Source organism: Hylemonella sp. W303a (assembly GCF_046452315.1).
In the GTDB taxonomy this organism is placed as follows: Bacteria; Pseudomonadota; Gammaproteobacteria; order Burkholderiales; family Burkholderiaceae_C; genus Hylemonella.
In genome coordinates this window covers 1-55,552 of the sequence record NZ_JBKFDG010000008.1, presented here as the reverse complement: position 1 = coordinate 55,552, position 55,552 = coordinate 1, and the positions used below count along the sequence as shown (strand labels likewise).

General features: G+C 65.8%; 54 protein-coding genes and 1 tRNA gene (1 of these 55 cut by a window edge). 29 read left to right on the top strand and 26 right to left on the bottom strand.

Annotated elements, in window-relative coordinates; all coding sequences use genetic code 11:
• On the top strand, positions 1-1,232 hold the 3' portion of the coding sequence (locus tag ACLBKS_RS15065) for a Glu/Leu/Phe/Val family dehydrogenase (protein WP_410193630.1). 67 nt of this gene lie to the left of the window's left edge; 1,232 of the gene's 1,299 nt are visible here — the last part of the coding sequence; its start codon lies off the left edge, out of view; its stop codon occupies positions 1,230-1,232.
• Between the two features lie 62 nt (positions 1,233-1,294).
• Here the strand turns inward: ACLBKS_RS15065 and ACLBKS_RS15060 are convergent, their stop codons facing one another.
• A complete protein-coding gene (locus tag ACLBKS_RS15060; protein WP_410193629.1) occupies positions 1,295-1,786 on the bottom strand; it encodes a low molecular weight protein-tyrosine-phosphatase in 492 nt (163 codons plus the stop codon).
• A 166-nt stretch (positions 1,787-1,952) separates the two neighbouring features.
• Positions 1,953-2,462, bottom strand: coding sequence for a c-type cytochrome (locus tag ACLBKS_RS15055; RefSeq protein ID WP_410193628.1), 510 nt, complete (start codon positions 2,460-2,462; stop codon positions 1,953-1,955).
• A 125-nt stretch (positions 2,463-2,587) separates the two neighbouring features.
• Here ACLBKS_RS15055 and ACLBKS_RS15050 point away from each other — a divergent pair.
• A tRNA-Arg gene (locus ACLBKS_RS15050) sits at positions 2,588-2,663 on the top strand.
• 94 nt (positions 2,664-2,757) lie between these two features.
• Here ACLBKS_RS15050 and ACLBKS_RS15045 read toward each other — a convergent pair.
• Genes ACLBKS_RS15045 through ACLBKS_RS15010 form a run of 8 tightly spaced genes read right to left on the bottom strand, consistent with a single transcriptional unit; the run spans position 2,758 to position 11,362 of the window.
• Positions 2,758-4,074, bottom strand: a complete 1,317-nt coding sequence (locus ACLBKS_RS15045; protein ID WP_410193627.1) for an NtaA/DmoA family FMN-dependent monooxygenase — start codon at positions 4,072-4,074, stop codon at positions 2,758-2,760.
• A 52-nt stretch (positions 4,075-4,126) separates the two neighbouring features.
• Complete coding sequence (locus ACLBKS_RS15040) at positions 4,127-4,951, bottom strand: ABC transporter ATP-binding protein (RefSeq protein ID WP_410193626.1); 825 nt, start codon at positions 4,949-4,951, stop codon at positions 4,127-4,129.
• Positions 4,951-6,009 carry a FecCD family ABC transporter permease gene (locus tag ACLBKS_RS15035; RefSeq protein ID WP_410193625.1) on the bottom strand — a complete coding sequence of 353 codons (1,059 nt, stop codon included), beginning with the start codon at positions 6,007-6,009 and terminating at the stop codon, positions 4,951-4,953. The genes ACLBKS_RS15040 and ACLBKS_RS15035 overlap by 1 nt, the downstream gene beginning before the upstream one ends.
• Positions 6,006-7,043 (bottom strand): FecCD family ABC transporter permease, encoded by a 1,038-nt coding sequence (locus tag ACLBKS_RS15030; RefSeq protein ID WP_410193624.1) that lies wholly within the window; start codon positions 7,041-7,043, stop codon positions 6,006-6,008. The genes ACLBKS_RS15035 and ACLBKS_RS15030 overlap by 4 nt, the downstream gene beginning before the upstream one ends.
• Positions 7,040-8,011: a Fe2+-enterobactin ABC transporter substrate-binding protein gene (gene fepB, locus ACLBKS_RS15025; protein WP_410193623.1), complete on the bottom strand. Its 972-nt coding sequence runs from the start codon at positions 8,009-8,011 to the stop codon at positions 7,040-7,042. Before fepB ends, ACLBKS_RS15030 begins: the two co-directional genes overlap by 4 nt.
• On the bottom strand, positions 8,008-8,349 hold the full coding sequence (locus ACLBKS_RS15020) for a DUF2218 domain-containing protein (protein ID WP_410193622.1): 342 nt from the start codon (positions 8,347-8,349) through the stop codon (positions 8,008-8,010). Before ACLBKS_RS15020 ends, fepB begins: the two co-directional genes overlap by 4 nt.
• Entirely contained in the window at positions 8,346-9,239 is an 894-nt protein-coding gene (locus ACLBKS_RS15015) for an alpha/beta hydrolase (protein ID WP_410193621.1), read from the bottom strand. Before ACLBKS_RS15015 ends, ACLBKS_RS15020 begins: the two co-directional genes overlap by 4 nt.
• A 2-nt stretch (positions 9,240-9,241) precedes the next feature.
• The gene (locus ACLBKS_RS15010; protein ID WP_410193620.1) at positions 9,242-11,362 is read right to left on the bottom strand and encodes a TonB-dependent receptor; all 2,121 of its coding nucleotides are present in this window, start codon (positions 11,360-11,362) and stop codon (positions 9,242-9,244) included.
• Positions 11,363-11,547: 185 nt separating this feature from the next.
• On the opposite strand from ACLBKS_RS15010, the gene ACLBKS_RS15005 reads away from it, so the two are divergent.
• On the top strand, positions 11,548-12,459 hold the full coding sequence (locus ACLBKS_RS15005) for a helix-turn-helix transcriptional regulator (protein WP_410193619.1): 912 nt from the start codon (positions 11,548-11,550) through the stop codon (positions 12,457-12,459).
• A gap of 114 nt (positions 12,460-12,573) precedes the next feature.
• Positions 12,574-13,833 (top strand): putative Na+/H+ antiporter, encoded by a 1,260-nt coding sequence (locus ACLBKS_RS15000; RefSeq protein ID WP_410193618.1) that lies wholly within the window; start codon positions 12,574-12,576, stop codon positions 13,831-13,833.
• A 165-nt stretch (positions 13,834-13,998) separates the two neighbouring features.
• Here the strand turns inward: ACLBKS_RS15000 and ACLBKS_RS14995 are convergent, their stop codons facing one another.
• Positions 13,999-14,901, bottom strand: coding sequence for a LysR substrate-binding domain-containing protein (locus tag ACLBKS_RS14995; protein ID WP_410193617.1), 903 nt, complete (start codon positions 14,899-14,901; stop codon positions 13,999-14,001).
• 111 nt (positions 14,902-15,012) lie between these two features.
• Here ACLBKS_RS14995 and ACLBKS_RS14990 point away from each other — a divergent pair, with 111 nt between their 5' ends.
• From ACLBKS_RS14990 to ACLBKS_RS14970, 5 genes are all read left to right on the top strand, one after another.
• Positions 15,013-15,903 carry an amidohydrolase family protein gene (locus ACLBKS_RS14990; RefSeq protein ID WP_410193616.1) on the top strand — a complete coding sequence of 297 codons (891 nt, stop codon included), beginning with the start codon at positions 15,013-15,015 and terminating at the stop codon, positions 15,901-15,903.
• On the top strand, positions 15,900-16,742 hold the full coding sequence (locus tag ACLBKS_RS14985; protein ID WP_410193615.1) for an SDR family NAD(P)-dependent oxidoreductase: 843 nt from the start codon (positions 15,900-15,902) through the stop codon (positions 16,740-16,742). Before ACLBKS_RS14990 ends, ACLBKS_RS14985 begins: the two co-directional genes overlap by 4 nt.
• Before the next feature lie 62 nt (positions 16,743-16,804).
• Complete coding sequence (locus ACLBKS_RS14980) at positions 16,805-17,785, top strand: Bug family tripartite tricarboxylate transporter substrate binding protein (protein WP_410193614.1); 981 nt, start codon at positions 16,805-16,807, stop codon at positions 17,783-17,785.
• 9 nt (positions 17,786-17,794) lie between these two features.
• Positions 17,795-18,313 carry a carboxymuconolactone decarboxylase family protein gene (locus ACLBKS_RS14975; RefSeq protein WP_410193613.1) on the top strand — a complete coding sequence of 173 codons (519 nt, stop codon included), beginning with the start codon at positions 17,795-17,797 and terminating at the stop codon, positions 18,311-18,313.
• Positions 18,310-18,918 (top strand): hypothetical protein, encoded by a 609-nt coding sequence (locus ACLBKS_RS14970; protein ID WP_410193612.1) that lies wholly within the window; start codon positions 18,310-18,312, stop codon positions 18,916-18,918. The genes ACLBKS_RS14975 and ACLBKS_RS14970 overlap by 4 nt, the downstream gene beginning before the upstream one ends.
• An 8-nt stretch (positions 18,919-18,926) precedes the next feature.
• On the opposite strand, the gene ACLBKS_RS14965 is transcribed toward ACLBKS_RS14970, so the two are convergent.
• Positions 18,927-19,823 carry a LysR family transcriptional regulator gene (locus ACLBKS_RS14965; protein WP_410193611.1) on the bottom strand — a complete coding sequence of 299 codons (897 nt, stop codon included), beginning with the start codon at positions 19,821-19,823 and terminating at the stop codon, positions 18,927-18,929.
• A 96-nt stretch (positions 19,824-19,919) separates the two neighbouring features.
• Between ACLBKS_RS14965 and ACLBKS_RS14960 the strand changes: the two genes are divergently transcribed.
• From ACLBKS_RS14960 to ACLBKS_RS14950, 3 genes are all read left to right on the top strand, one after another.
• Positions 19,920-21,008, top strand: coding sequence for an NAD-dependent epimerase/dehydratase family protein (locus tag ACLBKS_RS14960; RefSeq protein WP_410193610.1), 1,089 nt, complete (start codon positions 19,920-19,922; stop codon positions 21,006-21,008).
• 373 nt (positions 21,009-21,381) lie between these two features.
• The gene (locus ACLBKS_RS14955; RefSeq protein ID WP_410193609.1) at positions 21,382-22,269 is read left to right on the top strand and encodes a hypothetical protein; all 888 of its coding nucleotides are present in this window, start codon (positions 21,382-21,384) and stop codon (positions 22,267-22,269) included.
• A gap of 250 nt (positions 22,270-22,519) precedes the next feature.
• A complete protein-coding gene (locus ACLBKS_RS14950; RefSeq protein WP_410193608.1) occupies positions 22,520-22,954 on the top strand; it encodes a hypothetical protein in 435 nt (144 codons plus the stop codon).
• A 365-nt stretch (positions 22,955-23,319) separates the two neighbouring features.
• Here the strand turns inward: ACLBKS_RS14950 and ACLBKS_RS14945 are convergent, their stop codons facing one another.
• The 12 genes from ACLBKS_RS14945 to ACLBKS_RS14890 form a co-directional block, all read right to left on the bottom strand.
• Complete coding sequence (locus tag ACLBKS_RS14945) at positions 23,320-23,778, bottom strand: SRPBCC family protein (protein WP_410193607.1); 459 nt, start codon at positions 23,776-23,778, stop codon at positions 23,320-23,322.
• Positions 23,779-23,823: 45 nt separating this feature from the next.
• Positions 23,824-24,492 (bottom strand): hypothetical protein, encoded by a 669-nt coding sequence (locus tag ACLBKS_RS14940; protein ID WP_410193606.1) that lies wholly within the window; start codon positions 24,490-24,492, stop codon positions 23,824-23,826.
• A 49-nt stretch (positions 24,493-24,541) separates the two neighbouring features.
• Positions 24,542-25,768, bottom strand: coding sequence for a helix-turn-helix domain-containing protein (locus ACLBKS_RS14935; RefSeq protein WP_410193605.1), 1,227 nt, complete (start codon positions 25,766-25,768; stop codon positions 24,542-24,544).
• A gap of 41 nt (positions 25,769-25,809) precedes the next feature.
• The gene (locus tag ACLBKS_RS14930) at positions 25,810-26,379 is read right to left on the bottom strand and encodes a nuclear transport factor 2 family protein (RefSeq protein WP_410193604.1); all 570 of its coding nucleotides are present in this window, start codon (positions 26,377-26,379) and stop codon (positions 25,810-25,812) included.
• Positions 26,380-26,414: 35 nt separating this feature from the next.
• A complete protein-coding gene (locus ACLBKS_RS14925; protein WP_410193603.1) occupies positions 26,415-27,716 on the bottom strand; it encodes an amidase in 1,302 nt (433 codons plus the stop codon).
• Positions 27,717-27,799: 83 nt separating this feature from the next.
• Complete coding sequence (locus tag ACLBKS_RS14920; RefSeq protein WP_410193602.1) at positions 27,800-28,306, bottom strand: flavin reductase; 507 nt, start codon at positions 28,304-28,306, stop codon at positions 27,800-27,802.
• 54 nt (positions 28,307-28,360) lie between these two features.
• The gene (locus ACLBKS_RS14915) at positions 28,361-29,338 is read right to left on the bottom strand and encodes a PDR/VanB family oxidoreductase (RefSeq protein ID WP_410193601.1); all 978 of its coding nucleotides are present in this window, start codon (positions 29,336-29,338) and stop codon (positions 28,361-28,363) included.
• A gap of 13 nt (positions 29,339-29,351) precedes the next feature.
• On the bottom strand, positions 29,352-30,110 hold the full coding sequence (locus ACLBKS_RS14910; protein ID WP_410193600.1) for an SDR family NAD(P)-dependent oxidoreductase: 759 nt from the start codon (positions 30,108-30,110) through the stop codon (positions 29,352-29,354).
• A gap of 10 nt (positions 30,111-30,120) precedes the next feature.
• Positions 30,121-30,609, bottom strand: a complete 489-nt coding sequence (locus ACLBKS_RS14905) for an aromatic-ring-hydroxylating dioxygenase subunit beta (RefSeq protein WP_410193599.1) — start codon at positions 30,607-30,609, stop codon at positions 30,121-30,123.
• Between the two features lie 23 nt (positions 30,610-30,632).
• On the bottom strand, positions 30,633-31,943 hold the full coding sequence (locus tag ACLBKS_RS14900) for an aromatic ring-hydroxylating oxygenase subunit alpha (RefSeq protein WP_410193598.1): 1,311 nt from the start codon (positions 31,941-31,943) through the stop codon (positions 30,633-30,635).
• A 35-nt stretch (positions 31,944-31,978) separates the two neighbouring features.
• Positions 31,979-32,338 (bottom strand): hypothetical protein, encoded by a 360-nt coding sequence (locus tag ACLBKS_RS14895; protein ID WP_276185525.1) that lies wholly within the window; start codon positions 32,336-32,338, stop codon positions 31,979-31,981.
• Between the two features lie 84 nt (positions 32,339-32,422).
• A complete protein-coding gene (locus tag ACLBKS_RS14890) occupies positions 32,423-33,568 on the bottom strand; it encodes an acyl-CoA dehydrogenase family protein (RefSeq protein WP_410193597.1) in 1,146 nt (381 codons plus the stop codon).
• A gap of 469 nt (positions 33,569-34,037) precedes the next feature.
• On the opposite strand from ACLBKS_RS14890, the gene ACLBKS_RS14885 reads away from it, so the two are divergent.
• The 15 genes from ACLBKS_RS14885 (at position 34,038) to ACLBKS_RS14815 (ending at position 48,353) form a co-directional block, all read left to right on the top strand.
• Complete coding sequence (locus ACLBKS_RS14885; protein ID WP_410193596.1) at positions 34,038-35,189, top strand: ABC transporter substrate-binding protein; 1,152 nt, start codon at positions 34,038-34,040, stop codon at positions 35,187-35,189.
• Positions 35,190-35,294: 105 nt separating this feature from the next.
• The gene (locus ACLBKS_RS14880; RefSeq protein ID WP_410193595.1) at positions 35,295-36,326 is read left to right on the top strand and encodes a branched-chain amino acid ABC transporter permease; all 1,032 of its coding nucleotides are present in this window, start codon (positions 35,295-35,297) and stop codon (positions 36,324-36,326) included.
• Positions 36,327-36,334: 8 nt separating this feature from the next.
• The gene (locus ACLBKS_RS14875; protein ID WP_410193678.1) at positions 36,335-38,194 is read left to right on the top strand and encodes an ABC transporter permease subunit; all 1,860 of its coding nucleotides are present in this window, start codon (positions 36,335-36,337) and stop codon (positions 38,192-38,194) included.
• Entirely contained in the window at positions 38,191-38,967 is a 777-nt protein-coding gene (locus ACLBKS_RS14870) for an ABC transporter ATP-binding protein (RefSeq protein WP_410193594.1), read from the top strand. The genes ACLBKS_RS14875 and ACLBKS_RS14870 overlap by 4 nt, the downstream gene beginning before the upstream one ends.
• Complete coding sequence (locus tag ACLBKS_RS14865) at positions 38,964-39,995, top strand: ketopantoate reductase family protein (protein WP_410193593.1); 1,032 nt, start codon at positions 38,964-38,966, stop codon at positions 39,993-39,995. Before ACLBKS_RS14870 ends, ACLBKS_RS14865 begins: the two co-directional genes overlap by 4 nt.
• A gap of 39 nt (positions 39,996-40,034) precedes the next feature.
• A complete protein-coding gene (locus ACLBKS_RS14860) occupies positions 40,035-40,811 on the top strand; it encodes a class II aldolase/adducin family protein (RefSeq protein ID WP_410193592.1) in 777 nt (258 codons plus the stop codon).
• Positions 40,812-40,822: 11 nt separating this feature from the next.
• Positions 40,823-41,275 (top strand): DUF4116 domain-containing protein, encoded by a 453-nt coding sequence (locus tag ACLBKS_RS14855; RefSeq protein WP_410193591.1) that lies wholly within the window; start codon positions 40,823-40,825, stop codon positions 41,273-41,275.
• A gap of 38 nt (positions 41,276-41,313) precedes the next feature.
• On the top strand, positions 41,314-41,781 hold the full coding sequence (locus ACLBKS_RS14850; RefSeq protein ID WP_410193590.1) for a MarR family winged helix-turn-helix transcriptional regulator: 468 nt from the start codon (positions 41,314-41,316) through the stop codon (positions 41,779-41,781).
• Between the two features lie 243 nt (positions 41,782-42,024).
• Positions 42,025-42,798 (top strand): glucose-1-phosphate cytidylyltransferase, encoded by a 774-nt coding sequence (gene rfbF / locus ACLBKS_RS14845; RefSeq protein ID WP_410193589.1) that lies wholly within the window; start codon positions 42,025-42,027, stop codon positions 42,796-42,798.
• Positions 42,795-43,889 carry a CDP-glucose 4,6-dehydratase gene (rfbG, locus tag ACLBKS_RS14840; RefSeq protein ID WP_410193677.1) on the top strand — a complete coding sequence of 365 codons (1,095 nt, stop codon included), beginning with the start codon at positions 42,795-42,797 and terminating at the stop codon, positions 43,887-43,889. Before rfbF ends, rfbG begins: the two co-directional genes overlap by 4 nt.
• A complete protein-coding gene (locus ACLBKS_RS14835; RefSeq protein WP_410193588.1) occupies positions 43,886-44,464 on the top strand; it encodes a dTDP-4-dehydrorhamnose 3,5-epimerase family protein in 579 nt (192 codons plus the stop codon). The genes rfbG and ACLBKS_RS14835 overlap by 4 nt, the downstream gene beginning before the upstream one ends.
• A complete protein-coding gene (locus tag ACLBKS_RS14830; RefSeq protein WP_410193587.1) occupies positions 44,461-45,687 on the top strand; it encodes a methyltransferase domain-containing protein in 1,227 nt (408 codons plus the stop codon). Before ACLBKS_RS14835 ends, ACLBKS_RS14830 begins: the two co-directional genes overlap by 4 nt.
• Before the next feature lie 36 nt (positions 45,688-45,723).
• Complete coding sequence (locus tag ACLBKS_RS14825; protein WP_410193586.1) at positions 45,724-46,797, top strand: FkbM family methyltransferase; 1,074 nt, start codon at positions 45,724-45,726, stop codon at positions 46,795-46,797.
• Positions 46,798-46,849: 52 nt separating this feature from the next.
• The gene (locus ACLBKS_RS14820) at positions 46,850-47,719 is read left to right on the top strand and encodes an NAD-dependent epimerase/dehydratase family protein (protein ID WP_410193585.1); all 870 of its coding nucleotides are present in this window, start codon (positions 46,850-46,852) and stop codon (positions 47,717-47,719) included.
• Positions 47,700-48,353: a hypothetical protein gene (locus ACLBKS_RS14815; RefSeq protein ID WP_410193584.1), complete on the top strand. Its 654-nt coding sequence runs from the start codon at positions 47,700-47,702 to the stop codon at positions 48,351-48,353. Before ACLBKS_RS14820 ends, ACLBKS_RS14815 begins: the two co-directional genes overlap by 20 nt.
• 93 nt (positions 48,354-48,446) lie before the next feature.
• Here ACLBKS_RS14815 and ACLBKS_RS14810 read toward each other — a convergent pair whose 3' ends face one another.
• Together ACLBKS_RS14810 and ACLBKS_RS14805 are read right to left on the bottom strand one after the other, a co-directional pair.
• Positions 48,447-50,714, bottom strand: a complete 2,268-nt coding sequence (locus tag ACLBKS_RS14810; protein WP_410193583.1) for a tetratricopeptide repeat protein — start codon at positions 50,712-50,714, stop codon at positions 48,447-48,449.
• Between the two features lie 91 nt (positions 50,715-50,805).
• The gene (locus tag ACLBKS_RS14805) at positions 50,806-52,320 is read right to left on the bottom strand and encodes a flagellin (protein WP_410193582.1); all 1,515 of its coding nucleotides are present in this window, start codon (positions 52,318-52,320) and stop codon (positions 50,806-50,808) included.
• Positions 52,321-52,833: 513 nt separating this feature from the next.
• On the opposite strand from ACLBKS_RS14805, the gene ACLBKS_RS14800 reads away from it, so the two are divergent.
• Both ACLBKS_RS14800 and ACLBKS_RS14795 read left to right on the top strand, forming a co-directional pair.
• A complete protein-coding gene (locus ACLBKS_RS14800) occupies positions 52,834-54,342 on the top strand; it encodes a flagellin (RefSeq protein WP_410193581.1) in 1,509 nt (502 codons plus the stop codon).
• A 469-nt stretch (positions 54,343-54,811) separates the two neighbouring features.
• The coding region (locus ACLBKS_RS14795; RefSeq protein ID WP_410193580.1) for a flagellin hook IN motif-containing protein at positions 54,812-55,552 on the top strand (741 nt) is incomplete at its 3' end.

Sequence of the window (55,552 nt, the reverse complement as noted above, 5' to 3'; positions counted from 1 at the left end):
GGGCCACATTCCTTGAACAAGTTGATCGCGTGCTGCCCCACCTGGGCAAGCTCAGCGTCTGGGCCGATACCCTGCGCCGTCCCAAGCGCTCCTTGATCGTCGACGTGCCCATCCACATGGACGATGGCACGGTGCGGCACTTCGAGGGCTACCGCGTGCAGCACAACGTGTCGCGCGGGCCGGGCAAGGGCGGGGTGCGTTACCACCCCGGCGTGACCCTGTCCGAAGTGATGGCCCTGGCGGGCTGGATGACCGTGAAGAACGCGGCCGTCAACCTGCCCTACGGCGGCGCCAAGGGCGGCATCCGTGTCGACCCGAAGCAGCTGTCGATGAGCGAACTGGAGCGCCTGACCCGTCGCTACACCAGCGAGATTGGCCTCATCATCGGCCCCGAGCGCGACATCCCGGCGCCCGACGTCAACACCAACGAGCGCATCATGGCGTGGATGATGGACACCTACTCCATGAACGTCGGCGCCACCAGCACCGGCGTGGTCACGGGCAAGCCCATCACCCTGGGCGGCAGCCTGGGCCGACGTGACGCCACGGGTCGTGGTTGCTTCGTCGTGGCGCGCGAAGCCATGCAGCGCCTGGGCATGGAGATGAAAGGCACGCGCGTGGCCGTGCAAGGCTTTGGCAACGTGGGCAATGCGGCAGCGCGCGTGTTCCACGAGAACGGCGCGCGCATCGTGGCTATCCAGGACGTGGCGGGCAGCATCTACAAGGCGGACGGCATTGATCCGCACGCGTTGACGGCCTTCCTGGCTCGGCGCGAGGGTACGCTGCTGGACTTCCCGGGCGTGGAGCGCATCAGCAACGACAAATTCTGGGACGTCGAGTGCGAGGTCATGTTGCCCGCCGCACTGGAGAACCAGATCACGGCCGACAACGCGGGGCGCATCCGCGCCAAGCTCGTGGTCGAAGGCGCCAACGGCCCGACGACTCCGCAGGCCGAGGATATTCTGCTGGCGCGAGGCGCCATCGTGTTGCCCGACGTGCTGGCCAACGCAGGCGGCGTGACCGTGAGCTATTTTGAGTGGGTGCAGAACGCCTCGTCCTTCTTCTGGACCGAAGCCGACATCAACGCCCGCCTGGACCGCGCGCTCAGCGACGCCTTCCGTGCCATTTGGGATCTGGGTCAGGAACGCAAGCTGGCTCTGCGCACCGCAGCCTTCGTGATCGCTTGCACCCGGGTGCTGGAAGCGCGCGAATTGCGCGGTTTGTATCCCTGATCTAGCGAGGCAGGCGGGGCAGCGCAGGCGCGCGCGCCGCCGCTCGCGGCTGCGGTCGCGCCTCAGCCCAACTGCTCTCGCACATGCGAGAGCAGGCCCGTGCAAGCGTCCTCGACCAGGTCCAGCACCTGCTCGAAACCCCGTGCGTCACCGTAGTAAGGGTCTGGCACCTCGGTGGCAGAGGACTGCTGGCACCAGCGTGTGAAAGCTTGGAGCTTGTGGCGCAGCTCGGGCGGGCAACGTTGGGTCAACAGCGCGAGATGTCCCTGATCCATGGCGAGGATCAGGTCATGGCGTGCGAAGTCGTCCTCTTCGACGCGGCGTGCGCGCAGGCCAGACAAGTCATAGCCACGCCGCGCCGCATGCGCCTGGCTGCGCCCATCCGGCGGATCGCCCACGTGATAACCGTGGGTGCCCGCCGAATCCACCAGCACGCGCCGCTGCAAACCGGCCAGTTGCACCTGCTTCAGGAAAACGCCGTGTGCGGTGGGACTGCGGCAGATGTTGCCGGTGCAGACGAAGAGCACGGCGTAGTCGGGGCGATCCTTGGTCATCGTGTCTCGGGGGTGTCTGGTGACGTTGGCAGGCGGATCACGGGGCGACGGGGCGGGTGCGGGTGCGGCACGGGACAGTCGAGTCTGTCAGTGGTCTAAGCCCAAATGACAAAGCCGGTCGAGGACCGGCTTTGTCGTGGCAGGGGCCCAGGGCCCAAGCAACCAATTACTTCGCAGCGGCCGGAGCGGCGGGCTCGGCGAACTTGGCGCCTGCGGCGTTGGCCATGAAGGCCACGGCACGTGCGATCTCGGTGTCGTTGTGCTCACCACCACCCTGGGCCGCCATGGCGCCCTTGCCCTTGAGAGCGGACGTCACCAGGCTGTCGAAGCTGTTCTTGATGCGAGCGGCCCAGGCACCGCGGTCGCCAAACTTGGGCGCACCGGCCAAGCCCGCACCGTGGCAGGCCACGCACTGGGCTTGGTAGACGGCCTCGCCGCTCTTGAGCGGACGGTTGGCGTCACGGATTTCCACCGTTCCAACCTTTTGGATGCGCTCCGCCACGGACTTTTCCATGTTGCTGGCACCCGCCGCGGGCTTCTGGCCCGACACCACGAAGAACACCAGGCCGATGATGATGAAAACCGGGAGCACGAACGCCGCCATGGACACCCACATCACTTGCTTGGGCGTCTTGATCGGGCCCGTATGGGCTTCTTCGTGTTGTTGTGCGCTCATGTCTAAATCCTTGGAATTCCTGGGAATGGATGACTTGCAATCGGCCGGGATTATAGCTTTGGCGCCCCCTCAGGCCCCGCCTGACAGCGGCGAAACCGCCTACAATCGCGCCTCACGCGCACGACGCGGCTGTAGCTCAGTGGATAGAGTATTGGCCTCCGAAGCCAAGGGTCGTGGGTTCGATCCCCGCCAGCCGCACCATCGCACACGATGGCTCTCACGCAACGCGCACAGATGCGCCACTCGCACCGGGTGGCGTTTTTTTTGCGTGTGACGCTTGTGGGCCGGACCCAATTCAGGTCGGACGCGCGCCTTGCAGGCGCTGTAGCAAGCCGAGGCCAACGCTATCCTGGGTGGCCAGGCATCCGGCCGATCTCAAGGCGGGCACAACCGCATGGATAAACAACTCCGCGGAACCTAGACTGCCTCCGGGCAAGGCGATCACGCCGTCGATTGCGTCCGCATCAAGCCAAGCCAAGATTTCCTCCGCAGCCTTCTCGGGCGTGCCCACGATCTGCCAATGGGCCGATGCAACGACTTCAGGGGCTTCGAGCAGTGCGTTCAGGGTGGGGCGGTGGTCGGCGATGTGGCGACGAACTAGCTCCGCATGGGTCCGGCTGCGCACGGGCAGAAGCGGTTCCGGAAAATCATCAGGGCCGAGCCGACGATTGGTGGGCAGGCCGTCCACGGCGATACCGAGGATCGACGCCAGCTTCGCGAGGCGTTGTGCCCGACCGAGGTGGACTTGTGCCTGTTCGAACAGCGCCTGCGCTTCGCTCTGCGAGTCGGCAAGGTAGAGACTCAGGCCAGGCAGCATGCGGATGTCGTGCGCGGCGCGGCCGTTTTGCAAGGCTCCTTGCCGGAGTTCGGTGCGCAGTTCCCTGGCTGCTTCCAGCGTGGGCGTGGCGGCAAACACCGCGTCAGCGTGGCGGGCAGCGAAGCCTCGGCCATCTTCGGAGGCACCGGCTTGGAAGACCGGGATGCGGCCATGCCGACCGGCAGGCAAGGACAGCGGCCCTCGTACCTGAAAGTATGTACCTTGGTGCTCGATCGGGCGAATGGCTCGCGTGTCGGCGTACAGGCCGCTGCTGCGGTCTTGCCGTAGCGCCTGGTCCGGGTAGCTGCGCAACAGCGCTTGCACCACCTGCAGGCTTTCCTCAGCCTGTCGGTAGCGGGCGCCTGCTTCGAGGAATGGCCGATGACCGAAGTTGTCTTGCCCTTCGAGCCCGGTGACCAGGTTCCATCCGGCCCGGCCACCACTGATCAACTGCAGGGATTCGAGCGTGCGGGCGATGTGGAAAGGTTCCTGAAAGCTGGTGGAGATGGTGGTTACCAGGCCGATATGGCGGGTCGCGCGGGCCACGCAGGTCAGCAGCAGGGTCGGGTCCATGGCGCTGGTACCCGGGCCTTGTGCCTGTGACAGTGGATCAAGGAATACCGTGTCGGGCCGGAACACGAAATCCAGGCCAGCCTGCTCTGCGCGCTGGGCCAGCGCCACGTACAGATCCACGTCGTGGTGCCGTTCGACCTGGCTGTCGGCACGCCGCCAGGCGCTACCCGAAAGCCAGGTGCTGGCGAGCGAAAGGCCCGCGATCAGGTGTCGTCGTGTCATGGGTTCGCCTTTTCGTAGCGCTAGTCGCGTGCGTTGGGGCTCGGGGTGCCGTTCATGCGCGTTCTCCCGGAGCCGCTGGCGACGTGGCATGGTGGAGAGACGCCATCGGCACCACCAGGGGCGAGGCTGTGACGGGGTCACGCATCACCTGCGCCTGGATGCCGAACACGTCCCTGAGGCGTTCGGGCGTGAGCAGGTCCGCCGGAGCGCCCGTGGCCACGATGCGCCCATCTTTCATGGCGATCAGATGGTGCGAGTAACGGGCCGCCAGGTTGAGGTCGTGCAGCACCATCACCAGCGACTTGCCCAGTTCGGTGTTGAGCCTGCGGCAGAGCTCCAGCACCTCCAGCTGGTGCGCGATGTCGAGGTAGGTGGTGGGCTCGTCGAGCATTAACACCTCGGTGTCCTGCGCCAGCACCAGGGCGATCCAGACCCGTTGGCGCTGGCCGCCGGACAGCTGTTCCACCAGCCGGTCGGCGCTGTCGCTCAGGCCGGTCTCGGCCAGAGCGCGTGCCACGGCCGCTTCGTCCTCGCGGCTCCACTGGCGCAAGAAACCCTGGTACGGAAAGCGTCCGCGCGACACCAGTTCCCGCACGCTGATGCCCGGCGGCACGGTGGACACTTGCGGCAGAAAGCCCACGCGCCGCGCCAGCGCGCGCCGCCCGAAGTCCGCCAGCGCACGGTCGTCGAAGCGCACCTGTCCGGCACGCGGTTCGATGAGGCGGCACAGGGCGCGCAACAGGGTGGACTTGCCGCAGCCGTTGGGGCCGATGATGGTGGTGATCTGGCCGCGCGGAATATGCACTTCCAGCTCGTCGCAGATGACGCGCTGGTGGTAGGCGAGGCGCAGGCCGGAGCCGGCAAACAGGGGATGCATCAGAGCGACCTCAGTCGGGGGATGGCGAAGACCAGGTACACGCCGCCGATGAGCGCGGTCATGAGGCCCACGGGCAGGTTGAGTTCGAACGGCACCGTCTGGCCGATCACGTCCACGCTGAGCAGCAGCAAGGCACCGGTCAGCGCGGCGGGCCAGAGCGGGCGGCCGTGGTCCCCGGTGAGGAAGGCGGCAAGACGTGGCGCGGCCAGGGCGATGAAGGCGATGGGCCCGGCCGCGCCGGTGGCCAGCGAGGCCAACAGCACGGCGCAGAAGGCCATCAGGGCCTTGACGCGGAGCGCGTGCACGCCGAGCTGGCGTGCGAGGTCGTCGCCCATCTCCAGCAACATGAGGCGCGACTGTCCCAGCAGCACGACAGGCAGCAACACGACCAGGCCGACCAGCAGCGGCAGCGCGTGGTTCCAGTTGCGCGCGTTCAGCGAGCCGGACAGCCACAGCTGGGCCGTGAGGGCCTGCTGCAGTTCGCCGCGCAGCAGCACGGCTTCGTTGAGCGCCGAGAGCGTGGCGCCGATGCCGATGCCGACCAGCACCAGGCGGTGGCTGGCCACCGCGCCGCCCCGCAGGGACAGCGCGAACACCACCAGCGCGGTCAGCAATCCGGAGGCAACGGCGAAGGCCGCGGAGGTCACGGTGGAAGTGCCGCCCAAAATGAAATACACCACCGCGCCCGAGGCCGCGCCGGTGGTGAAGCCGATCACGTCCGGCGAGCCCAGCGGGTTGCGCGAGAGCGACTGGAAGATGGCGCCGGCCGTCGCCAGCGCGGCGCCGGTGAGCAATGCGGTCAGCACGCGTGGCAGGCGGATGTCGAACACCACCTTGCGTTCCAGCGCCGAGCCGCCGCCGCTGAACAGGATGTCCAGCGCATGCGAGCCGCTCAGCGAGATTCGCCCGGTGCCCAGCGCCGGCAGCACCAGCAGTGCCAGCGCGGCGAGCAACAGCAGCGACACCAGCAACTGGCGCGGCACCCATTGCACGGAATGTCCGCGCCAACGCAGCACGCGCAGTCGCTGGGCTTGAGCGGGAACTTGGTTCGTTGTCACAGCTCGGACAGCCGGTCGCGCCGGGCCAACATCACGAAGAAAGGACCGCCGATCAGGGCCACCATCAGACCGGCGCCCAGGTCCGCCGGGGGTGCCAGCACGCGCCCCGCGATGTCGGCCAACAGCAGGGTGAAGATCGCCAGCAGCACCGACCAGCCCAGCAGGCGCCGGTGGTTGGGGCCCACCAACGCCCGCGCCAGGTGCGGCGCGATCAGACCCAGAAAGGCAATGGGTCCGACCGCCGCAGTGGCCGCGCCGGCCAGCAGCACGATGGTCAGCAAGGACAGACCCAGGACCAGTGGGCGGTGCACGCCCAGCGCCAGGCCCATGTCCTGCCCCAGGCCAAGCGCGTCCAGGTGGCCGGAGACGTACAACGCCAGGGCCAACCCGGCGAGCACGAAGGGCAAGGTGGTGAGCAGCACGTCCGGGCCGCGGCCTTCGAGCGCACCCACCACCCAGTTGCGGTAATGGTCGAACACCTGGTCCGTGCTGTTGATCATCACCAACTGGGACAAGGACAGCAAGACAGCCGACACGGCCACGCCAGCGAGCACGATGCGGGTGGGACTGGAGCTTACCGTGCCGGCCCCGGCAAGAAGCATCACCGCCAAGCCCGCGACAAACGCGCCGACCATGGCGGCGAAGATCTGCGAGCCCATGTTCAGCTGACCGAACAGCGCCAGCGCCACGACGACGCCCAGGCTCGCGCCCGCGTTGACGCCGAGGATGCCGGGGTCGGCCAGCGCGTTGCGCGTGACGGCCTGGATCAGCAGGCCGGCCGCGCCCAGCGCAGCGCCTACCAATACGCCGATCAGCAGGCGAGGCAGGCGCAGGTGGATCACCAGCAGGTGGTCGGGCTGGGTCGGGTCGAAGGCGCGCACCGCGTCGAGCACCGTGGCCCAGGCCACCGGCTTGGAGCCGACCGCCAGGCTGAACAAGCCCAGCAGGGGCAGGCTCAGCAGCAGCCCAAGGGCGAACAGGCGCCGTTGTGCCGCCGATAGGGGAGCGCTGCGATTCCCGGTCGATCCACTCATCGTGTCGTGTTGCCTTTGGCGAAGCGTCGTTGGATTGAATCGACGATCTCGTTAGCGCTGTAGTAATCGACGCGGAAGGAGTTCTTGCCCAGTCCGTACACCTGTTTCAGCTGCACGGCTGGCATGCGCGCCAGCACCTTGTCGCGCAGCAGTGCGTCCACATCGTTGTCGTCCTGGCGCAGCAAGAACACCGTACGCGCCTGGAGCGCGCTCAGGTGCTCATACTGAGCCTTGACGAAATCATCCCGCGCGTCCAAGCCGCTGTGCCAGCGCGGGTCCGGCGCTTCCATGCGGAAACCGAGCGCGCCGAGCAGGCTGCCATGCGAACCCTGCGGCATGGCAACCGGGTTGATCATGCCCGGCCCGTTGTAGCTGACGATGGCCGTCAAGCCTTCCGGTACGCGGATGGCCTGTGCCACCTTGCGTGTCTTCTCGGTGAATTCCGTGATCCGTGCCTCCGCCCGGTTCGAGAGCCCGGTGGCACGCCCGAGCTGGCGGCTCACCTCCTGCCAGCTGTGGGAGCCGTAATCGACGACGATTGTGGGGGCGATCTCCGACAGTGCGCGCACCGATTCGAGGGCCGAGTCGGCACCGCTGCTGGACACGACGATCAGGTCCGGCTTGACCAAGTAGACCGCTTCCAGGTCCACCGCGTTGAGCGCCCACAGGCGTTGCACCTTGCGCTCCTCGGCGACCTTCGCCCACTGATCAAAGAAGCGCTTGTTGCCGTTGGTGGACGAGGCCACCACGGGCGCGTCGATGGCCAGCAGCGAGCCGGTGAGCGTGACCGAGGTGGACAGGATGCGCTGGGGGCGCGCCGGGATGCTGACCTGCGAACCGTCCGGGTTGCGGTGGATCACCGGCCAAGTGTCGCCAGCGCCGGCCGCGCTCGCCATGGACGGCATGATCGACAGGGTTGCGAGCCCGACGCCGCAGGCCAGCAGCAGGGTGCGCAGCAGTTTCTTCATGGCAGCGCTCTCGGATCGGTCAGGGCCTGAAGTTCGGAGTGGAGGGCGGCAGGCACCTCGGCCTGCCACTGGTAGGACAGGGTCTCGAAGCGGGCGAAGCGTTTGAGGTGGTCGTCGATGATGAACTGCATGACCTTGATTTTCTCGTTCGCGTCGGCCTGCAGGTAGACAGACAGCCCCTCGGCGCTGGCTTTCATGACGCATTGCCCCTGCTCGAAACGGACTTGCCCGTCGAGCTCGGTGAACCGCGCGGGGACCTTGTGCGCGAAGTGCCGGCACAGCTTGAGGATGTACTTGGCGGCGATGGCCGTGTCGATGTGGGTGGATGCGTAGTTCACGGGGCGGGTCTGGCGGTGTCTGGGGAGGTGTTCCGGGCGCGTGGTGGTGCTAGGGTCAACCAGCGAACCGCGCGGGTGAGGGTGGGGTAAATCACCGAGCCGTGGTCTTCGCCGGCCAGGGTTTCGATCTGCAGTCGGGTGTCGGCGCCCGTGCGGGATTGGAGTTCCGTCGCGAGCTGGGCAAACCGGCCTTGCACGTCGCGGTGCGCGTGTTGCGCGACACGCTGGGCATCGTCGCCGGGCAGGGCCCGTTCATCGGCGCCGATGCCCAGGTACACCGTTCGTCCTCGACAGCGTGCATCGGCCTCGGTCAACTGAGTCAGCAACCAGCCATCAGCCCACCAAAGCGAGGGGCTGATGCTGAAGAAGGCATGGAAACGACCGGGCTGCCGCAGCAGTTTGTACAGGGTGAACAAGCCGCCGTAGGAATGGCCGTAGAGGCCAATCTCGCTCAGGGTGCTGCCTTGCTGGGCTTCCAGCCAGGGCAGCAATTGCCCGTCGAGGAAATCGGCGAAGGCATCGGCTGCGCCGCTGTCCCAGGCCTGCGCATCCCGGCCTGGCGGCAAGGCGGGCAGGAAGTCCTGCACGCGTCGCGCGCGGTCATGGAAGCGGGCGTCCGGGTAACCGACACCGACCACCATGCAAGGCGGCAGGCCACAAGCGATCCGCGCGCTGCGGTCCGCGTGCGTCTGCAGCATCAGGGCGGCTGGCGGCGCCGACAGATTGCCATCCAGCAGGATCAGCAGGCGCTGCGCCGGACCGTCGGCCGGATGGCCGGCGCGGCTGATGAACAGCCGGCGCACCGCCCCGCTGGCGGTGTCCTGAACATCCTGCACCTGAACGTAGGGCAGCTGCAAGGCTGCCGATGCGCCGGGGTCGGGTGTCTGCATCATCAGAACTTGTAGTCGAGCTGGACGCCGATGGTGCGCGGCGCCAGCACGTCTTGCGTGGTGGTGCCCTGGAAGTAGGTGTTCACGATGTACTCATCCGTCACGTTGTTCACATAGGCACGCACCGAAGCCTGCTTGGTGACGTCGTAGCTCGCGCTCACATCCAACTGCGTGTAGTCGCCGGCCTTGGCTTTCTGGCCCGCCGTGGCGCCTGCTTCATTCGAGATGTCCACGTAGTACGCTGCCACGTACTTGGCGTTGGCGCCGAGCTGCAACTGAGGCAGTAGCTGGTGCGAGACGCCCAGACCGTAGGTTCGGGCCGCCGCGTAGGGCAGTTCATTGCCCTCATAGGCCGTGTTCGCCGCGAACTTCTCCACCTCGCTGGATTGGAAACTCGCGTTGGCGTAGACATGGGTGCCGCGCCCCAGATCCGTCGCCGCCGCGAGTTCGATGCCGCGTATGGTCGCTTGGTCGACGTTGGAGATGTAGGTGCCGTTGCGGACTTGGTAGTCCTTGAACGCGTTATTGAACACATTGACCGTCAAGGAACCTCGGCCGTCGTTGAACAATTTCTTCAGGCTGATTTCCGTGGCCGTGACGTACTCCGTGTCGTACTCGTAAATGTTGCCATCGTTCGTGTCCATGCTGATGCCAGCAGGGTTGTAGCCTTTGCGCACGTCCAAGCCGACTATCGTGTCCTTGTCAAACTTGAAGCGCGCGCCCACGCGCGGCAGCACATAGGTCTTGCTCGCATCCCGAGTCTGGGTCACTGTGCCGTTGGTGATTGAACGGTCTTGCGACTCGCGCTCGACACGGCCACCCGCCAGCAGCGCCAGGCGCTCGGTCACCGGGTAGTCGATTTCACCGAAGATCGAGGTCGCGTCCGTCGCTGTGTCCCCCGAATAGCGGATCGCTCCGGCGTAGCTTTTCGCGAGTACGGTCAGGTCATCCTTGAAATACGACACGCCCACCATGGACCGGGTGCCGGACGTCGCCGAACCCAGGTTCAATCGGGCCTCCGCTCCCAGTCCATCCTGTGTGGATTTCGAGTCGAAGTAGTTGTTCGTGTTCGTGACCGCGGGGGCTGTTTGGTTGTGCGTGAAGCCCGCTTCCAGCTTGGAGCCGGATAGCAGCACGTTGATCGATCGGTGCGCATCCAGTTGATAGGTGGTGTTGGAGATGACGGTGTTCATCGTGCTGTCGCCAATCCGGTGGTTCACCTTGTCCGTCGACGCCATGTAATCGCCGGAGTCACCCACGTTGACCTGATTCAAGTACGGACCCTTTTGCGATTGGTGTTGCAGATCCAGTCGGCTGCCCAGATCAGGGTTGTCCGCGGGTGCCCAGAGCAGCTTGGCTTTGAAATCATTGCGTTCCACCTTGCCCGGGTCCGACGAGTAGTCCACGTTGGCGTTCGTGTCCACGTAGTCGATGAAGTGCTGTCCGCGCGTGACATCCGCGCTCAGGCGATAGGCCAGGCTGTCCGACACGGGGCCCGACAGCGCGAAGGCTGCTTGATTCAAGCGATTGTCATTGGCTTCCTGTGTGCCCAGACGCAAGGCGCCTTCCTGCTTGAAGGACGGGTCCTTGCTCTTGACCACGATCGCGCCGCCCACGGCTGAACGGCCTTGCATGGTCGACTGCGGGCCGCGCAGTACTTCGAGCTGCTCCACATCCCACAGGCCCGTGCCCAGCAGGTTGCCACCGGTCCACACCTGGCTCACGCCATCGACGATGGTGGCTGTGCGGGCGCGCGTCGCGCCCTTCCAGGCCAGGGACGAAAACCCCGGGCCCGCGCCATTGCTGCCGCGGATGTTCGCCACGCCACCGAATTCACCGATCGTCACGTTGGGCACTTCGGAGACCAACTCCAGCACGGTCTTTTTGTCCTTCGCTGCGATGTCCTCGGCCGTGAACACGGTGACGGCCGCCGTCGAGTCCTGTGCGGTGCGCCCCATCTTTTCCCCAAGGACCGTGATGGCCGGCAGCGCCGCCGCTTCTGTGGCCTGGGCCATGGTCAGCGAGGGCAGGGTGGCCAGGGAACAGGCCAGGGCCAGGGCGGTGGGGCCAGGGCGGCGCAGCATGGCAGCAGCCGGGCGCTTCAAGACAGACGGGACGGACATGGGCAGACTCCTGTGCATCGGGTAAGACATGGTTGACAGTGCTCAAATTCACAGCATTTGAGGTAAATCAACGATAATCATTCTCATTGGGCTATGCTTATGGAAAACGGTCAACTGCTTATGGGCGGGGTGCATACCGGTACCCCGTGCAAGGATCTGCTGTGAAAACCTCTCGCTCCGCTGACTTGTCCGAGCCCGAATCCAATGCCTTGATCAAGCAGGTGGACGGCCTGTGCGCCTTCGATACCCTTTCCATTCAGCTGCAGATCCACGCCAATGACACCCTGGAGCGGCGCACGCTGTCGCAGCGTTTCGACATGCCGGCCCAGCTGACGGTCATGTTGCTGCTCGAAGGGAGTATTCGGGTCTCGATCAACCAGACGATTTGCCACATGTCCGCAGACAAGGGGCCAGTCGGCTACCTCTGGCTGTTGACGCAGCCGGGCAGCCGGGTGCGTCACACCCAGGCAGGGCAGCGGGTGCGCAAAGTCAACATCACGGTCCCGCTGGAAGGCGTCGAGAGCATCCGCCTGCCGCGCGAACTGCGTGACTACATCTGCCTGGACCAACCGCGTTCCCAGGTCGCCACGTGGACGCCCTCACCCCAGGCGCTGCGTTGCGCCCAGGAGCTCCTAACGCAACGGAGCCAGCAGGAGGGCGACATGCACTCGCTCGAGGCCTACATCGCAGGCCTGTCCATGCTTCAGCAGGCGCTGCGGATCACGAACGAAAGCGCTCACTTGAACGCACCCGATGAGTTCCCCATAGTGAAAGACCGGGACATGGCACGAGCGCGGAAGATCCGTGAGTGCCTCATGCGCGACGCAATGGACGGCGCGGCCACGCCGGAGGCGTTGGCGCGGGAACTGGGCATGAGCGTCAGCACCCTGCAGCGTCTCTTCAAAGCAGCCTATGGCACCTCCGTGATGGAATTTCAGCGCACCGAACGTTTGAAGGCCGCGCGCAGCAAGCTTCTGGCCGGACGATTGACTGTCGGGGAAGCGGGCTATCAGGCCGGGTACTCGAACGTGTCGAATTTCTCCAGCGCGTTCCAACGTACTTTCGGCTACCCGCCGTCGGCGTGCGTGCATCGCTGAACTGAGGCAGCGCCGCACGACGGCAGCTAGAATGCCCGCGGGTGCATCGCCACGCAGGCGTTGCAGGTACAGCGCAGGTCGGGCCGCCGCGCGGCTTCTTCACGTCCTGCCGACATGATGCCCACACCCATCGAGGCGATTGCCGCCGTCATCTTCGCCCTGGCCCTGCTGCACACTTTTCTCGCCAAGCAGTTTGAGCGCCTTTCCCATCGCTTTCCCCGCCATGCCGGTGTCTTCCACCTGCTCGGTGAAGTGGAGGTGGTGTTCGGTTTCTGGGCCATCGTCCTGGTGCTGACGATGGCCTTGGTGGTGGATGCGGGGGCGGCGCTGAGCTACGCCAACAGCCGCAACTACACCGAACCCTTGTTCGTCGTCGCGGTCATGGTGGTGGCGGCTTCCAAGCCCATCACCCAGACCGTGTCCGCATCCATCCAATGGCTCGCGTCGCGCGCGCCCGTGTCCGCACCCGTGGCGGCGGTGTGGCTGGGTTTCGCCGCCGTGCCCTTGCTCGGATCGCTGATCACTGAACCGGCGGCCATGACGATTGCCGCGCTCATGCTGGCGCCCCAGGTGTTCCGCTTGTCGGTCCCTACACTGCCCAAGTACTTCGCGCTGGGCGTCTTGTTCGTGAACATCTCGATCGGGGGGACCTTGACCTCCTACGCGGCGCCGCCGGTGCTGATGGTGGCCCAGGCCTGGGGTTGGGACAGCGCCTTCATGTTCACCCAGTTCGGGTGGAAGGCCGCGCTGGCGGTCTGCGTCAACGCGACGGCCGCGACCTGGGTTCTGCGGCCGCACCTCGTCGAGTCTGGCACGGCGGTCGAGCGCGCGCAGGAGCGCCGCGTGCCCTGGGCGATCGTGCTGGTGCATGCGGGCTTGCTGGCGGGCATCGTGGCGCTGGCGCATTACCCCGTCATGTTCCTGGCCCTGTTCCTGATGTTCCTGGGCTTCACCCAGGCCTATGCCCGCCATCAGAGCCCCCTGGTGCTGCGCGAGGCGCTGCTGGTGGGCTTCTTCCTGGCCGGTCTGGTCGTGCTCGGAGGCATGCAAGCCTGGTGGTTGCAACCTTTGGTCAGCAGCCTCGCGCCGCTGGAGCTGTACTGGGGCGCGATGGCGCTCACGGCCATCACCGACAACGCAGCGTTGACGTACCTGGGTTCCCTGATCACCGGCATTTCGGACGAGGCCAAGTACATGCTGGTGGCGGGCGCGGTCGCGGGCGGCGGCTTGACAGTGATCGCCAACGCGCCCAATCCCGCGGGTGCGGCGCTGCTGAAGAAAGGCTTCAGCCAGGGGGCCCTCAGCATCGGCGGCCTGCTGCTGGGGGCCTTGCCGCCCACGGCGGTGGCCGCAGCCGCCTTTCTTCTGCTCTGAGCGGCTTTGTGATGTGCAAACCCGCGCGCTCTGCTGAACAAGAGTGCCGCTCGCCCTGCATGCAGGTGCGTGTGAGCGGAAGTGCGAGTGGAAGCACAAGTGAGCGTGACGGGGCCAGTGCGCGGGAAGGCCACCGACTTGCCGTGCAGGCTCGGTACGCGCTGCTCAGTGTGGCGCGCCACTCAACATGGCCCGGTGATCCAACTCCAGCAGCAAGGCGCGGGTTTCCTTCAGCAGGCGGGTGTTGGGGCCCGCGCGTGGCGTCGCGAGCACCAGCTTGTTGCGCACACCGGGCGGACCGATGGGCGCACGCGGCAGCCTCACCCCCGAGCCCAGATGCAGGGCGCTCTCGGGCAGCAGCGTGCAGCCCACGCCGCGTTCCACCAAGGCCAGCACCGTCTGCACCGCGCCGACCTCGGCCAGCACCTGCAGCGTGATGCCGCGCGGCAGGAGCAAGGTTTCAACCAGGCTGCGAATCGAGTTCGGCGCGCTCGGCAGCACCACGGGATACGTGGGCAGGGCCGACAAGGCGACCCGCGCCGGCAAGGTGGTGCCCGGCGGTGCCACCAGCAGCAAGGGCTCTTGCAGCAGCGTGTGGTAGCTGAGTTGGGGTGAGGGCGCTGGATCGAAGAGCAGCGCCAGGTCCAGCCGTCCCGCGACGAGCCACTCCCGCAGGTGCAAGCTCAGCCCTTCCGAAATCGACAGCACGGCACGCGGCAGTCGTTCGCGGAAGCGTGCGACCAGTTCGGCGCTCAGCTGCAAGGCCACGCGCGGTGGCAGGCCGATCACCACGCGCCCCGACGGGCTGGCGTTGAGTTCGCGCAGCTCCTCGCGCGCCCGGGTCGCGATCTCCAGAATCTGCCGTGCATGCGCCAGCAAGGCCTGCCCAGCTTCCGTCGGCATGACGCCGCGGCCCGTTCGCGTCAGCAGCCTCTGCCGCACATCGGCCTCGAGCAGTGCGACCTGACGACTCAGCGAGGGTTGGGTCATGTGCAGCGAGGCGGCCGCGGCACTGAAACTGCCCGATTCAACGACCCGAACGAAATACTGAAGCTGACGCATGTCCATAGGAACTGAGCATAGCTGCTATAGAAGCCATTGGCTTCCCGAATCGGGGTGCAGTTTCAATAATGGCCCCAACTTGAACCCGCTACCCGTCGTTGGGCCTAGAACAAGAACATGAGCGTCATCAGCTCCGAGCGCGTGCTCACCTACCTGCGCCAGCCCAGCCGACCGGCCTTGCGACTGCCGGTCGGCGCTTGTGATGCGCATGTGCACGTGTTCGGGCCGACATCGACCTACCCTTACGCGCCCCAGCGCCACATGACGCCCGAGGATGCGCCGCGCGACACCTTGTTCGCCTTGCACCGGCAGCTGGGCATCGAGCGCTGCGTGATCGTGCAGTCGGTGGTGCACGGCCTGGACAACCGCGTGGTGGAGGACGCCATCGTGGCCGGGGCGGGACGCTATCTGGGCGTCGCCTTGGTGGATGTGGATGTACCGGACGAAGAACTGCGCCGCCTGGCCGCCGCCGGTTTTCGAGGCGTGCGCTTCAACTTCATGCAACGGCTGGGCGCGCCGATCGCGGTCGAGCCGGTCATCGCGCTGAGCCGCCGATTGGCCGAGGTGGGCCTGCATCTCCAGGTGCATTTCGAGAGCGCGCTCATCCATGGCCTGGGGCCCGCACTGGCCCACAGCGCCGTGCCCGTGGTGATCGACCATATGGGTCGCGTCGACGCAAGCCTGGGCGCGGAGCATCCTGACTTCCAGGCCTTGCTGCGCTTGATGGAGAACCCCTTGTTCCGCGTCAAGGTCAGCGGCATCGACCGCATTGATGCACAGGCGCCGCCCGAGCGACGTTACGTGGCTGGCGTGGCCCTGGCGCGCCAGCTCGTCGAGCGCTTTCCAGAGCGCTGCCTGTGGGGCACGGACTGGCCGCATCCCAACCACACCCACGTGCCCGACGACGGCGCGCTGGTGGACGCGCTGGCGCAGATCATGCCGGACCGGACGCATTTGGAGCAGGTGCTGGTTCACAACCCCATGCAGTTCTACCGATTCCCTGCATGACGACACCGCGCTCGATGAACGATCCCTTTGCCACGCCCGTGGCCGGCCGCCTGGCTGGCAAGGTGGCCCTGGTGACGGGGGCCGGTTCGGTCGGACCCGGCTGGGGCAACGGGCGCGCCGTGGCGGTGCGCTTCGCGCAGGAAGGCGCCATCGTCCATGGCGTGGACCTGGACAGCGCGCGTCTGCGCGAAACCGCCGAGAAGGTCGAGGCCAGTGGGGGCCGCTTCTTTGGCGGCGAATGCGATGTCACCCGCTCGGACTCCGTGGAGGCGGCTGTGCAGCGCGCGCTGCAGTCGCACGGCCGCATCGACATCTTGGTCAACAACGTCGGCGGTTCCGCCAAGGGCGGACCGGAGCAGATGAGCGAAGCGGTGTGGGACCAGCAGATCGCCTTCAACCTCAAGAGCGTGTTCCTGACGTGCAAGCATGTGTTGCCCGCGATGGTGGCGCAGGGCGGCGGTGCCATCGTCAATGTGTCCTCCACGTCCGGACTGCGCTGGACGGGCGCGGCCCAAGTCGCCTATGCCGCCGCCAAGGCGGGCGTGATCCAGATGTCCAAGGTGATGGCGGTGGAATACGCCAGCCGCGGCATCCGCGTGAACACCGTGGTGCCAGGCCAGTTGCACACGCCGATGGTCGAGGTCCGATTGGCAGGTCAGCGAGCCGGAGGCGATGTGGATGCCTTGCTGCGCGAACGCCAAGCGCGCATTCCTCTGCCCTTCATGGGCGATGGCCGCGACACCGCGACCGCGGCCGTCTTCCTCGCCAGCGACGAGGCCCGTTTCATCACCGGCGCCGAGATCGTCGTGGACGGCGGCATGTCCGTGCGCTGCGACTGAGGGCCGAACGCTGACGAACCAATACCCAACCCACACCGAACCATCACAACCTGGAGACCGACATGAAGCCTTCTTTTCCCAACCGCCGTGATTTCTCGCTGGGCGTGGGCGCCGCCCTGCTGGGCGCTGCCCTGCCGCTGCGCGCGCAAGGCAAGATCACGCGTTTGATCGTGGCCTTTCCCCCCGGTGGTCCGGTCGATTTCGTTGCACGCACGCTGGGCGATGCGCTGTCCCATGAGCTGGGGCATACCGTCATCATCGAAAACAAGCCGGGAGGCAACGGTGCGATCGCCGCCGAGTCCGTGGTGCGCTCCGCGCCGGACGCCACCACGCTGTGGTTGACCAGCGTGGGCGCCGTTGCCATCAACCCGTCCCTCTACCCCCGCCTAAGCTATGACCCGCTGAAAGACCTGACGCCGGTGTCCCTGGTCGTCAACAACGTAGAGGTGCTGGTGGTGCCCGCCAACGCGCCGTACAACACCGGCGCCGAGTTCGTCGAAGCAGCGCGCAAGCGGGGCCCCGACGCATTGGCCATGGCGTCCTCCGGTTCGGGCAGCGTGCCGCATCTGGCCATGGAGTTGCTGAACGACGCGGCGGGCATCAAGCTGATGCACGTGCCCTACAAGGGCGCCGCGCCCGCCATCACCGACGTGATCGCGGGCCACGTGGACGGATTCTTTGGCGACATCCCCGGCCTCATCAGCCACATCAAGGGCGGCAAGCTCAAGGCCATCGGCATCGCGGCCGCACGTCGTCACCCCCTGCTGCCCGAGGTGAAGACCTTCAAGGAAATGGGCATCGCGGGCGTGGACTCGGACAACTGGTACGCCTTGTTCGCGGGCAAGGGCACCCCCGCGACGGAAGTCAACCGCGTCAATCGCGCGGTGCGCAACGCCTTGCAGAACGAGGCCGTGCGCAGCAAGCTGGCGGCGTCGGGCGCCGAGCCGAGCGCGAACTCACCGGCGGAACTCGCGGCGCTCTTGCGCGCCGACACTGACAAGTGGGCTCGCGTGGTCAAGGCCAAGCAGATCAAACCCGACTGATCCGGCGGCATGCGCATCGCACCCATCACGCCGGGCACCCGTCCGGAGTTGGCCGCGCTGGAAGCGCGCATCGCCCAGGCGCGCGGCCGTATTTCGCCGCTCTACCAGCTGCTGCTCAACAGCCCGCCCATGGCCGAGGGTTGGGAGCAGATGCTGTCGGCGGTGCGCAACCGCAACACCTTGCCCGCGGACGTGCGCGAACTGGTGATCTTGCGCGTGGCGGTGCTCAATGGCGCGCCGTATGAGTTCGACGCGCATGTGCCGCATGCGCAAGCCGCAGGCGTGCCGGATGCCGTCATCGAAGCGCTGCGCCTGCCGTCCATCGAGGGGCTTGCTGGTCTGAGCGATTCACAGGCCCTGGCCTTGCGCTTGACCGACCAGATGACGCGCGACGTTCAGGTCGAACCCGCCTTGATGGATCAACTGTCGTCCTCGATGAACGAGCGTTCCTTGCTGGACCTGGTGGTCACCATCGCGGCCTACAACATGGTGTCGCGCCTCTTGGTGGCGCTGGAGGTCGGCCATTGAGCGAGCCAACCGTGTCCGTCGATGCGCTGTTGCTGCGCGCCAGTTTGCAAGCCCTGCGGCAAGCCTGGGGCGAGGATTGGGCCAGCAGCTTGCGCGCCGCTTATCCCGAGGTGGTCACCTTGCGTTGCGCGCATCAGGCAACGCAGGATCTGCTCTATGTCTACCTGGAGCTGCCGCGCCAGCTCAGGCTGGATGAATCCGCTTGGCAAGCTTGGCGCGCGCGCCTGAAAGAACGCGGACTGCCCAGCGCCGAACTGCATCGCCTGGAAAAGCAACTGGACCTGCCCGGTGTGTCGCAGGGCCAGGAGCCCCACGCGCATTACGTCGTCGAAACCGACGCGGACGAGGGGTGGATGCAGGAGATTGAGCGCTGGTACGCCGTCGAACACTTGCCCGGCCTGGCCAGCGTGCCTGGTTGCATCCGCGCCCAGCGCTGGACCAACCATGACGGCGGGCCCCGTTCGCTCGCCTGTTACGACCTGGTGAGCGAAAGCACACTCGGATCAGTGCCGTGGTTGGCCGTTCGGGGAACGCCGTGGAGCGATCGCACGCGGCCGCACTTTCGCAACACACGGCGGACCATGTTCCAGCCTGTGAGCGTCTAGGCCTTCGGTCAGGGCGCTGGCGTGGTGTAGCGCCGCAGGCCCGCCACCAGCGCGTCGAACACGGCGCGAAAGCGCGGGTTGGCGCGCAGGCCTTCGTGCATGACGACCCAGGTCGTCAGCGGAAACACAAATTCATCGGCCAGCACGCGCACCAGCTCTGGGTCCCGCCGCGCCAGCTCCACCTGGCAGGCGCCTATGCCCGCGCCCGCGCGCAGCAGCGCGCGCTGGGCCAGGTCACTGTCGCAGCGCCAGGCGAAGTTCTCGCGCTTCCAGAGCGGTTGGCGCTCGCTCGCCGCGCGGATGAAGGGCGTCTCCTGATCGAAGCCGATCAGCGCGTGCTGCGCCAGATCGGCCATCTGCTGGGGCTGGCCGTGCGCGGCGATGTAGCTCTGGTGCGCGTACAGGCCCACGGGCACGTCACCCACGCGCGTGGCCAGCAGCACGTCTTGCTGCGGCGTCGTCATGCGCACCGCGATGTCCGCCTCGCGCCGCACCAGGTCTTGCACCTTGTTGCTGAGCACCAGCTCAATCTCCAACCCCGGATGCTGTTCGCGCAGGGCCACCAGGATCGGCGGCAGCACCTCGACACCCACCACTTCGCTGGCCGACACGCGCACCGCCCCCCGGATGCCCTCGCCCAGGCCACGCGCGTTGCGTTCGAGTGCGGCGGCCGTGCTGTGCATGGCCTCCAGGTCCTCGCGCAGGCTCAGGGCCAGGTCCGTGGGCAGCAGCCCGGTCTGCGAACGCGTGAACAGCGTCACGCCCAGTGATTCCTCAAGCGCCGAAATGTGGCGGCCCACGGTCGGCTGCGCCAGGCCCAGCGCGCGGGCCGCGCCCGACTGCGAACCCTCCTGCAGCACGGACAGAAAGGTCCGGTACAGCTCCCATCCGATGGTGTTGGTCATGCATTAATGTATGGCGGCTCTGCACGTTTAGGCAATTCTCAAAGGGGCTGATCGCGCGAAGAATCCCTCCATCGCAACTTTGGATGGAGAACAGACATGCAGGACAGCAAGCCAACGAATGAGGTCGCCATTGCAGGGGCAACACGCGCGGCAGTCGCGGCAGGCGCAGCAGGCGCAGCAAGCCAGGCCTTGGTACTGGGCGCCACGGGCGGCATCGGCGGCGAGGTGGCGCGCCAGCTGCGCCAGGCGGGCTGGCAAGTGCGTGCCATGAAACGCGGCGTGGTCGCGGTGGTGGACGCTGCGGGCATCGAATGGGTGCCGGGTGACGCGCTCAACGCCGCCGACGTGCTGGCCGCCGCGCAAGGCTGCTCGGTGATCGTGCACGCCGTCAACCCGCCCGGCTACCGGCGCTGGGCCGAATGGGTGCTGCCCATGATGGACAACACCATCGCGGCAGCGCGTGCCGTGGGGGCGACGGTGGTGCTGCCCGGCACGGTCTACAACTACGGTCCGGACGTGTTTGCCCAGCCCATCCGCGAAGACGCGCCGCAGAGCCCGACCACGCGCAAGGGCGCGATCCGCGTCGCGCTGGAACAGCGTCTGGCCGACGCCGCCTCAAGCGGCGAGGTGCGCGTCATCATCGTGCGCGCCGGGGATTTCTTCGGGCCCAAGGCGGGCAACAACTGGCTGGCCCAGGGCATGGTGAAGCCGGGGCAGCCCGTCACCGCCGTGCAACTGCCCAGTGTTCAGGGTAGGGCGCCCGGCGTCGGCCACCAATACGCTTACCTGCCCGACGTGGCCGCCACCATGCTGGCCCTGTTGAAGAAACGTCATGAGCTGCCCGCCTTCGCGCGTTTCCACATGGCCGGTTATTGGGATGCCGACGGCCGCGAATTCGGCCGCGCCATCCAGCGCGTGGTGGCGCGTCGAGGTGGGCAAGCCCCGAAGTTGAAGGCCTTCCCCTGGTGGCTGATGCGCCTGGTTTCGCCTTTCGTGGCGACCTTGCGTGAAATGATGGAGATGCGCTACCTCTGGTCGACCGAGGTGCGGATGGACAACCAGCTTCTGGTGCGCACGTTGGGGCAGGAGCCGCATACGCCCTTGGAGGTGGCGTTGGAGGCGACACTGGAGGGGCTGGGGTGCTTGCCTGTGGAGCGAGGTTTGATGGCGCGTGCGGTGGGCTGAGAACGACCAGAAGCCGGCATTCCGAATCTCCGCTCAATCCAGTCGCTCAACGCCTATTGAGGTGGAGTCTCCTTGCCATTTGCCTCTAGACTCTGGCTCGACCGTTGCGTGGGTTGCCGACTTTATTGATACCTGTACAGAAATCCACTAAATTGAGAATCTCTTCAAGCGAAGGGGTTAAAACACAGTCTCGTTAGATGGCTCGATGGCTATGAATTGCACTGCGCCCGCCGCACAGCGGGTTCTCGTCGAGCGGCTACTTTCTTGGCCTCGTGTAAAAGCGCGGCTCTCAAAGTTCCCCGCTATCGCTCGGAACTTCCCAATCTCACTGTTGCAGGGCCGCCGCGAGGTTGCGCCCTATTTTTGCCACTACATGGCATGGCGGTTGGGCACCTTTCAAGATGAGCAACTGGTCCAGCGCCTCAATCAACTCATCGAGCACGCAGAGCTTCTGCCCAACTGGGAGCACGAGCAGGCGCTTCTTCAAAGTGGTGACTTTGCGGACTTCTGGTCTTTAGTTTGGCAGCTGCAGGTTGCTGAGTACCTCAGCACCCAGGGCGACAACGTCAGTTGGAACGCTGGCGGACCAGACCTTTCTGTTGACATAGGCGGGCAGAAGTTGTTCGTCGAGTGCTATGTCTACCGCAAGTCTTTCGGCGTCGAACTGTTTGTTGAAGAATTGCTCCAGTTGCTCGGTGGCGACTTGCGCGTATCGCACGATCTGTGCTTACCACTTTCGTTGCCAAATGACAGTGTGTCGCTATCCGACGAACTGTCGAGCCTCATGTCCCCGCTACTCGATAGCGAAGGACTGGCGGCAAAGCGCCACCTTGCTCGGGCCTGCTACCCGATCGTGTTGAGCAAAGCGAGCAAAGGTGGTCTCGCGATCTATCTCGAGGGACCAGACGCAGATTCATACGATCCGTCAGTGCGACCAAGGAACGTGGGTGATCCCGCCCAATATCTGCAGCGTGCGCTTCAGGAGGCCGCCCATGCGAAGTCGAAGTCGAATAAGTTGGGTTCTCATCGCCCCAATCTTGTGGCAGTGAACTACGCACTTAGCGCGGACGCCCAGCTGAGTCTCGCTCGTTTGCAATTGATTTCCCAGCCACTACCCAATGCGTTTGTTGGTGAGAACATCGACGCGTTTGCGTTTGCAGTGAAGGGCATTGACGGTGCATTGACGAAATACGATCTAAAGCTTGTGCTGGCCAGGTCTGAAAGCCATCCCGCCCATGCAATCACGGTGCCCGCCATCTAATTCAGGCGTTGAGTGTCCGCATTTCCCATCCTTGTCAGAAAAAGCGAGTTGATTGCAACGAGGGGGCGCCGGGTTTCATGGAAAATTTATGCCTGTACAGCTGTTGGAAATACAAGCTGCCAACGAAATATTCAAAAAAGATTTCAGGCGCTTTCCCAAGAACATGCGTCGGTGGTCTCCGAATCTATCCAACGCGGTTTGCCGTCTACCCTACGTTAGAGACCACACAACACAACCACACCGTCTTGTCATGAAAAGAATCCTTCAACTCTTTCTCTCCCCTGCGCTTCTTGTACTGATCGTCGCACCAGCTTTTGCGCAAGGTGTCCCAACCCTTGCCGATCTTCGCAAGGTCACGGATACCGCCATGGCCAAAGTTGGCAGCGGGGATATCGAAGGTGGTCTAAAGGCCTTTCGTCCGCTGACGATCATTCCACCCGCAGAGTTCGACGCAATGCTGGGGCAGCTTCCTTTGCAGTTGCCTGCCATGACCACACGCTTTGGGGCCTCAATCGGCCAAGAGTTCATCAAGGAAGATCTGATCGGTGACTCATTGGTCCGACTCGTCTACATCCACAAGTTCGAGAAGCACGCGATGCGCTGGATGTTCTACGGCTACAAGGGACAGAATGGCTGGGTTGTGAACACCTTTCGCTTCGATGACAAGTGGCAGGAGCTTTTCTGAGCGGTGACGCCTAGCCTGGAGGTTCCGTTCCATAGGACCGCCCGTTGGGCATGGACTCAGTGGACGCCAAACTGCTAGTGATTCCATACAGCGGTTCCAACGGACGTTTTGTTCGCTGCGCTGAGCGTCCGCTTTCTCAGAATCTGGCCGTCCGCAACGGGTCGAGAGAACGCATCGACCCTGCTCCAACTCAGTCCTGAAGTCAGCGGGGAAAATTGCCTAAGAGCGGCTTAGTCAAATCTCTACGTCCCGCGCCAACGGCATGTGCCAGCCGCCTTGCCCGCCTTCATCGACTTCGTGCACCTGCACCGGCGCTGACCATGGTCGTGCAGTCGTGCAGTCATCAGGCGGCCGCACTTTGTGCCTCAGTTCCAGTTATCGATCTTCAGGTCCTCGGGCGCGGGCTGGCCGCGGCCTTGCTCCACTAGCGCGCGCAGGCTCAGCAGAAAGGTCGCCCACTTCATGCTGCAGTGGGCCATGAACTCGACTTCCTCGCGCCAATCGCGGTGCGCGAACAGCAGCACGGTTTGGCCGTCGTGGCTCGACAGCGCGAAGCACACCTCGGTGCCCACCCATTCCGGCGGACCGGCCTGTACGGACCAGCGCACCTGTTGCGTGGCGGTGGGCGGCAACACCTTCATGACAAAACGCCCCATCTCGCCGCCGCCGTGGTCGCGGAAGGTGAAGGTGATGGTTTGGCCGACGCCGGTCTGGCCCTCGGTGTCGCGGGTCCACCAGCCCGCCAGGCCGTCGATGGTGGTCAGCGCTTGTTGAACTCGGGCCAGAGGGGCGTGGATGCCGATGCGGTGGGTGATGTGGTGCATGGTGGTTCCTTCAGGTGGGGATGAAAGGTTGAGGTTCGTCGGGGGTCAGTTCGTCGCGCGCCGGGGCCGACGCACCGCGCGCACGGTGCCGCTGCCGCCACCGCCGCAGTAGAAGAGGTCGGCGCCGTCGGATTCCATGCCGCTGACGCCCGTACCGGGCGGCATGGCCAGTCGGTCCAGCACCTCGCCGCTGTCGGGGTCGATGCGGCGGATCTCGCTTTCCTCGCCTTCCCAGGTGCCGTGCCAAAGTTCGCCGTCCACCCAGCTGACGCCGGTCACGAAGCGGTTGGCCTCGATGGTGCGCAGCACCTGGCCGGTTTCGGGGTTGATGCGCAGGATCGTGCGGTCCCGGTACTGGCCCACCCAGAGGCTGCCTTCGGCCCAGGCCAGGCCGGAGTCGCGGCCTTGGCCGGGTGCGGGGATGGTGGCCAGCACCTCGCCGCTGGCCGGGTCGATCTTGTCGATGCGCGCCTCGGCGATCTGGTAGAGGTAGTGGCCATCGAAGGCCGTGCCGGCGTCGCCCGCGCGGGGCAAGGTCCGCGCGATCCGGCCATCGGAAGGGTCGATGGCGATCAGCCGCTCGCCGACCGCAGCCCAGATTTGCTGGCCATCGTGGGTGATGCCATGGACGGCCTGCACACCCTCGTAGGGACCGAACTCGCGCACGATCTCGGCGGGGCGTGCCGATGGGGAAGGGCGGGGTGTCTTGCTCACGCGTGTCGCTCCTGAAGTCGCGCCGGGGATCGGCGCCGATGCAGGGAATTTACGCGTGTGGCGCCGCCGTGGGGAGTAACAAGATCGTCGTGAATTCGGCCAGGGGCGGCGCCAGCCAGCGGCGCGCGCGTCCCTGGCCCACCGCGCGGGCCTGGCCCTGCGCGACCAGCTCGGCCAGCGCGCGTTGCACCGTGCGCTGGCTGGCGTCGGTCGCCAGCGCGAGGGCCGAGGTGGACCAGGGCAGGCCATCACTCAACAAGGCGCGCAGCGCGCCCTGCTCGCCCGCGATAGGCGGCGCCAGCAGCACGGGTGTGCGGTCGGCGTGGGGACGCAAGGCATAACCACCGGCGGTCGCTTCCACGCTGGCGAACCCGGCGATCAGCGCGCGCAGGCGTCCCATCTCCACGCGCAGGCGCGCCCGGTGGCTTTCGTCCGGCCGCCGTGTGCGAAAGACGTTCGCGATCAAGGTCCCGCGCTCGGCCTCGCCCGGCCAGGCCAATGCCAGTGCCCGCGCGAGCGCGAACAGCACGGGCCGGCGCGCGAGCCCAACGCTGTGCTCGCCCGCCCGCAGCACCCGGTGCAAGCCATCGACCAGCAGGGTTCCGGGCTTGGCGAGCAAGTCGGCCACGCCATCCAGCGTCAACGCGGTTTCACGCCCTCCCGCATCCACGCGCAGGGCCGCGGTCTGTTCGAGCGCGGCGGCCACCTCGCGGACCTCCGCCAGCAGCGCGGGCACGCCCGCGCGCTGCGCCCAGGTGTGGGCCCGATCGAGCGCAGCCCGGGCCGTCGGTGTGTGCAAGGACCGCAAGGCGACTTCCGCCGACAGCAGTTCGATGACCGCCGCCACCACGGGCGTGGCCTTGGTGGGGTCGAGTGCGGCCAGCAAGCTCGCCGCTTCGTCCAGACGACCCAGCAAGAGTGATCGGCGCGCGACGATCAGCCGCGCGTGTTGGGCATTGCTTGCGTCGCCATGCGTGTCGAGCACGCCGATGGCCGTGGTCAAGCCCCGTTGCGAGGCGCCGAGATCACGCAGCGCCAAGGCCACCTCGGCCTCAGCGACCACGCAGCGCGCCCGCGACACGGTTTCGCGGGCGCCAAAGCCACGGGCGGCCTGGCGCAGCAGTTCGCGCGCCCGGGTGGTTTCACCCAGCTGGGCCAATGCCACGCCGCGCAGCGCGAGCGCGGGCGGGTCGTCGCGCAGGCTGACGTGCCTGAGCGTCTCGATCACGTCGCCCCGAGCATAGGCCCGGGCCGCGGCGGCCAGCAGGGAATCCATGCGGGCAGGGTAGCACGTGGCCTGACGTGCTCGGACGCGGCTCAACCCCGCATCAACACCGACTGACTCGGAAAGGCCTCGGCAAAGTTCTTAGTCAGCGGCGCGACAAACACGTTCTCCGTGCGCGTGCGCGCGATCTTCCAGACGCCATCCACCTTCTTGAACAGGTTGTTCAAGCGGCTGGAGCGCAGCAGGGCCTGGCCGTCGGAGAAGAGCCAGGGTTGCATGTGGATCCATTGCCCGTCGGCGTTGAGGCCGTCGGCGTGCACGTGGATCTGCTCGCTGGTCAGGTAGTGGGCGTTGAGCAGCAGGGCCGGGTCTTTTTTCTGGCCCCAGAAGTTCTGGAAGTGCGTGCGAATCGCGGCCTTGCCTTCAGCGCGGCCGAATTGGCCGTTGTAGTACTCGCCCACGCCTTCCCACACCGCGTCTTCCGCATAGAGCGCGAGAATTTTCTCGATGCGCTCGGCGTCGTCGGCCACGGGCTCGGGGCAGGGCGTGTCGCAGAGGAACATGTAGCGCGCCTGGATGCGGCGCACCTCGGCCTCGGCTTCCAGCACGGACACACGTTGCTGCAAGTCCAGCACGGCTTGTGTGAGTTGGGTTTCGGTCATGGTGGCGGGCTGTGTGCGGGTTTTTAGGCTGGGCTTCAGGCGGTGAGCTGCTTCAGCATCCACGCCGACGCGGCCAGGGTGGTGCGGTCACTGTGCAGGGCGCCGACGGCCTGCAGACCCACGGGCAAGCCCTGCGGCCCTTGCGTGAAGGGCAGGTGCACACAAGGCAGGCCGAGCAGGGTCCACATCCGGCACCAGGCCGGGTCGCCCGTGCCGCTTTCGAACAGCGGTGCTTCGCCGGCGGCGCTGGGGGCCAGCAGCACATCACAACGCGCGTAGAGCGCGGGCAGCGTGGCGCGGGTTTCTTCCACGTAGCGCAGCTGCGCTGCGTAGTGGGCGTAATCCATCTGCAGGCCCTTGTCGATCACGCCGCGCAGGCCGGCGCTGATTTCGTCCCCGTGGCGCAGGCGTTCGTCGGACAAGGCGCGCGCTGTCTCGAAGGCCATGATGTCGATGTGGGCCTGCGTGAGTTGCGTGTGGTCGGGTGACAGGGCAATCTCCACCACCTTGGCGCCGGCAGCGGCGAGCTGCTTCGCGGCCAGTTCCATGGCGGTGTGGGTTTCGGGCAGCAGTTGGTCGGCGTGGGGTTTGCACAGGCCGATGCGCAGGGGTTGGTGGATGGCGGGCAGATCGGCCAAGGTCTTGTCGCCGCTGAGCGCGGCGGCGAACAGGGCCACGTCGTCCACCGTGCGCGCCACGCAGCCGATGGTGTCCAGCGTATGGCTGAGCGGCTTGACGCCCACGCCCGAGATGAGGCCGTAGGTGGGCTTGTAGCCCACCACGCCGCAATAAGCGGCGGGGCGGATGATGCTGGCCGCCGTCTGCGCGCCGAAGGCCAGGGGCACCATGTCAGCGCCCACGGCAGCGCAGGAGCCGCTGGACGAGCCGCCGGGCGTGTGCTTCACGTTGCGCGGGTTGCGCGTGGGGCTGGCCTGGAAGGTGCTGAACTCCGTCGTGGCGGTCTTGCCCAGCAACACGGCGCCCGCTTCGCGCGCCAAGGCCACCGGCGCGGCATCGGCACGTGGGCGGAATCCGGCGTAGATGGGCGAGCCGTACTGCGTGGGCATGTCGTGGGTGTCGAACACGTCCTTCACACCCACGGGCAGGCCGTGCAGCAGTCCGCGCACGGGGCCCTGGTCCAGCGCGCGCGCCTGCGCCAGCACCTGGCTTTCGTCCACATGCACCCAGGCCTGCAATTCACCGTCGCGTTCAGCCACGCGCGCCAGGCAGGCACGGGCGACCGCTTCGGCCGAGAGGCTGCGGCTGTGCAGGCCGCGGGCGAGTTCGGTGGCGGAAAGCCGGTGGATATCAGAGGCGAGGGCGGGGGCGGATGTCATGGGCGATGCGCCAAAGCGTGGTGGGTTCCGGAGGGCGAAGTGCCAAGGTGGGGCCAAGACAGGGCCAGCGTGAGGCCAGCGGCTCAGCCCAGGCGGGACGCGGCGTTGAGGTGGTGGTAGGCCCGGTTGAAGTAAGCCAGTGCCTCGTCTTCGGGGCGCACGCGCACGCCCTGCACCCGGCAGATGCAGACGTCGTGCGTGCCAATCACATGGGTGTCGACCACCTGGCAATCCAGATTGATCAGCGCGTCGTGCAGCGCGGGTGCGCCGGAAGCCAAGGCATCCCAGCTGCCATGGCTGAAGCGCTGGGCCTGTCCGAGTTGGGGATCGGCGAAGGCCGCTGCCAGCGGCTGCTGCGCTGGCGTGAGCACGTTGACGCAGAGCACGGCGTTGCGCCGGAACAGCGGGTTGGACGGCGCCGCGCTGCGCATGCAGACCAGCACCGTGGGCGGATCGTCCGAGACACTGCAGACCGCCGAGGCCGTGAAGCCCGCCCGCCCCGCGGGGCCGTCGGTGGTGATCAGCGTGACCGCGCCGGTCAGCAGGGCCAGCGCGCCGCGGAATTCTTGCGAGGTGACGGGGGTGCTCATGAGGGTCTGCAGGTCTTGGTGTGCGGCGGCCAGGGTCAGGGCCGCGCGCGGTTTCTAGAGGTCCAGCACCAGGCGCGGCGTGAGCGAGCGCGAGCAGCAGATGGTGATCTGCTCGTTGGCCGCTTTCTCCTCGTCGGTCTGGTACTCGTCGCGATGGTCGGGCGTGCCTTCGAGCACATTGGTCAGGCAGGTGCCGCAGATGCCCTGTTCACAGGACACCTGCACGCGGATGCCGATGCGCTCCAGCGCGTTGGCGATGGTTTCTTCCGCTTCCACCACCACTTCCTTGCCGCTGGCCTGGGCCACGACGGTGAAGCTGTCGCCGCCTTTCTGCACGTCGACCTGGAAGAACTCGTAGTGGATGCGCTCTTTCGGGAAGCCCTGCGCGCGCGCCGTGTCCATCACCCAGTCCATGTAGCCCTTGGGGCCGCAGACATAGACATGCGCTCCGGGGGGCGCGGCGCCGAGGATGGCGGCCGCGTCCGCGCGCTGCTGCGCGGGCGTGGGGGCGCCTTCGTCAAAGTGCTGGTGCACGCGCGCGGCGTAGGGCGCGGCGCCCAATTCTTCGCGCAAGGCCATGTGCGCGGGCGAGCGGCTGCTGTAGTGGAACTCGAAGTCCATGCCCGTTTGGTGCAGCGTGTGCGCCATCGCGATCATGGGCGTCACGCCGATGCCGCCGCCAAACAGGTAGGCCTTGCCCGCGCCCGCGCCGGTGATCAGCGGGAAGTGATTGCGCGGCGCGCTGATTTCCAGCTCCACGCCTTCCTTCAGGTGTTCGTGCACCGCGACCGAGCCGCCGCGCGAATTGGCGTCGCGCAGCACGCCGATGCGGTAGTGGGATTTGTCGGTGGGGTCGCCGCACAGCGAGTACTGGCGAACCAAGCCACCCGGCAGGTGCACGTCGATGTGCGCGCCGGCCTCGAAGGCGGGCAGTGGCGCGCCGTCGGCGCTCACCAGGGTGAAGAGGGCGATGTCCTGGCCGCTGGCCTGTCGTTTGGCAACACGAACGCGGAGAGTCTGGGCAGAAGTCATGTGGGTCTGGGTGTCAACGCATGAAGATGCCGCCGTTCAAATCCCAGGCTGCGCCAGTCACATAACCGGCTTGACGCGAGGCCAGATGCACCAGGGTGTCGGCGATGAAATCCGGATTCCCCAATTGGTGAACCGGAATCACATTGTCGATGATGTGCTGGAGCTTTTCAGCCGGCACGGTCGCGCGCACCGTGGGCAGGTCGATGGGGCCGGGGGCGATGGCGTTGACCGTCACGCCTGCGCCAGCCAGTTCCTTGGCGACCACCTTGGTCAGCACCAAGATGCCCGCCTTGGACGAGGCGTAGTGCGCCCCGGCCGAAGTGCCGCCGTTTTGCCCGGCCAACGAGGCCAGGTTGATGATGCGGCCGTATTTCTGCTCGGCGAAATAGGAGCCGAAGACCTGGCAGCCGAAGAAGGTGCCGCCGAGGTTGGTGGTGATGACGTGGTTGAATTCCTCGGGGCTGATCTTCATCATCGGCGTGTGCAGCGTCACGGTGGCGTTGTTCACCAGCACCTGCACGCTGCCCCAGCGTTCAAGCAACCGGTCACGCGAGGCTTCGAAATCGGCTTTCTGGCGGATGTCAAGCTGCAGGGCCATCGCGGTGGCGCCCGTGGCGTCCAGCGATGTCGCCACGGCCTCGGCTTTGTCCATCGCCAAGTCGGCCACCGCGACCTTGTAGCCGGCGGCGTGCAGGCGCCGGGCGATCACTTCGCCCAGGCCCTGGGCCGCGCCCGTCACCAGGGCGACGTCGTGTGTCGGTGCTTGCGTCATGGTGTGCGCCTCAGAGGATGTAGCCGATGGTCTGCAGCACGTCGTCGGCGTTGATCAGCTTCACGACCTTGCGCACGATGCGAAAGCTTCCGCCGTGGCGCTCCAGGGTGTAGACCAGGTTGGCCGTGTACTGGTGCTGGTTTTCCTTGCGGAAGTCAGTCAGGAACTGCGCGCAGCGCACGGTCAGCGTGGCGCCGTCGTCCTCGACGATGCGAAAGCGCGAGGCCATGCGCACGGTGCGCGGTTCGGGGCTGGTCGAGATGGACTCGCCGCCCGTCAGGCGCTGCACGCGCATGCGGCGCATCTTGGCGTTGTCGTAGGCGTAGTTCAGCGTGTTCTCGTGGTCCGTCTCTTTCGGGTCGATGGGCACGATGTAGAGCCCGTCCTCGCGCCAGAGTTGCAGCCATTCCTCGTACAGCTCGTTGTCGAGCATGTCGGCCTCGGCCCAGAGAAAGGCCGTGACCTCGTTCAGCAGGTCGGTCTTCAATGCGGTGTTCATCAGCAATCCTTGTCGGGCCAGGCTCAGGCGGTCATGGACTTGAGCCATTGGCGGTAGGCCGCGCGCATGCCGGTCTCGGCGCTCACGTCGCCGCGCGGGCCGTCGGTGCCGGGTTTCTCGCCGGGCAGGCCGCGGTTGACCATGATCCAGAGGTCTTCGCCCGCGTTGGCGCCTTTCTGCACGCGTTCCCAGGCCTCGCCGTCGTCCGGTGTGCCAAAACCCATGGGCCCCTGGAAATGCTCGTGCAGGCGCAGGCGGTATTGGTTGGCGATGGCCGGGCCACCGTCCATCACGATGGCGGCGTGGTGGATTTCGGTCTCGTTGACCGAGATGGGACGCAGCACGCGGAAAAAGGCCATGGAGCAGGCCACGTTGGGGTAGAGGTTGAGGTTGAAGCCGGTGCCGCCCACGGCGCGCACGATGCGACGCACCTTCTGCTCTTCATGACCTTCGTCGCGCAGGGCCTGGGCCAGCTCGGCGAAGCGGTCGGGGATGGGTTTGTCGAGGTCAGCTTCGAGGTCGATCAGTTCCGGGATCATCACCATCACGCTGTGACCGTTGCCCAGGTCTTCCACGTAACCCGGACCGGCCACGAAGTCGAAAGTCTTCTTGGCTTGTTCGTCCAGCGAGCTCAGGAAGCTCTTGTGCACCAGGGGGAAGTGGTAAGCATCCGTGGTGTTTTCGAGCTGGATCTTCCAGTTGCCGGGGAAGGTGAAGCGGTGCTCGCCTGCGACCTTGACCGGGTAACCGCCGGCTTGCTTCATGAAGAGGTCCATCCACTTCTTGGCAGGGCCCAGCCACTCAGCCAGGGGCATGAGGTCGTCCTTGAAGGTGGCGAAGACCATGCCTGCGTACTGCTCGACGCGCAGGCTCACCAGGCCGAGTTTGTCTTTCTCCAGCGTGTCGCCGTAGCTCTCCGGGTGCGGCACGCCGCGCAGCGCACCGTCCAGGCCGTAGCCCCAGCCGTGGTAAGGGCAGACGAAGCTGGCGGTCTTGCCCTTCTTGTGCTCGCAGACCGTGGCGCCACGGTGGCGGCAGCGGTTGAGCAGCACATGCAGTTCCTTCTTGCGGTCGCGCACCAGCACCACGGGCTGCTGGCCGATCCAGGTGGACTTGAAGCTGCCTGGCTCGGGCACTTCACTCACGTGGCCGACCCAGATCCAGTTCGAATAGAAGACCTTGTCCATCTCTTCCGTGAAGATGGCCGGGTTGGTGTAGAGCGAGGTGTGCACGCGGTCGGGCTGCACCAGTTCGGTGTAGGGAATGCACGAAGTCTGCGCGGCGTCGGCTGCCGCAGGGGACGTCGCGGGTTGGATGGGGATGACGGTGCTCATGGGCTTGTTTTCTGATGACGTGGGATGCGTGGGGCTCAGACCGGGAACTCCAGTTCACGGCCGATGCGGGCCTCGACCTTGGCGTACTTCCAGAACTTGTAGGTGCCATCGCCCACCGGCGTGGTGCGCCACAGATTGCAAGCGGCCACCACGGTGTCGTAGTCGGGGAAGTCGCAGAGGAAATAGGTCGTCCACGGGGCTTCGGTGGAGGCGCCGACCTGGATGCGGTCGTCGTCGAAGTTGCCCAGCACCTTGACGCCGGGCAGCGAGGTCAGGCTCTTGTACATGGCCAGCGTGGCGACCCACACCTCCTTCTGCTCGGCGGGCGTGGCGTCGAAGAAGTTCTGGTTCACGCCCATGCAAAGCAGGACGCGCAGGGGTTTTTTGTCGCTCATGGTGTTTCCTTTCGGTGAGGTGCGTGGCGTGGAAGCTTGAGAATCAGGGTGTCGGGGCGGGTGTCGTGCCGGCGCGGCGCCGCTTCACAGATAACCCGGCAGGGGATCGCGGCCGAAGGCCATGGCCCCGGCGTTCTGGTAGACGATGTCGCCCAGGAAGGCGTGCTGCGTCACGGCATTGGCGTCGCGCACGCAGCGGGCGATGGGGCTGGCGTTGTAGATGCCGGCCATGCCCGAGAGCATCTGGATGTCGCGCGCCACCTCGGCGCCGGTGCGCGCGGCGTGCGCGGCCGACAGGCGCAGCGCGCTGGTCTGCGCGGGCGAGACCGGGTCGCCCTTGAGCAGGCTGTCCCAGGCTTCGTCGATGGCGGTGTAGAACCAGGCCCGCGCCGAGCGCAGCTGCGCCTCGTTGCGGGCCAGGCTGGCTTGCGTGGCAGGCCGGTCGCCCAGGCTGGGCGCGCCGGTCACGGCCTTGTGGCCACCCGCCATGCGGCGCAGTTCTTCGATGGCGGCGCGGCCGATGCCCAGGCCCACCACGGCCAGCACCTGGGCCGCGAAGGCCAGCGTGGGGTAGCGGAACATGGTCTCGTTCTGGCGGGACGGGCCGCCCCGCACGAAGGTCCAGTCCTCGGGCACGACCACCTTGTCCACCACCAGGTCATGGCTGCCGGTGCCCGCCAGGCCGCTCACGTCCCAGGTCTCCACGATGGTGGCCTTGGCCCGCGGCAGCACGGCCATGCGCGGCAGCCCGGCAGTGGTAGCGCCCTCCGCGCTCGCCTGGCGCGGGCTGATGCCCACGCCCAGCACGCTGGCGCCCATGCAGCCGCTGGAAAAGCTCCAGCGTCCACTCACCTCGATGCCACCGTCCACGTACGGGGCGGGTTGGGGCGGGAAGATGCCGCCCGCGAACACCGTGTCCGGGTTGTTGCGGTAGATCTGTTCGAAGGTCGTGGGCGGCAGCGCGGCGAGGTACGTGGGAGCCATGCCAAAGCTGGCCACCCAGCCCGCCGAGCCGTCGGCTTCGGCGATGGTCTCGATCAGCTCGCAAAACTGGCGCGCGCTCCATTCCAGTCCGCCCAGGCGTTTGGGCAACAGGGCGCGGTAGACACCCAGGCGCTTGAAGCCCTCGATGACGTCGGGCGAAATGTGGCGCTGGCGCTCGAATTCCGCGGCGCGAGCGCGGATGTCGGTCAGCAGGCCTTGCAGCGTGTCCGGGGAACGGGTGGTCATGGTCCTGGTGCTCCTGTGGCAAATCAGATGTGCTTGGAATTGCTTCCCATCAGATTGCCTAAGTAGTTCATGTGAAATTTCAACTAAATAAAAAAGTTGACAGCGCAAAGAGTAAGAAGGTTCAAAACCTTCGTTTGACCAGGAGTTGAGCAATTAGTGGGCCAGCTTTTCTGGCTGACTTCCTGAAAAAACAAGAAGTTGTCGGCGCGCCAGGCACCTGATGGGGGCGGCCTGCCCGCTTTTTTGGCGCGCGACGCCACGCAAACGTGCGCACCGCGTGCGGGCCGGCAAGTCGCTTTTCTAGTGCCTCAATTGCATGAAATATTCATTCACGATTCAAGTGAATGGTGGCATGAAAGATGCTTGAAGACTTTGCCCTCGTCCGCCGGACTGCTCAGGCCGGGGGTGCTGGCCTGAGGCAGGCCGGTGCGTAGCGACCTTGGGCGGCCGGCTTATTTGGAGTATGGATATGGTGATGAAGCGGATGGTGAGCGCCCTGGCCGCCTTGGCGGTGGGCGTGGGCATGGCGGCGGGCGCACAGGCCCAGGTGAAGATCGGCGTGGTGACGTCGTCCACCGGCCCGGTGGCCCTGGTGGGCATCCCCCAGAAGAACTCGATCGAACTGCTGCCGACCAAGGTGGGCGGACTGAGCGTGGAATACATCTCGCTGGACGACGCGAGCAATCCGACGGCCGCCGTCACGGCCTTCAAGAAGCTGGTGGGCGACGGCGTGGACGCCATCATCGGCCCGAGCGGAACGCCCGCGGCCATGGGCGTGATCCAGATCGCGGCCGAAGCGGGTGTGCCCATGCTGGCGCCGGTCGGTGGCGCGGCCGTGGTGCTGCCCATGACCGAACCCAAGAAGTGGGTCTTCAAGACCACGCAGAACGACGACATCATCGCCGAGGCCTTGGTCGGTCACATGAAGTCCAAGGGCGTGAAGACGCTGGGCTTCTTCGGCCTGGCCGACCCCTTCGGTCAGAACTGGCTCACCGTGACGACCGAGTTGGCCGAGAAGGCGGGCATCAAGGTCATCGCCTCCGAACGCTTCCAGCGCCAGGACACCTCGGTCACGGCGCAGTCGATCAAGCTGATCGCCGCCAAGCCCGACGCCATCTTGATCGCCGCGCCGGGCAGTTCCTCGGTGCTGCCGCAAACCACCCTGGTGGACCAGAAGTACGTAGGGCAGATTTACCAGACGCATGGCGCGGCCTTGCCCGATTTCATCAAGCTCGGTGGCAAGAAGGTGGAAGGCACGGTGCTGGCCGCCAGCCTGATGCTGGTGATGAACGAAGTCAGCGACAGCCACCCCTCCAAGAAGATCGCCGCCAAGTACATCGCCGACTACAAGGCCAAGTTCGGCGCGGAGCCCGCCACCTTTGGCGCCAACGTCTACGACGCCGGTCTGCTGCTGCAAGCCACGATTCCCGTCGCGGCCAAGAAGGCCAAGCCCGGCACGCCGGAGTTCCGCGCGGCCCTGCGCGACGCGCTGGAGCAAATCAAGGACCTGCCCGGCACCCAGGGGGTCTACACCATGACGGCGGCCGACCACAGCGGCTTTGACGCGCGTGGCCGCGAGCTGATCACCGTCAAGGACGGCGCCTGGCGCCTCGTGAAGTAAAGACGAAAGACCGCCGAATCGACGCGGCGCTCCCGTCCCACTCGCCCGCGCGACGCTCGGGCGAAGTGGCCGGTGGCAACGGGTCTCTGTTCCGATCGCCCCCCAATGAACCTGCAAATCATTGCCCTGCTGGGCCAGGACGGCGTGAGCAACGGCGCGATCTACGCGCTCGTGGCCCTGGCCATCATCCTGGTCTTTTCCGTGACCCGGGTCCTCTTGATCCCCTTGGGGGAGTTCGTCGCCTTCAGCGCGCTGACCATGGCGGCCATGCAGGCCGAGCGGCCCGTGTTGATTGGCTGGCTCGTGTTGGCTCTGGCCTTGCTGGGGACGCTGGCCGACGTGGGGCTGGCCTTGCGGGGACGCGCGCCCTGGCGCTGGACGTCACTGGCTTGGCCTGTGTATGGGCTGGGCCTGGTGGCGGCCTTGGCGTGGTTGCCGCTGCATGGATTGCCCATGCTGCTGCAAGCCGTGCTGACGCTGGCCGCCATCACCCCACTGGGGCCCTTGATGTACCGCTTGTTTTTCCAACCGGTGGCGCATGTCTCGGGTCTGCTGCTGATGATCATCGCCATCGCGGTGCACGTCAGCCTGCTCGGTGTGGGGCTGCTGGTTTTTGGGGCCGAGGGTTCGCGCACCGCACCGTTCTCCGAGTTCAGCCTCGATCTGGGCGGTTTGAGCATCGCCAGCCAGACGATCTGGGTGCTGGTGGTGTCGCTGGTGCTGATCGGCGGGCTGTATGCCATGTTTGAGCGCACGCTCTATGGCAAGGCCTTGCGCGCCACGGCCATCCATCAATTGGGTGCGCGGCTCATGGGCATTTCGCCCGTGCTCGCGGGCAAGGTCAGCTTCGCGCTGGGCACTTTCATGTGCGCGCTCTCGGGTGTGTTGATCGCGCCGCTGACCACGCTGTACTACGACTCGGGTTTCATCATCAGCCTCAAGGGTTTCGTGGGCGCCATCATCGGCGGCTTGGTGAGCTACCCGGTCGCGGCCCTGGGCGCCTTGGCCGTGGGCTTGGTCGAATCCTTCTCGACCTTCTGGGCCAGCGAATACAAGGAGGTCATCGTGTTCACGCTGATCCTGCCCTTCCTGCTTTGGCGTTCGCTCAAGAGTGGCGGTCGCGAGGAGGAGCACTGACCATGTTCATGTCACGACGTTCAAGCGCCTTCATCGGCGTCGGGCTGGCGGTCCTGCTGGTGCTCCCGCTGCTGTCCTCTTCCTTCTACATCACGGTGCTCAACAACATCGGCATGTACGCGCTGGCCACGCTGGGCGTGGTGCTGCTGACCGGTGTCGCGGGCATGACGAGTTTTGGCCAAGCGGCGTTCGTGGGCCTGGGCGCCTACACCACGGCGGCGTTGATTGGGCCTTCGGTGCTCAACCTTGGTGCGATGGCGGGCATCCCGTGGATCGCGCTGGGCCTGGGCCTGCTGATCACGCTGGCCTTCGCCTTCGTGCTGGGTCTGCTGACGCTCAAGCTCAGTGGCCACTACCTGCCGCTGGGCACCATCGCCTGGGGCATGTCGCTGTATTCGCTGTTCGGCACGCTGGAGAGCCTGGGCAGCCACACCGGCATCGCCGACCTGCCGCCGCTCAAGATCGCGGGTGTGGTGTTCGGCGACGGGCCGCGCATGTATTACCTGATCTGGGGCAGTGTGCTGCTGGCCGCGCTGCTGATCCGCAACCTGCTGGAGTCGCGCATGGGCCGCGCCATCCGCGCGCTGCGCGGCGGGCAGGAGATGGCGACCTCCATGGGCGTGGACGTCTTCCGCGCCAAGATGGTGGTGTTCCTGATCGCGGCGGGACTGGCGGGCATTTCGGGCTGGCTCTATGCCTACACGCAGCGCTTCGTCAGCCCCGCGCCCTTCAATGTGCAGTCGGGCATCGACTACCTGTTCATGGCCCTGCTCGGTGGCGTCACCAGCCTCTGGGGCGCGCTGATCGGCGCCAGCATCGTTGTGCTCTTGCGCGAATGGCTGCAGGACCTGCTTCCTCTGCTGCTGGGGCGCGCAGGCAATTTTGAAAGCATTGTGTTTGGCTTGCTGGTCGTGCTGGTGATGCAGCGCTGGCCGGGCGGTGTCTACGGCGCGCTGTCGACGCTGCTGGCGCGGGGCCTGAAACTCGGGCCGCGGCACGCGACCCGCTTGCCGGCACCGGATGCGTCGATGCCTGTGCCGCCCCTGCCTCGGCGTGCGCGCCCCAACCCCGGCGAGCGTGTGCTGGACGTGCGCGGTGTCACCAAGCGCTTCGGCGGTTTGGTGGCCAACAACGCGGTGTCCTTGCAGGTCGATGCGGGCGAAATCATGGCCGTGATTGGCCCCAATGGCGCGGGCAAGAGCACCTTGTTCAACCTGATCTCGGGGGTCATGGCGCCCAACGAAGGCGACGTGATTTTCCGGGGTCACCGCGTCAACGGGCAGAGCCCGCGCTTGCTGGCGGCTGCGGGGCTGTCGCGCACCTTCCAGCACGTCAAGCTGCTGCCCGAGATGACCGTGCTCGAGAACGCCGCCTTGGGCGCGCACCTGCGTGGTCGCAAGGGCGTGTTCGCCTCGGCCCTGCGGCTGGACGGCGAAGACGAAGGCCGCCTGCTCAGCGAGGCGCGTGCGCAATTGGAGCGCGTGGGTCTGGGCGAGTTCCTGGACCGTCCCGCGGGCAGCTTGGCCCTCGGGCAGCAGCGCGTCTTGGAGATCGCGCGAGCGCTCTGCGCCGACCCCTGCCTGCTGCTGCTGGATGAGCCCGCTGCGGGCCTGCGCCTCAAGGAGAAGGAAGCGCTGGCCGAGTTGATCCGCAAGCTGCGTGCCGAGGGCGTGGCTGTGCTCCTGGTCGAGCACGACATGGATTTCGTGATGGGTCTGGTCGACCGCATCGTGGTGATGGAGTTTGGCCAGAAGATCGCCGAAGGATTGCCGGAGGCCATCCAGCGCGACCCGGCCGTGCTCAAGGCCTACCTGGGTGCGGATGTGGGTGCAGATGTTGGTGCGGATGTGGGTGGGGGGGGAGAATGAACACAGACCAGACAAGCCAACGGCCGCTGCTGAGCGTGCGCCATCTCAGCGCCGCTTACGGCCGCATCGAAGCCATCTCCGACATCCACCTGGAGATCGGTCAGGGCCAGATCGTCACCGTGATCGGCCCCAATGGCGCGGGCAAGAGCACGACGCTGGCCGCGCTCATGGGGCTGCTGCCCATCCGGGGCGGCGAGTGCCAGGTGCTGTTCGATGGCGAAGACCTCGCGGGCCGCGACATCGAGCAGCACGTCGCGCGTGGCATGGCCCTGGTCCCCGAAACCCGCGCGTTGTTCGCCCAGATGAGCGTGCAGGACAACCTGGTGCTCGGTGGCTTTCGTCTGCGGGGCCAGTCGCGCGCGGCGCGGCAGGCCGCTCTGGAGGAGGTCTACGGCCTGTTCCCCCGCCTGAAGGAACGCGCCCGGCAGGAAGCCGGCACCTTGTCCGGAGGCGAACGCCAGATGCTCGCTTTGGGCCGCGCCCTGATGGGCCAGCCCCGCCTGCTGATGCTGGACGAGCCCTCTTTGGGGCTCGCGCCGCTGATCGTGCGCGACATCTTTCGCATCATCGTGCAACTGCGTGAGCGTGGCGTGTCCATCCTGCTGGTGGAACAGAACGCGCGCGCCGCGCTCAAGGTGGCCGACTACGCCTATGTATTGGAACTCGGCCGCGTGGCCATGCAGGGCCCGGCCCGTGAACTCGCGCATGACCCGCGCGTGGTCGAGGCCTACCTGGGCGCGGCCGGCCGGCATCAGGAGTTGCTGTCCACATGAGCCTGACCCCGAGCAACGAAGCCCTGCGCATCGGCGTGGCCGGCGCGGGCGCCATCGGCTGCACGCTGGCGACCTTGCTGGCCCGCGTGGAGCCGGGCGGGCCGCAGGTGCGGGTGCTGGCGCGTGGCGCCACCTTGCGCCAGATGCAGGCCGAGGGTTTGACCTTGCACCGCCGTGGCGAGCGATTGCGGGCCCAGGTGATCGCCTCCGACGACGCGGCCGGGCTGGGCGTGCAGGACGTGCTCTTTTTGTGCAGCAAGTCGCAGGATCTGGCGTCCTTGCTGACGGCCGCGCGGGCCATGGTCGGCCCGCAAACCTTGGTGATTCCGCTGGTCAACGGCGTGCCTTTCTGGTTCTTCCAGGGACAGCCGGGGCCTTGGGGGCGGCAGCCTGTGCAGGCGGTGGACCCGGGCGGTGTGCTGCTGAACGCGCTGGAGCCGGGGCAGTTGCTGGGCGCCGTCACCTTCATCACCGCCGAGCGCACGGGGCCGGCGCAGGCCGTGTCCGACAACCCCTTGCTCATCGTGCTGGGTGAGATCGACCACAGCGCGCCCGGCCCGCGCATGCAGCGGCTGGCCGAGGTGCTGAGTCGTGCTGGGATCGAGGCGCGCTGCGTGCCCGCGCTGCGCGACACGCTCTGGACCAAGATCCTGGCCAACCTCACGTCCAACCCGCTGTCGGTGGTCAGCGGCGCAACGCTGGACGCCATCTACAGTGACGCCCGCCTGCTGCCCATCGTTCGGCGCATGCTGCAGGAGGGGCTGGCCCTGGCCGCGGCCTATGGCGCGCGCATCCCGTTTGACCCCGCATCGTTCATTGCCGAGGGCGCGGCCATGGGGGCTGTCCGGACCTCCATGCTGCAGGACCACTTGGCGGGCCGACCGCTGGAGTTGGCGGCCATCGGCGACGCGGTGCTGGAACTCGCGCGACTTCAGGACATTGCCATGCCCGTGACTGCGCGCATGATTGCCCTGGCTCACTTTCGCGAGGAAGTGGCCAGCCCCCTGCCTCAGCTCGCCGCCGCTTGATCCTTAGAAGGCTTGCAAAGCCACCACCAGGAGTACCCCATGGACCTGACCCCCCGAACCCCCACCTTGTTCAAGCCTGCTCACCTCTCCGACGAGGAATGGGCGTTGCGCTGCGAACTGGCCGAGTGCTACCACCTGATCGACTACTTCGGCTGGACCGAGACCATCTTCAACCACATCTCGGCGCGCTTGCCCGGCCCGGCGCACCACTACCTGGTCAACCCTTTCGGGCTGAACTACACCGAGATCACCCCGGCCAACCTGATCAAGGTGGACCTGAACGGCCACAAGATCGAGGACTCGCCGTATGACGGCAACCCGGCCGGTTTCGCCCTGCACGCGGCCATCCACGGCGCGCGCGAGGATGTGCATTGCGTCATCCACACCCACACCACGCCGGTGTCGGCCGTGGTGCAAAAGCAGGGCGGCATCGACCACAACAGCTTCTACGGCGCGCAGCTCTACGGCCGCGTGGGCTACCACGACTTCGAGGGCATCACCCTCTTCGCCGAGGAAAAGGGTCGCATGATCGCCAGCCTGGGCGACAAGCATGTGCTGGTGCTGCGCAACCACGGCATCGCGGTGGCGGAAGCGTCCATCGCCAAGACCCTCTTTCTGCTCTGGACCGTGCAGCGTGCGGTCGAGATCCAGTGCGCCGCGGGCGCCCTGCCGGGGCCAGACGTGCCGCTGTCGCCCGAGATCAAGACCAAGTGCCGCGACCTGACCGCCCAGCTGATCAGCGAAAGCGGTTTCGCCCAGCAGTTCTTCACGGCCATGGTGCGCAAGATGCACGCGGAGCGCGGGCCGAGCTGGTGAAAGGCAAGGGCATGGACAAGTCGGTGGCCTGGTCCCAAGTGCGCGATCAGGGCTACGCGCTGGCCCGTTTGGACGCGGCCTGGCGCGACGACGAGGCGGTGGTCCTGCGGGCCGTGCAGACCACCGGCATGGCACTGGAGTTCGCCTCCGAGCGCCTGCGCGCAGCCAAGCCCGTGGTGCTGGCGGCGGTTACCCAGGACGCACTGGCTTTGGTGCACGCGGCCGAGTCTTTGCGCGGCGACCGTGACGTGGTGCGCGCCGCCATGAAGAACAATTTCATGGTCTATGCCTTGGCGGCCCGCAGCCTGCGGGAGGACGAGGCCTTCATGCTGCGCATGTTCCGAGACGAGGTGCGCGGCCAGGTGCTGTGCGGCTTCATGCCCCAAGAGATTCCGGAGTTGATCGCCGAGGCCTTGCGCGAGCGGGAAGCCCGCAAGGCGCAGGCTCTGGCTGAGCCACAATAAGCGCGCACAGAAGAAGCGCGTCTTGAAGGAGGCAACCGGTGAGCAAGCAACTGAGCCGTCACAACCCGGCCAGCGAAGATTTCGTCAAGGATGATTTCCCGTTCTACTGGGTCGCCCGGCTGAACAACATCTACCACCACCACATGGAGCGCGCCCTGCGCAAGGTGGGGGCTGATCTGCCGACCTGGCGGATTCTTTTCATCCTGCGCGAGAACGGTACCTCCAGCATGTCGGAGATCTCGCTGCACGCGGTGGTCAAGTTGCCCACCATCACCAAGATCGTCTACCGCCTGCAGGAGCGTGGACTGGTGCTCACCTCCACCTCCGCCGCCGACGGCCGCGTCACCGAGGTCTCGCTGACCGAGGCGGGCGAACAGATGATCGTCGAGATGCGCAAGGCGACCGAGAACGTCTTCCTCAAGGGCTATGAAGGGCTCACGCCCGTGAAGATCGCCCGGCTCAACAAGATGCTGATGCAGGTGTTCGACAACCTCAGTCACTATTGAGACTGAGCACGATGGCGCATCAGCGCCAAGTCCAGCGCCAAGTCCAGCGCCAAGGCCAATGTCGACGCCAAGTCCAACGGCGATGCGGGCCTGAGTGGGTCCGCACCTGAGCGCCCGGTGCGCCCGTCGCCGTCCTGGCTCGCCAGAAGCGGGAAATAGGCCGCCTAGCCCGGACAATTTGCCCGTTCTGCGCGCCGGCCTTGGTTTACGCTCCCGGTCGGACCTACATCACGGCAGCAATCCATGAAAGCAGTCATTTTGGCCGGTGGCCTGGGCACGCGCATTTCCGAGGAGACCCACCTCAAGCCGAAACCGATGATCGAGATCGGCGGCAAGCCCATTCTTTGGCACATCATGAAGATCTACAGCGCGCATGGCGTGAACGACTTCGTGATCTGCTGCGGCTACCGGGGCTACGTCATCAAGGAATACTTCGCCAACTATTTCCTGCACACCTCGGACATCACCTTTGACATGTCCAACAACCGCATGGAAGTGCACCAGCGCCATGCCGAACCCTGGCGCGTGACCCTGGTGGACACGGGCGAGGACACCATGACCGGCGGGCGCCTCAAACGCGTCGCGGACTATCTGAAAGATGAAGAAGCGTTCTGCTTCACCTACGGCGACGGCGTGGCCGATGTGAACATCACCGAGGCCATCCGTTTCCACAAAGCCCATGGGAAGCTGGCCACCGTCACCGCGGTGCAACCTCCCGGCCGTTATGGCGCGCTGCAGATGCAGGGTGAGCAGGTCCAGGGATTCGCGGAAAAACCGCGAGGCGATGGTGGCTTGATCAACGGGGGTTTCTTTGTGTTGTCGCCGAAGTGCATCTCGCGGGTTGCTGGCGATGCCACGAGCTGGGAAATCGAGCCGCTGACCGGGTTGGCGACCGACGGCGAATTGATGGCCTTTACCCACAATGGCTTCTGGCAACCCATGGACACCTTGCGCGAGAAGAATTTGCTGGAGAGCCTCTGGGCCGAAGGTCGCGCACCTTGGAAGGTCTGGCGATGACACAGGCCGGGCCTGACGCGGCGTTCTGGCGCGGCAAGCGTGTTCTGTTGACGGGCCACACCGGTTTCAAGGGAGCCTGGCTGGCGCTGTGGCTGCAGCGCCTGGGCGCCCAGGTCACGGGCCTGGCGTTGGCGCCCGCCACGCAACCCAATTTGTTCGAGCTGGCGGGTGTTGCCTCTGGGTTGAGTCACCATGTCATCGACCTGCGCGACGCCGAGGCCGTGGCCCGCGTGGTGCAAGAAAGTCACCCGGACGTGGTGCTGCACTTGGCGGCCCAAGCCCTGGTGCGCGAAGGCTACCGTGAACCCGTGGGGACTTGGGCCAGCAATGTCATGGGCACGGTGCACCTGCTGGACGCACTGCGTCGGCACCCAGGCGCCAAGGTGGCGGTGTGCATCACCACCGACAAGGTGTACCGCAATCACGAGTGGCCCCATCCTTATCGCGAAGGCGATGAACTGGGCGGGCACGACCCCTACAGCGCCAGCAAGGCCGCCTGCGAGCTGGCCATCGCCAGTTACCGCGACGCCTTCTTGAAGGAGCAAGGCCTGGCTCTGGCCAGTGCCCGCGCGGGCAACGTCATCGGCGGAGGCGACTGGGCCGCGGACCGCCTGCTGCCGGATGCGGTGCGCGCCTGGCAGGACGGACGCGCCCTGGAGATCCGCCGCCCCGAGGCCACGCGCCCCTGGCAGCACGTGTTGGAGCCCCTGGCCGCCTACCTGGTGCTGGCCCAAACCTTGTGGACCGATGCGTCGGCCCATGTTTCTGCGGCCCAGGCCTGGAACTTCGGCCCCCTGCCCCACGAGCGCGCCACGGTGCGCACGGTGATCGATTTGGCGCGGACCGCTTGGCTTGGTGGCCAGGTGAATTACGCACAGCGCATCGAAGGTCCGCATGAGGCGGGCTGGCTGGCGCTGGACACTTCTTTGGCGCAAACCCGTCTGGGTCTGGCGCCGCGCTGGAACCTGGCGGAGTCGGTCGGGCGCACCCTGCGCTGGTACCGCGCCCTGCACGAGGGTGCTCAGGCGCGCGCGCTGTGCCTGGCGGATCTGGACGCCTGGAGCTGCGTGCAAGCGAGGGCAGCGGCGTGAGTGGCAGCCTGACCCTCACCGATCTGCCGCTCGCGGGTTTGAAGCGCGTGCAGCGCCGCCTGCGCGCGGACGAGCGCGGCGTCTTCGCCCGCCTCTTCTGCGCGGACGAACTTCGACCGGCCGGTTGGGTCTGGCCGATCGCGCAAATCAACCACAGCCTCAGCCGGGGGCGGGGGCTGGTGCGCGGCCTGCATTTCCAGCAGGCGCCGCATCAGGAAGCCAAGCTGGTCAGCTGCGTGCGCGGCGAGGTGTGGGACGTGGCGGTGGACCTGCGCGTTGGATCGCCCACGTTCCTGCGTTGGCACGCCGAGCGCTTGAGCCCGCAGGCCAGCGACACGCACGGCTCGGCCTTGCTGATTCCGCCCGGCTTTGCCCACGGCTTCCAGGTCCTGAGCGACGAGGCCGAACTGATTTATTGCCATTCCGCGCCCTACGCCCCGCAGTCCGAGCACGGCCTGCCCGTGCAAGACGCGCGCCTGGCCATCACCTGGCCGCTGCCTGTGCAGGGCCTGTCGGCGAGGGACGCGGGCTTCGCCCCCATCACGCCGGACTTTGTTGGAGTTGAAGTGTCATGAAATGCCGCCATTGCGGAACTGAATTGCGCCTGCCCTTCCTCGACCTGGGCAGCGCGCCGCCATCCAATGCCTACCTGACCGAGGCCGCCTTGCACGGTCCCGAAACCTGGTACCCCTTGCGCCTGCTGGTGTGCGAGAGCTGCTGGCTGGTGCAGACCGAGGACCACGCCGGGCGCGAGCAATTGTTCGACGCCGACTACGCCTATTTCAGCTCCTATTCCAGCTCTTGGCTCGCGCACGCGAAGGCTTATGTGGAGGCCATGCGCGCGCGCTTTTCGCTGGGCGCGCAGAGCAATGTGGTCGAAGTCGCCGCGAACGACGGCTACCTGCTGCAGTACGTGAAGCAGGCGGGCATTCCTTGCTACGGTGTCGAACCGACGACGAGCACCGCGGTGGCGGCGCGCAAGCTGGGCATCGAGATCGTGGAGCGCTTCTTTGGGGTGGCCCTGGCGCGCGAGCTTGTGGCTGCGGGGCGCAGCGCCGACCTCACCGCAGCGAACAATGTGCTGGCCCACGTGCCTGATATCAATGACTTCGTCGGCGGCTTCGCCATCCTGCTGAAAGAGCAGGGCGTGGCGACCTTCGAATTCCCGCACCTCTTGCGCATGGTGCAGGAGTGCCAGTTCGACACGGCCTACCACGAGCACTACTCCTACCTCTCGCTGACTGCGGTGCAGCGTGTCTTCGCGGCCAACGGGCTGAAGGTGTTTGATGTGGAGGAGTTGCCGACCCACGGTGGCAGCCTGCGGGTCTACGCCCAACGCGCCGACACCGGACGACATGTCTTGGCACCGGCCGTGGACGCCTTGCTGGCGCGTGAACGCGAGGCGGGTGTTCATGGCCCCGCTTTCTACGCAGGCTTCCAGCGCGAGGCCGAACGCATCAAGCGCGAGCTGCTGGAGTTCCTGCTGCAGGCGAAGAAGGACGGCCGCAAAGTCGGTGCGTACGGCGCGGCCGCCAAGGGCAACACGCTGATGAACTTCGCGGGCGTGCGCCCCGATTTGTTGCCCTATGTGGTGGACCTCAACCCCGCCAAGCAGGACAAGTACATGCCGGGCAGCCGCATCCCCATCGTGGGCGAGGCGCATTTGCGCCAGGACCGGCCGGACCTGGTGCTGATACTGCCCTGGAACCTGCGCACGGAGATCACCGCCCAGCTGAGCTACATCCGCGAATGGGGTGGACGCTTCGTGACGGCGGTGCCGCGCCTGACCGTGAACTGAAATTGTTGTAGATCACCACGTAAAGAGGAATAGACCATGGCGAACGATCCCCGTGACCTGAGCGGCTCCCGCCTGCAGAACGCCTTGCTGCAGTTGGGCCGCGACGCGAGCCTGCGCGTTGAACTGATGGACTGGCTCAAGCGCGCCGAAGGCCGCCTGAGCTATGGCGCCTCCGTGCGCGACGACATCACCGGCCCCATCATCGATGCCCTGCACAGCGAGCAGGACACTTACGAGAAGCAGCTGGCCGACGGCACGCGCTTCCGTTTTCTTTACCGCACCAAGATCGCGCGTGACTTCCTGCTGGCCGAGCAAGAGCGACCCAGCCATGTTTGGGAGCCGCAGACCACGCGCTTGCTGCAGCACCTCACTGCCCGCAGCTCAGGGGACGTGCTGATCGGCGGCGCCTACTTCGGCGACCACGCCGTGGTGCTGGGCGTGCAGCTCAAGGGCAGCGGCCGGCTGGTGCACTGTTTCGAGCCCAACACCGATCAGGCTGCCATGCTGACCGCCAACGGTCAGCTCAATGGTCTGGACAATCTGCGCATCAACAAGCTGGGGCTTTGGCACGAGAGCAGCCAACGCCTGAAGCTGGACGGTTTCGACTCCTTCGCCAACGCGGTGCTGGCCACGGGGGATGAGGGCTTCGAGACCATCACCATCGACGACTACTGCCAGGCGCAAAAGCGCGCCATTGGTGTGCTGATGCTGGACATCGAAGGCGCCGAACTGCATGCCTTGCAAGGTGCTGCCCGCGTGCTGGGCCAGGACAAGCCCGCCGTGGTGTTCGAGGTGCACCGTGACTACGTGGACTGGAGCGTGGGCCTGACCAACACACCCATCTGCAAGCTGCTCAAGAACGCGGGCTACCAGTTGTACGCGGTGCGTGACTTCAACACGCACCAGGAAATGGGCGATCGGCCCATCGAACTGATTCCCGCAGACAGCGTTTACCTCGAAGGCCCGCCGCACGGCTTCAACATGCTGGCCGTGGCCGATGCCGCCGCGATCGCGAGCCCGCTGTTCAAGCAGGTGAAGAATGTCAGCCCCAAGCTGCTGCGGCACAAATCGCCGGCCCTGCACCATCCGCTGGATGGCATGCCGGATTGAGTGGACGCTTCTGCTGTTTCCATGTCGCTGGACTGTCCCGACGGGTTGAGTCATGCCGACGACTGACGTTTCCGCGCCCGTGGCCACCCTCATCGGTGGTCGAGGCTTCGTGGGTGCTGCGTTGGCGAATCACCTGCGTTCGCAAGGTTGGACCTGCCATCTGCCTGAGAAGGGCGCGCTCTGGCCCGTGCACGGACAGCGCCTGGGCCATGTCTTCTATTGCGCTGGCCTGACCGGGGACTACCTGGCGCGCGCTGCCGACACGGTGGAAGCGCATGTCAGCTTGCTGGCGCGGGTGCTGCAGTCCGAGCAGTGGGATTCGCTGGTCTACCTGTCGTCCACGCGCCTGTACGACGGTCTGCCTGCGGGGCACCTCGCGGGCGAGGCGGACTTGCTGCCCGTGGCGCCGCAGGTGCCACGACATCTCTTCGACCTGACCAAGCTGGCAGGTGAATCGTTGTGTCACGCGCTGGGTCAGGGGCGCGCGCGCGTGGCCCGACTGGCCAGCGTGTACGACAGCCCGGCCGACCCGAACGGATTCCTGCCAGCGCTCTTGCGGCAGTTGGCCCAAATCCCGCGGGGTGGCGTGCTGGCCGTGGATTCCAACCCTCAGTCCGAGCGTGACTACGTGCACTTGCCGGATGTGCTGCGTGCATTGGTCGATATTGCGCTGCGTGGCACGCAGACGGTTTACAACGTGGCAAGCGGCCACAACGTCAGCAACGCGCAACTGGCCGCCTGGGTGGCGCAACGCACCGGCCGCCAACTGCAGTTCCGCGCGGGGTCCCCCGGTAAGGGCTCTGCGGTGGTTGACATTTGCCGGCTACGCGAGGACTTCGGCTGGCAGCCTGCGGGGCTAGAGGCCGTGATCGGACCGTGGTTGAACAACATTGGGAAAGACGATGAAGATAGTCAACCTTGAACGCAACCGCGTCGCGGCCTATGTGCAGGCGCAGATCAGGCAGTTTTTTCCGCTGGACGATCAGGCGGACTTGGCTCTGATCGATGCGCATGTGGACGAGGCCTTGCTGCGGGTCGGGCGGTGCATTGACCAGGTGCGCATGTGGACGCCGGGCCAGTTCGACGTGTTGCATTCCTCGCAGTACTGCATCTTCTTGTACTACCTTTCGAACACGATCTGGCGCCGCGAGAAAGTGCGAGGTGTCTGCACCAAGCTCTTTCTGCTGAACAAGGTGCTCAACGCCATCGACTGCTTTTACGAAATCGAGTTGCCCGAGGTCTTCTTCATCGGTCACTCGGTGGGCATCGTGCTGGCCAAGGCGACCTATGGCAACCACCTGGTGCTTTACCAGAACTCCACCGTCGGAAAAAACCACGGGGACGCGCCCGTGCTGGGGGAAGGGGTGATCATGTACCCCAACACCGCCATCATTGGTCGTTGCCAGGTGCGTGACCGCTCCTACATCGCCCAAGGCGTGAGCGTGATCAATCGCGACACCGAGCCGGGTTGCATTGCTTACCAGGGCAGCGGGGGTGGGTTGGTCTTCAAAACGCCCGGTCACGACATCCTCGCGGATTTCTTCCGCGACGTCTGAGCGCAGAGCCTCCCGGCTTTTTGACCCGCCCAGCGCTCGCGAGAGCCGCTCGCGCCCGAACCAGTGCGGTCCGGGCGCTCACGGTCGTTCAATTCAGACCTCGCCCAGGTACTCCCGCGCTGCTTGCACGTACCGCTGCGTGCGCTCCAGCAGTTGCTCCACAGGTTCCGCTGGCTTCAGCGATTTCAGCGCCTCCGCGAGATAGACCCGGCCAAACTCATGGTTGCCGTGGGCGTTCTCGATCTCGGCCAGGGCCGTGAGCGCCACTGCGTCGTGCGGTTTGGCGCTCAGGATGCGTTCGGCGATCACCGTGGCCTCGAACCAGCGCTTGCTCAGGATCTGGTTGGTCGCCGCCGCAGGGGCTTCGTCCGTGTCGGTTTTTGCCCGGGCAATCATGGTTTGCAGGCGCTCGTAGGCCTTGGTCAGGGGGATGCGCTCTCCGGGCGCGACGCCGACCTGGAACTCTTGTTCTGGCCAGGTCGGCGCTTCGCCGACCCAGGCCTCCACCTGGGCGAACACCTGCTCGGGTGTCCATTCCGGGTGGCTGGAGCCCGCGAGCCAGAGCATCCACATGAAGCGCAGCGCATTGCCGACTTCCTGCGTGTACACGTCCTCGCGCATCACCGTGCTGGCTTCCACCTCGTCGCGCAGGCCGAGGCGGATGCGGTTGAGCGACTCGACGTCGCTGGCCAAGCGGGACGCGATGGCCACGTACTCGTCCGGGTTGCGCGCGATCCAGTCGTGCCGCCCCATGTGCGCGAGCATGCCAACGCCCATGCGCGATTTCAGCGCGTCGCCGTTCATGGTGATCAGGGGCACGCCCATCCAGATCACGTCATTCGAGGTGGTGCCGCCCACCAGTGGGAAAGGGTCCAGGGCGATGTCAACGCGGTGGTAGACCAGGTACTGCTTGGCGTAGTCCAGTGGCACCAGGTCCAGGCGCGACACGTCGATGCCCAGCCGTTCACAACGGGCGCGGTAGGACGCGGAGAACTCAGGCAAGCCCAGGTTTTTGCCTTCGATCAGCAACCGGGAATTGGGCACAGCGGCCAGGATACGGCCCCAGAGTGCCAGCACCTCGTCGGTCAGCTTGCCCAGGTTGTTGCAGGAGCCGAAAGTCACGAAACCGTTGGCCAGCGCGGGCGTGGGCCGCACCTGGTAGGCCGGTTGGTAGCGCCACAGCGGGTTGCGGCTGTGGGGTCGGTAGCAGATCCAGCGGGTGGGCAAGCGGTACAACTGCTCGGTGTAGAGCGCCTCGGCGCCGGGCGGGTCGGTGATGCCATCGCTGAACCACCAGTCGATCGCGGTCAGGCCCGTGGTGCCGGGGTAACCGATGGTGAAAGCCTGCACCGGCGCCGGTTTGCGGGCCATGGTGGGCAGGGCATTGCCGCCGGTGTGTCCGCTCAGGTCGATGAGGATGTCGATCCCCGCTTCCTGGATGATCGCGGCCTGTTCAACGCTGTGCTTGAGGTGCAGCTTCACGTGGTGGTCCACATGGCAGCGCACCCGCTCGGCCGCGGTGTCCTCCAGCGTGCCCAGGTCAAAAGCCCAGATTTCGAATTGACGGCGGTCCAGCTGCGCGAGCAAGCCTTCCGCGAAGTACATCACCGCGTGGTTGTGGAAGTCTGGCGAGATGAAGCCCACCTTCAGGCGGCGCCAAGGTCCGCCTTCACGCCGCGCCGCGTGGTCGGGCCATGCGGGCTTGAGCGCCGCTTCGAAGGTTGTCCCGAAGTTGCGGGCAGCCTCGGCCATGTCTTGCACCGACGCAGCCGGGTCGGCCAGCATGAAGAGCAAGAGATTGGTGTGGTGGGCGATGTCGGCGGGGTTGAGGGCAATGGCCGCCTTGCAGTCCTCCACGGCTTCATGCACCTGGCCCAGCTCGCGCCGATGGATGGCGCGCTGGTTGAGCGCACCCAGTTTGTCTTCAGTGGACTCGGCCAGTTCCCAGGCCTTGTTGGCCGCAGCCAAACCCTCCTCGTGCAGCGTCATGGGGTAGCAGGAGCGCGCAAGGTGGATCCAGCTCAGCGCCTTGTCGGGGCGCAATGCGGTGACCTTCTTCAGCACCGGGTAGGCGTCGCTCGGCCGCCCTTCCTGCATCAAGATCTGCACGTAATTGATCAGCAACTCGGCGTCTTCTGGATGCATGGCCGCGGCTTGGCGGTAGGCCGCCAAGGCTTGGTCGGTCTTCTTTAACTGGTTCAGCGCGAAGCCGAGCATCTGGTGCGAACGCAGGTGACGCCCGTTCTTGCGCAGGGTCTGTCGGCAGAGCCGAACGACGGAGACCCAGTCATGCTTCAGGAAGGCTTGGCTGATCCTGACCGCGCTGGGGTCGGCTTGGTGCGAAGTGTTGGGTGCGGACACGGCAGGCTTTAGAGGGTCAAGTGCAAAAGAAAAGGCACGACCACACGGAGGGTGTGGCGTGCCTTGCGCGGGCGCCGAGAGCGGTAAGGGATCAGCCCTGCAGCAGCTGCAGCACGCCTTGCGGAATTTGGTTGGCTTGCGCCACCATCGCCGTGCCAGCCTGTTGCAGGATCTGCGCGCGCGACAAGTTGGCCGTTTCCGCTGCAAAGTCGGCGTCCAAGATGCGGCTGCGCGAGGCCGTCAGGTTCTCGGTCGTGATTTGCAGGGCATTGACGGTCGACTCAAAACGCGATTGCAGGGCACCCAGCTTGGCGCGTTCGCCGCTCACGAAGGCCAGGGCCGAATCCACCGTCTTCAGCGCGTCGTTGGACTTGTCCACCGTGGTGATGTCCAGGTCCGCTACCTTGTGCAGCGTGGAGGGGGTGTCCGTTCCCACGTAGGCGTTGGACGCGGCGACCGTCGCACCAGCGGCGTGGCTGAGCACGAAGGATTTGTTGGAGTCAAAGGTCACATAACCGCTGACGATCGCGTTCTCGCCTTGCGAGTTGGCGGTCAGCGTCATCGTGTTGACGGCGGACAGGGCGCCGCTGCTGTCCGGACGCATTTTCGAGATCGTCACGTTGCCAGCGTTGATCACCGAGGTGTCGGACACCATGATGTCATTGCCCGTGATGTTGGTCAGCACCAGGGCCGTGCCCGCGGCGTTGAGCGCGGCCACAACACCGGTCTTCGAGGACTTCTCGTTGACGGCGGCGATGGCGTTGGACAGGCCTTCGGGTGTCGAGGGGTTGGTCACGGAGAACGACACGGGTTCCGGGGTGCCGTTGTCCGACTGTATCGTCAGGGTGTAGGCGCCGGCCGACTGGAAGGTCATCAGGGAGTTGGTCCGCGCTTCGGCCGTGACGCCCGTGGCAGGCGTTTGCTGGTTGACCTTGCTCGCGACCGACTTGGCGGTCTCGTTGGCCACCACGTTGATGGCGGCGCTGCCCGCCGCCGCATTGATGGTGAAGGCCTCGCTGGACATGCCGTTGGCACCAAACGTCGCGCCTGTCGCGACGGTCGCGGCGTTGGTCGCCGTGTTCAAGGCTTGGTTGTTGCCGTACACCCCCGTGCGCAGGTTGGCGGTGGCGGCGATGATGGTCTGGTTGGCGTTGGCGCCAATTTGGAACTGCGCCGTGCCGAAGGTGCCGTCCAGCAGCTTCTGGCCGTTGAATTCGGTGGTGGCCGCGATGCGGTCCAGTTCGGCGACAAGCTGGATCACTTCCTGGTTCAGGGCTTGGCGGTCGCCCGCGCTGTTGGTGGCGTTGGCCGATTGCACTGCCAGTTCACGCACGCGCTGCAGGATGGCGCTGGCCGCGCTCATGGCGCCTTCCGTCACCTGGGCCAGCGAGATGCCGTCATTGGCATTGCGGGTGGCTTGCGTCAGGCCGCGGATTTGGCTGGTGAAGCGCTCGGAAATCGCCAGACCGGCGGCGTCGTCCTTGGCGCTGTTGATGCGCAGGCCGGACGACAGGCGCTGAATGGCCGTGCTCAACGACTTGTCGCTGATGCCCTGGTTACGCTGGGCGGTCAGCGAGTTGATGTTGGTATTGATGACGGCAGCCATTGAAAACTCCTTCAGTTCAAGTTCAGGGTTGCGGCCCTCACTTCACGGGATAGGCCGGGTTCCATGCCATGACTCCATGAGACGGAACCGGCATTGCGTGGGAAAGATTGTGGGTGGCGGGTTCTTGGGTGTTAGCTGGATAAATGGGGTGGAAACCCGCCAGTTTTCAAATTCAAGTCTCAAGTTCTCGCCAGACCTGCCGAAACGCGCACCCGCCCGGCCGAAGGGGGGTAAAGACCCGAAAGTGAGCACTCATTCGCCTCTTAAGTGAAAAAAAGGGAGGGAAAAGCACCTCTTTTCCTGCTTTAGTTCTAAAGTTTCTGGTGCTAACGGCCGATGCTGCAGCTGAGGACTGGTCTCTGCAGGGGGGTTTGGTCTTTGGCATGAGGTTTCTCGCGCCAAACACCAAGGCCGTTGCGCACAAGGGGGCTGGCCCGCGTTGCTTGCTGTGGAGACGCCATCTCCGCGGCTGGCTGTCTTCCATGAGAGTGCTGTTAATTCAGGAGATCTGCAATGGCATCTGTCATCAATACCAACATCAACTCGCTCACCGCCCAGCGTTATCAGGGCATCAGCGACAAGGCCCTGACCACGGCGATCCAGCGTCTGTCGTCCGGTCTGCGCATCAACAGCGCCAAGGACGACGCCGCCGGTTTGGCGATTTCCGAGCGCTTCACCGCTCAGATCCGCGGTCTGAACCAAGCCGCTCGCAACGCCAATGACGGCGTGTCCCTGGCGCAAACCACGGAAGGCGCGCTCAAGGCCGCCAGCGACATCCTGCAGCGCGTGCGTGAACTTGGCGTGCAATCTGCCAACGCGACCAACAGTGCCTCGGATCGCCAGGCTCTGAACTCGGAAGTGGCTCAGCTCGTCGCCGAACTGGACCGCATCTCCACCAGCACCGAGTTCAACGGCGCCAAGCTGCTCGACGGCACCTTCGGCACGGCTCAGTTCCAGATTGGCGCCAACGCCAACCAGATCATCGTGGCGGCCACGGCCAACGCCCGCACCAGCGTGTACGGCAACAACCAAGCGATCAACTCGGCGACCAACGCCCAGACGGTGGCTTCGGGCGCGACCTGGGGTGCCAACGGCATCTCCAGCGAGGCCTTCACCATCAACGCAGCGGCGGGCAGCGCGGCCATCACCGTGAACGCCAACGAAACCGCCCAGTCCGTGGCGACCAAGGTGAACCAGCAGACCTCCGTGACGGGTGTGACGGCTGACGCTCGCGCTGACGCTCAACTCAGCTTCGGTGCCACCGGCGCCTACACGCTGCAGCTGCGTTCGGACAACGGCAACAACCCCGAGGCGATCACCTTCAACCTGGCTGAGGCGAACACGCCCAGCGGCCTGGCTGCAGCGATCTCCGCCTTCAACGACAAGTCGTCCAAGACGGGCGTGACCGCCAGCCTGAACTCCGCAGGCACGGGCATCATCCTGACCAATGCCACCGGCAACGACATCATGGTCTCCGACACCGCCGTGCAGAACGCGGGCGCCGTGACGGTGAACAAGATGAAGGCGGACAGCGCCGGCGCCCTGGCCACGGTCAGTGCGATGACGCTGGCGGCCGACACGAACGCGCAAAACGCGATCGTCAGCGGTTACCTGACCTTCGACTCGAACAAGTCCTTCGTGCTGAGCCATGCCACCACGGTGGCGGCTTCTGGCGCCTACATCGGCACGGACACGGCTTCCACCCTGCACAAGGTGGCGGACCTGGACGTGACCTCGGTGGTCAAGGCGAACGATGCGATCAAGACGGTGGACGCCGCCCTGGCCTTCATCAGCGGTGAGCGCGCCAAGCTGGGTGCCCTGCAGTCGCGCTTTGAGTCGACGATCAACAACCTGAACATCACGGCGGAAAACCTGACTTCGTCGCGCAGCCGCATCGTTGATGCCGACTTCGCCGCGGAAACGGCCAACCTGTCGCGTGCGCAGATCCTGCAACAGGCTGGCACGGCCATGATCGCCCAGGCCAACCAGCTGCCGCAAGGCGTGCTGGCTCTGCTGCGTTAATACGCCGCAGGCTGGGGCGGCGCCCGCGCGCCGCCCCATGAGTGTTTTTAAGTAGTTTTTCCCGTGGCAGGCCTCGTGCCTTGCCCTCCTGTGACAGCCGGTGTACCTGAGAAAGGGCACCGGCTCTTTTTATTTCCGACGGCGAATCCTCTGATGTGATCTCCGGTGAAGAGGGGTTGTGCCGCCGCTTTTCCAGATTCAAGTTTTGCGGATCGCTGCCGATCGCGCGACGTTTTGCGGACGAAATCAGCCCAGTCCTGGGCTGAGGGTGTCCGGGAGCCTGGTTCAAGTTGACCGGGGCCGGGGCGATAACGGGTCAAAGGGTTTCAAAACCCGGCAGACACCGAGAAGCAGGCGCCAAGCTGGTTTCAAGGTGCTGCAAAGAGCCTCGAGAAGTAGGCATTCAACCCACCCCCGGCGCGACGCTGATACAGCAAGTGCCATTTTCTAAAAGCACAGGAGTTTTCAAATGGCTGCCGTTATCAACACCAACATCAACTCGTTGTCCGCCCAGCGCTACCAAGGCTTGAGCGACAAGGCCCTGAACACCGCGATCCAGCGTCTGTCTTCGGGCCTGCGCATCAACAGCGCCAAGGACGACGCCGCTGGCCTGGCGATTTCCGATCGCTTCACCAGCCAGATCCGTGGTCTGAACCAAGCCGCTCGCAACGCCAACGACGGCGTGTCCCTGGCGCAAACCACGGAAGGCGCGCTGGGTGCCGCCAGCGAAATTCTGCAGCGTGTGCGTGAACTGGCGGTGCAATCGGCCAACGCGACCAACAGCGCCTCAGACCGCCAGGCGCTGAACCAAGAAGTGGCTCAGCTCGTCGCCGAATTGGACCGCATCTCCACCAGCACCGAATTCAACGGTCAGAAACTGTTGGACGGTACGTTCGGCACGGCCCAGTTCCAGATTGGCGCCAACGCCAACCAGACCATCGTGGCGGCCACGGCCAACGCCCGCACCAGCGTGTACGGCAACAACCAAGCGCTGAACTCGGCGACCAACGCCCAGACGGTGGCTTCGGGCGCGACCTGGGGTGCCAACGCCATGGCGGCCGAGACCTTCGCGATCAACGCTGCCGCGGGCAGCGCGACGATCGCCACGGTGCTCAACGAAACGGCCAAGTCCGTCGCCACCAAGGTCAACCAGCAGACCTCCGTGACAGGTGTGACGGCCGAAGCCCGCGCCAATGCGCAGCTGAGCTTT

Coding starts and splice junctions, on each gene's coding strand:
- ACLBKS_RS15060 (WP_410193629.1), bottom strand. CDS start 1,786: ATGACCAAGGATCGCCCCGACTACGCCGTGCTCTTCGTCTGCACCGGC.
- ACLBKS_RS15055 (WP_410193628.1), bottom strand. CDS start 2,462: ATGAGCGCACAACAACACGAAGAAGCCCATACGGGCCCGATCAAGACG.
- ACLBKS_RS15045 (WP_410193627.1), bottom strand. CDS start 4,074: ATGACACGACGACACCTGATCGCGGGCCTTTCGCTCGCCAGCACCTGG.
- ACLBKS_RS15040 (WP_410193626.1), bottom strand. CDS start 4,951: ATGCATCCCCTGTTTGCCGGCTCCGGCCTGCGCCTCGCCTACCACCAG.
- ACLBKS_RS15030 (WP_410193624.1), bottom strand. CDS start 7,043: ATGAGTGGATCGACCGGGAATCGCAGCGCTCCCCTATCGGCGGCACAA.
- fepB (WP_410193623.1), bottom strand. CDS start 8,011: ATGAAGAAACTGCTGCGCACCCTGCTGCTGGCCTGCGGCGTCGGGCTC.
- ACLBKS_RS15015 (WP_410193621.1), bottom strand. CDS start 9,239: ATGCAGACACCCGACCCCGGCGCATCGGCAGCCTTGCAGCTGCCCTAC.
- ACLBKS_RS15010 (WP_410193620.1), bottom strand. CDS start 11,362: ATGTCCGTCCCGTCTGTCTTGAAGCGCCCGGCTGCTGCCATGCTGCGC.
- ACLBKS_RS15000 (WP_410193618.1), top strand. CDS start 12,574: ATGATGCCCACACCCATCGAGGCGATTGCCGCCGTCATCTTCGCCCTG.
- ACLBKS_RS14995 (WP_410193617.1), bottom strand. CDS start 14,901: ATGGACATGCGTCAGCTTCAGTATTTCGTTCGGGTCGTTGAATCGGGC.
- ACLBKS_RS14990 (WP_410193616.1), top strand. CDS start 15,013: ATGAGCGTCATCAGCTCCGAGCGCGTGCTCACCTACCTGCGCCAGCCC.
- ACLBKS_RS14985 (WP_410193615.1), top strand. CDS start 15,900: ATGACGACACCGCGCTCGATGAACGATCCCTTTGCCACGCCCGTGGCC.
- ACLBKS_RS14980 (WP_410193614.1), top strand. CDS start 16,805: ATGAAGCCTTCTTTTCCCAACCGCCGTGATTTCTCGCTGGGCGTGGGC.
- ACLBKS_RS14975 (WP_410193613.1), top strand. CDS start 17,795: ATGCGCATCGCACCCATCACGCCGGGCACCCGTCCGGAGTTGGCCGCG.
- ACLBKS_RS14965 (WP_410193611.1), bottom strand. CDS start 19,823: ATGACCAACACCATCGGATGGGAGCTGTACCGGACCTTTCTGTCCGTG.
- ACLBKS_RS14960 (WP_410193610.1), top strand. CDS start 19,920: ATGCAGGACAGCAAGCCAACGAATGAGGTCGCCATTGCAGGGGCAACA.
- ACLBKS_RS14955 (WP_410193609.1), top strand. CDS start 21,382: ATGGCATGGCGGTTGGGCACCTTTCAAGATGAGCAACTGGTCCAGCGC.
- ACLBKS_RS14950 (WP_410193608.1), top strand. CDS start 22,520: ATGAAAAGAATCCTTCAACTCTTTCTCTCCCCTGCGCTTCTTGTACTG.
- ACLBKS_RS14945 (WP_410193607.1), bottom strand. CDS start 23,778: ATGCACCACATCACCCACCGCATCGGCATCCACGCCCCTCTGGCCCGA.
- ACLBKS_RS14935 (WP_410193605.1), bottom strand. CDS start 25,768: ATGGATTCCCTGCTGGCCGCCGCGGCCCGGGCCTATGCTCGGGGCGAC.
- ACLBKS_RS14930 (WP_410193604.1), bottom strand. CDS start 26,379: ATGACCGAAACCCAACTCACACAAGCCGTGCTGGACTTGCAGCAACGT.
- ACLBKS_RS14925 (WP_410193603.1), bottom strand. CDS start 27,716: ATGACATCCGCCCCCGCCCTCGCCTCTGATATCCACCGGCTTTCCGCC.
- ACLBKS_RS14920 (WP_410193602.1), bottom strand. CDS start 28,306: ATGAGCACCCCCGTCACCTCGCAAGAATTCCGCGGCGCGCTGGCCCTG.
- ACLBKS_RS14915 (WP_410193601.1), bottom strand. CDS start 29,338: ATGACTTCTGCCCAGACTCTCCGCGTTCGTGTTGCCAAACGACAGGCC.
- ACLBKS_RS14910 (WP_410193600.1), bottom strand. CDS start 30,110: ATGACGCAAGCACCGACACACGACGTCGCCCTGGTGACGGGCGCGGCC.
- ACLBKS_RS14905 (WP_410193599.1), bottom strand. CDS start 30,609: ATGAACACCGCATTGAAGACCGACCTGCTGAACGAGGTCACGGCCTTT.
- ACLBKS_RS14900 (WP_410193598.1), bottom strand. CDS start 31,943: ATGAGCACCGTCATCCCCATCCAACCCGCGACGTCCCCTGCGGCAGCC.
- ACLBKS_RS14895 (WP_276185525.1), bottom strand. CDS start 32,338: ATGAGCGACAAAAAACCCCTGCGCGTCCTGCTTTGCATGGGCGTGAAC.
- ACLBKS_RS14890 (WP_410193597.1), bottom strand. CDS start 33,568: ATGACCACCCGTTCCCCGGACACGCTGCAAGGCCTGCTGACCGACATC.
- ACLBKS_RS14885 (WP_410193596.1), top strand. CDS start 34,038: ATGGTGATGAAGCGGATGGTGAGCGCCCTGGCCGCCTTGGCGGTGGGC.
- ACLBKS_RS14880 (WP_410193595.1), top strand. CDS start 35,295: ATGAACCTGCAAATCATTGCCCTGCTGGGCCAGGACGGCGTGAGCAAC.
- ACLBKS_RS14875 (WP_410193678.1), top strand. CDS start 36,335: ATGTCACGACGTTCAAGCGCCTTCATCGGCGTCGGGCTGGCGGTCCTG.
- ACLBKS_RS14870 (WP_410193594.1), top strand. CDS start 38,191: ATGAACACAGACCAGACAAGCCAACGGCCGCTGCTGAGCGTGCGCCAT.
- ACLBKS_RS14865 (WP_410193593.1), top strand. CDS start 38,964: ATGAGCCTGACCCCGAGCAACGAAGCCCTGCGCATCGGCGTGGCCGGC.
- ACLBKS_RS14860 (WP_410193592.1), top strand. CDS start 40,035: ATGGACCTGACCCCCCGAACCCCCACCTTGTTCAAGCCTGCTCACCTC.
- ACLBKS_RS14855 (WP_410193591.1), top strand. CDS start 40,823: ATGGACAAGTCGGTGGCCTGGTCCCAAGTGCGCGATCAGGGCTACGCG.
- rfbF (WP_410193589.1), top strand. CDS start 42,025: ATGAAAGCAGTCATTTTGGCCGGTGGCCTGGGCACGCGCATTTCCGAG.
- rfbG (WP_410193677.1), top strand. CDS start 42,795: ATGACACAGGCCGGGCCTGACGCGGCGTTCTGGCGCGGCAAGCGTGTT.
- ACLBKS_RS14830 (WP_410193587.1), top strand. CDS start 44,461: ATGAAATGCCGCCATTGCGGAACTGAATTGCGCCTGCCCTTCCTCGAC.
- ACLBKS_RS14825 (WP_410193586.1), top strand. CDS start 45,724: ATGGCGAACGATCCCCGTGACCTGAGCGGCTCCCGCCTGCAGAACGCC.
- ACLBKS_RS14820 (WP_410193585.1), top strand. CDS start 46,850: ATGCCGACGACTGACGTTTCCGCGCCCGTGGCCACCCTCATCGGTGGT.
- ACLBKS_RS14815 (WP_410193584.1), top strand. CDS start 47,700: ATGAAGATAGTCAACCTTGAACGCAACCGCGTCGCGGCCTATGTGCAG.
- ACLBKS_RS14805 (WP_410193582.1), bottom strand. CDS start 52,320: ATGGCTGCCGTCATCAATACCAACATCAACTCGCTGACCGCCCAGCGT.
- ACLBKS_RS14800 (WP_410193581.1), top strand. CDS start 52,834: ATGGCATCTGTCATCAATACCAACATCAACTCGCTCACCGCCCAGCGT.